Raw genomic sequence first — 57,293 nt, 5'->3', positions numbered from 1 at the left:
TTCGAAGAGTGCCGAGCCGACTCCGGAACCCACTCAGGATCCGACCCCCGAGCCGACACCGGAGCCCTCCAAGGACGTGACCCCTGAGCCTACTCAGGACCCGACCCCCGAGCCGACTCCGGAGCCTACTCAGGATCCGACTCCTGAACCGACCCAGGACCCGACTCCTGAACCGACCCAGGACCCCATCCCTGAACCGACTCAGGACCCCGTCCCCGAGCCGTCCAAGGAACCCACGAAGGACGCAGACCCGAACCCGGTTAAGGACCCCACTCAGGAACCTAAGCAACAGCCGGTTGTCCCCGTGCCCAATCCGGAGCCCACGAAGAACGTTTCCCAGGATCCGGTGGTTCCCGTTATCCCCGTGATTTCTGACGAACCCAGGGATAACACCCCGAACCAACCGGTGGCTCCTCCGGAGACAGAGCCCGTGGCGCCGGCGCCCTCGGTGGACCGTGAGGTTATTGCGCCGACCAGGCGTCAAGAGGACACCGTCATCTCCATCGAGGTGGTGCGCCCGAGCACTTCGTCGGCATCGAGCGAGTCCGCAAAGCCGACCCCGATTGGTGACACCGATGAGGATCCGTTGCCCTCCGGCTCCACCACGCTGGGACGCATCGCGGCGAACAATGGTTCGCAGGATTCCATCCCCGGTGCAGCCGATTGGGTGGCCGGTTACCTTTCGCGTAATAAGTCCGAGGATGACCGAACTGCAGAGGCCAGCCCCTCGAAGTCGCCCAGCTCGGCGGCAGCATCGAAGTCGCCCAGCTCCTCCGCGTCCGCTACCGCCAGCCGCTCCGCCAAGAGCGTGACCAAGGCCGACGGCGCGAACGCCTCGCAGGAGCAGGCCGTGAAGAATGCCGACGCGGACGACTCGGGCCTGTCCGGCATCGCGCCGCTGATTCTCTTCTCGCTCATCGGCATCGTGCTGATTGCCCTGGCAATCCGCTACTTCAGCCAGGGAAGCTAAGACTCCCGAACGGGTAGAGACCAGGCCGTCATTCTCCCTAGTGAGAAAAGCGGCCGCGAGCTAACGCGTAGCGCAGAATACGCGATAATTAAGGGTGTGAATCCTCAAACATCTAGTGAAACGCGGGACCATCCCACGCGCGAGACGCCTCTCGCGCAGCTGGGAGAGTCCCGCGTTCTGCGCGCCTTCATGCCCATTATCGAGGCGCATAACGAACGAGTGACCGATGCACTCCGCGCATCGGGGCGCGCCGAAGCGCTCGAGGTGGGACCCGGAGACGACTGCGCCGTGCTGACCCCCTCGACCGAGCGGACCGTGGTCACCACCGATACCCTCGTGCAAAACCAAGACTTTATGGACCCCTGGCTCGGGGGCTTCGACGGAACCCGTAGTGGCGGGTACGAGGTCGGCCGCAAATCGGCCACGCAAAACCTGGCCGACGTCGCCGCCATGGGCGCGCGGCCCGTGAGCCTCTTCGCATCCCTGAGCCTGCCGGGTGAAACCCCCTACGGCTGGGTCGAGGACTTCGCCCGGGGACTCGTGGACGGCGTGCGCGCCTGCGGAGCTGAGGACTGCACAATCGCCGGGGGCGACATGGGTGCCTCCGGCGAGATTTCGGTAACCGTCACCGCCCTGGGCCGCACCGACCGGCCCGTGCTGCGCTCCGGCGCGCAGGTGGGTGACACGCTTGCGCTGGCCGGGCGTACTGGCTGGGCCGACGCCGGGTTGCGGCTGCTCCTCAACCCGCTATCCCGCCCCGCAATGGTGCTGCTGAAGGGCATCGCGAACGGCGGGCTGTCCCACGATCCGCTCCCCGAAATTCCCCTGTCCGAGGGGCTTTTGGACCTCATCGGAACCCTGAATAGCGCCGAAGCTGCCGAAATGCTCGAGGCCTGCGAACGCGCCATTGATGCGCAGATGCGCCCGGTCAGCCCGGTGCCCCTGGGCGAGGCGGCGCGCGATGCGGGCGCGAACGCCATGCTGGACGTTTCCGATGGGCTCGTCAAGGATTCGGGCCGGATCGCCCGCGCATCCGGCGTGCAGATTCACCTGGACGAGACCGCCGTGGATGCGCTTGCCGCGCCCCTGCTGCCCGTGGCCCGTCTGCTGCTGACCATCGTCGAACACAACGAGGGGGCCGAGAGTCCCGCCTCCCTGGCCAGGGCCTTCGTGCTCGGCGGGGGAGAGGATCACGGCTTGCTGGCGACCTTCCCCGCGGAGGTGCCCGAGGGCTTTACGACCCTGGGCTCGTGCCGCGTGGACCGCGCGGGCCGAGCCCACAGTGCGGATCCCCTGGCCGGTGGGCACTATGGTGCGGGGCATCGCGGGTCGCTCGCGGCCGGTGCCGTGCTCATGAACGGCGTGCCCCTGAGCGAGCTGGGCTGGGAACACTACGGGGCCTAGCGCGAGCCGGGACCCGCGGGTTCTTAGACTCTTGGGTTTCGCGGAAAATACCGTACATTTAATCGAAAATTCTATTAGAATAGAAATACGAAGCAGGGGTGGGGTAAGGGCGCGAAGACTGCGCCCACCCGCCGACCTGCGAATTACCGCAATTAGCCGTGGTGCGGGCCAGCCCTGGCGCGCGTGGGCTCGCGGAAACACCAGAAACCGGAACCGCAGGAGGGGAGCATGAGGACAGAACGTGAAGACTCGCGGGGCACCCAGCCCGCCGGAACCCGCGGAGACGCTCGTCCCGGGGGTCTTTCTGAGGGGTCGAATAGCGCTTCTGCGCCGACCGGCCCCGAGCGCAATGATTCACTGCGCGAGGCCCGCGAGGTGTACCGCCGCGCCTGCATGCGAGCCTATCGATTCGGTATCGCCTGGTCCGCGAGTGCCCGGGCCGTGGTGGACCACTACCGCGAACCCCTCAACGAGCTCAACGGCTTTCCCGTGCCCGACCACGACACCGGGTCGAACCTGGCCCACACCCTGCGCACGCTCACCGAGAAATTCGACCGGGGCATGGAGGAACTCCTCTTCGAGGACCCCGCTGACCGCGAGGACGTGCCCGGGCTGGCCCACCTGTGGGTGCGCCTGGGCGGAATCTACGAGCGCGCCATCGTGAGCGCCTCGCGGATGGCCCGCGGCAACTCCGGAACGCTACTTTGCGCCTGGGGCCTGGAAGCCGTGCGCAGCTACTGGGGCCTGCCCGGCAACCTTGCCCAGGAGCTGGGCCCGGAGGCTGAGAAACTGCCCCTGCTGAGCGCCCTCGCCCGAGATGAGGAGCGGGTGCGCGCGGCTCACGCGGCCGCTTCGGGAAGCGGAGACCTCGAGGCGCCCCGCGGTTTTGACTACGCGGTGGCCGAGGCCCGCGCCATGGCCTGCGCCGCCGAGCGCGTGCGCGCAAGCGTGGGGGAGCAGATGGTGCCCTCAACGATGCTTTCCGTCATGGTGGAGCTGGCCAGCCTGGGGCTGTACTACCCCGAGGGGGAGAACGCCCCCGAGAAACCCGCGCACGGCGCTGATGAACCCGAAGCTGGCGAGCCCGGAGCTAGAGGGGCGGATGGTGCCAAGGCGGAGGATGCCGAGGGTGCAGAAACCCCTCTGAACCGCGCCCGCCGCGCCGCCATGCTGAGGGCCCTGGAACGCACCGCCGAGCATCCGCCCGCACCGCACCTGGCCGGAAGTGTGGACGCCGGCGCTCTCGGCTTCTACCTGGCCGTCGTGCACGCCAACCCGCGGTGGGAGGGTGCAACCCTGAGCGAGGAGGAGGTCCGGAGTATGCTGACCCCCGCCTCCGCGGCACCCGCACAGGTCGCCCCCGTCCCGGGCGCGAAGACTCCCGCAGAGGAGGGGGAGAGCGGCTGGGAGCTCATGGGTACCCTGCGCTGCGAACCCCTCGCGATGGCTCAGCTGCGTCTCGAGCTGGAGGGCATGGGCGATAGCCTGCTCATCACCCCGCTGGATATGGCCGCAGGCCTCTGGGCCGTGCACGTGCACGTTCCCGAGGTGGAGCCGGCACGCCGGATCGTGACCTCCTACGGGGAGTGGTCGGACGAACGCATCTCCTCGCTCGCAGACGGGCACCACGCGGAGAGCTGCAGATGAGCCCGCGCCGCACCCCAAAGCACAGCCCCGAACAGGAGACCCTGGACCTGGGCATTTTCGGGGCTGAACCTGCCGCGCCCGTCGAACCCCCCGATCCTGTTGTACCCGCCGAGAAGGCTGAACCCGCTGCGCTCGCCGAACCTCACAAGAGGGAACGCGGGGTGCCCCTCCTCAGCGACGAACAGCTGCGCACCACGGCCGAGCTGACCGTCCGCGACCTTGCCGCCTTCGCCCGCGGCGAGGCGAGCCGCGAGGAGCTGAGCGAACGGGCCGCGCGTCGAACCAGCGCACCCTACCGTAAAGCGCTCAGGGCGCTCAAACATTCGCTGGGCCCCGCCGCGCACGCCATGACCGACGATGCGCTCTACGAGCTCGTGGATATCGCGCTGGCCGCCCGGCAGACGGCTCAGCCGGAGACGAATCAGCCGGAGGAATCTACCCCGAAGAAGCCGGCACGGAAGGCACCCGCCCGAAAGAAATCGGCGCAGAAAGAACTAGCTCAGAAAGCCTCCGTGAAGAAGGCCCCGGCTGAACGGAAAGCTGCGGTTGAACGGAAGGCCCCGGCTGAGAAATCGACCTCCGCATCAGTTGCCGCGGAGGCCAAAAGTCGTGCCCTGGCGCGCTACGCCGCCGAGGACAGCCTCGAGAACACGCCCCTCAAAAAGTACCTGCCCGCCCCCAGCGCCAAGGCCATCGCCACGCACCTGGGAATCACCACGGTCGGCCAGATGCTCGAATACTTCCCGCGCAAGTACCTGCCGCGCGGCGAGCTCAGCTCCTTCGCCGAACTCGTTGAGGGGCAGGACGTCACCATCATCGCGCGCGTGGTGCACGTGAGCACCCGCACCATGGCGGCCCGCCGCGGCAAAATCACCGAGGTGACCATCACCGACCGGCTCGCCGACTCCTCCGCGCACGAGGAGAGCGGCTTCGGCGGCATCGGGACCGTGTCCGTGACCCCCGGTCGCGCCAACGCCTCCGCCCCGGGCACCTCCTCTCGGGGGACCTCCGGGCTGGGCCTGCGCTGGCAGGCAACCGGCCAGTACAACCCGCGCATCGACTCCCTCGCCGCGCCCGCATCCTACACGGGCTACGCCGACTCCTACGGGCAGGACGACTTTACCCAGAACCATCCCGAGCAGGGCGGCCTCTTTGGCGTGCCCGCACCCGCGCCGCTCATCGGCGCGCAGATGAAGCTTTCCTTCTTCAACGCCTGGACCGCCGCCCGCGAAATTCGCGAGGGCGAAACCATGATGTTCTCCGGTAAAGTCGGCATCTACCGCGGCGAGTACACGCTCACCAACCCGCACTACGCCCTGCTCTCGAAGGACGCCTCCGGCTCCGAGATGAACGAGGCCGCCACCGCCCCCGTGCCCGTCTACCGGGCCCCCGCCAAGCTGCCCACCGACCGCATCGCCGGGTACATGGAGCAGCTGCTGGAGAAGGTTCCGCTCAAGGAGCTCGAGGACCCGGTGCCCTACGCGATTCGTCGCGCCCGCAAGGTGCCCTCCCTCGCCTGGACCTACCGCGCCCTGCACACCCCCGACACCGAGGACACGTGGCGTGCCGCCCAGGCGCAGATGCGTTACCGCGAGGCCTTCGTGCTGCAGAGCGCCCTGGCGCGCCTGCACTCTGCCCGAGCAGCGCACCGCACGCAGGCCCGACCGCCCATCAAGGACGGCCTGGCTGATCGCCTGCTCGAGGTGCTGCCCTACGAGCTGACCGAGGGACAGCGGAAGGTAGGGGAGGAAATCTCCGCCGACCTCGCGAGCGAATCGCCCATGAACCGCCTGCTACAGGGTGACGTGGGCTCCGGCAAAACCGTGGTGGCACTGCGCGCCATGCTGCAGGTGGCCGATGCGGGCGGCCAGTCCGCGATGCTCGCCCCGACCGAGGTGCTCGCCGAGCAGCACCTGCGTTCGGTGCTGGATATCCTAGGGGACATGGCCGCGCCCGAAGACTCTGACGCTGATGATTCAGCCGAGGGAAGCCCCGCGGGGAGCGGAGAGGAACCCGGCCGCGTGCGCGTGCGCCTGCTGACCGCCTCCATGGGCACCCGCGCCAAGCGCCAGGTGCTGAAGGAGCTCGCCGACGGCACCGCGCAGATTGTGATTGGTACGCACGCCCTGCTCTCCGACGACGTACGCTTCAACGACCTGGGCCTGGTCGTGGTGGACGAGCAGCACCGCTTCGGCGTGGAGCAGCGTGACGGCCTGCGCGGCCCCGACGGCGCCCTGCCGCACCGGCTGGTCATGACCGCGACGCCCATTCCGCGCACCGTCGCCATGACGGTGTTCGGCGACCTGGATGTGTCCGTGCTGGACACCCTGCCCGCCGGCCGCCAGAAGATTTCGACCCACGTGGTGCCCCTCGCGGAGAAGCCCGCCTGGGCCTCCCGCCTGTGGCAGCGCGCCCGCGAAGAAATCGACGCGGGCCACCAGGTGTACGTTGTCGTACCCAAAATCGGGGAGGACGGCGACGGCCTGGAGGAGGGCGCCGCGTTCTTCGGTGCCTCCGTCCCGACCGTTGCAGGCACCCCCGGCCTGGGCGGTCGGGCCAGCAGCGACGGCAAGGTGCAGCTGACCTCCGTGGCCTCCATGCACGCCTACCTGAGCGCCGAGGATTCCCTCGTCGGCGTACGCATCGGCACCCTGCACGGCCGCATGGACCCAGCGGAGAAGACCGCCGTCATGACCGCCTTCGAGCGCGGCGAAATTGACCTGCTCATCAGCACCACCGTCATCGAGGTGGGCGTGAACGTTCCGAACGCCACGCTCATGATCATCATGGACGCGGACCGCTTCGGCATCTCGGGCCTGCACCAGCTGCGCGGCCGCGTGGGCCGCGGCGGCTACGCGGGCACCTGCCTGCTGGTCACCCGCCAGGAGGAGGGCGGTGTCTCCCGCGAGCGTCTGGATGCGGTCGCCTCCACCACGGACGGCTTTGAGCTCTCACGCATCGACCTGGCCCAGCGCCGCGAGGGTGATATTCTGGGTGCTGCGCAGTCCGGCTCGAAGAGCACCCTGCGCTTTCTGCGGGCGCTCGCCGATGCCGACATCATCGAGAGGGCCCGAGAGGACGCCCGCTCGGTGGTTGAGAAGGACCCGACGCTGGCTAAGCACCCGTCGCTGGCCCGCACGATTGACCGTGCCCTGGACGCTGACCGCGAGGCCTTCCTCGGCAGGGGATAGGTGCTCGGGGAATGGGGAGCACACTCTGCCCACTGTTCGCTAAAACCGTGCCCGCCCAAACCGTAACTGCACCACACCGCCGTTACCTAGTTAGTCAACTACTTCAGAGGAGAGACCCTATGAGCCGCATTATTGCCGGTGCCGCCGGAGGCGTGCGCCTGGCCTCGGTGCCGGGGGACAACACACGCCCCACCACGGACCGGGTGAAAGAATCCCTCTTCTCCAAGCTGGAGAGCTACGACCTGCTGCGCGACGCCCGCGTACTGGATGCCTTTGGTGGCTCGGGTGCGCTCGGATGCGAGGCGCTTTCCCGCGGGGCGGCCTCCGTGACCCTGCTGGACACCTACCCGAAGGCGGTTGCGGTGATTCGTCGCAACGTCGAGGCGGTGCAGAAGGCGATGGGCCGCAACGCTGCCGGTTCTGCGGCGCGCGTGCAGCAGTCTCAGGCGCTGAGCTACGTGCAGACCGCATCGGGCCCGTGGGACCTGGTGTTCGTTGACCCGCCCTACGCCATGCCGAACGAGCAGGTGCGCGAGCTCATGCGGGCGCTGACCCCCAAGCTCGCCCCGGGTGCCGTCGTGGTGGTGGAACGCTCCTCGCGCGATGCGGAACCCGAGTGGGGCGGCGAGCTGCACTGCTTCTCGACCCGCCAGCACGGCGAGACGGTGCTCTACTACGTTGAGCCCGAAGAGCCTGCCGACGGAGACGATCCCGCCGACGACTCTGCCGACGAAACAACCTCTCACCACTTCGACACCGCGGAGGTTACCGCATGATTGCCCTGTGCCCCGGATCCTTTGACCCCGTGCACCACGGTCACCTGGAAATCATTGCCCGGGCCGCCGAGCTCTTCGATGAAGTCATCGTGGGCGTGGCCCATAACAGCGCCAAGAAGTACCGCTTCTCCCTCGAGGAGCGCGTGCGGCTCGTGGAGGAGTCCCTGCTCGAGCTCGGCATTGAGGGCGTGAGCGTGGAACCGATTCCGCCGGGCGTGCTGCTGGCCGAGTATGCGGCCGAACGCGGCGCAAAGGTGCTGGTGAAGGGCCTGCGCTCGGCCACGGACTACAGCTACGAGGCTCCCATGGCGAGCATGAATCGTCACCTGGCGCGCGTGGAGACCGTGTTCCTGGCGGGTGAGGACCGCTACGGGGCGGTGTCCTCGACCATTATTCGCGAGGTGGCTTCGCTGGGCGGTGACGTGACCCCCTTCGTGCCGGAGGCGGTGGCCCGCGCCCTGAAGAGCGCCTAGTAGAGAGCCCCGCAAAACCGGTGGGCGCACCCGCCCGACACGCCCGCCGACATGCCCATCGGTACGGCTCCCGCACCGCCGACCGGGCGCTTAACCGCCTCTGCAACGTCCCCGGCCGGCCGGTTAAGCGCCGCGCGGCGCCTCCTTGAGGAGATATTTAAGAGGTGAGCGCCACTTAATTGGATTTAAAAGAGCCTTAATCTTGATTAACCGCGCGAACCACCCCTAAAATGGGACTTTGGTTTATACATTTCGTAAGGAGAAACGCCATTTCACGTGCAGACGCATCGCCGCTGGTGGTATCGGTCACTAACCTGATGCACCGTCCCGGCACCATGGAAACCCTCACCGAGGTCGTGCCCGCACCGGCAGACCTGGGTAACGCGCTCATCGGCGTGGAAGAGGGTTCGGATATTGACCTCGATATTCGTATGGAGTCTGTTGTTGATGGTATCCTAGTTACCGGCTCCGTTGTCGTGGATGTACACGGCGAGTGTAGCCTCTGCTTGGATCCGATTGATTACGAGATGTCGGCCAATATTCAAGAGCTTTTCGTCTTTGAGAAGGCCCCGGCTGGCGGCCCCGAAGACGAAGTAGATGAGCAGTACGCCGTTGAGGATGATTCGATCGACCTTGAACCGGCACTGCGGGACGCAGTAATCCTTCAACTGCCGTTCCAGCCTGTTTGTAGGGACACCTGCCAGGGTCTGTGCGCCGATTGCGGTGCGCGCCTGGAGGATGACCCCGGGCATCATCACGAGGTGTTGGATCCGCGCTGGTCGGCCCTGCAGGGCCTGCTCGGCGCAGATACCGAAAACTAAATTGTTGTTACTAGAGATTGTGAGATAGCTGTGGCTGTTCCCAAGCGCAAGATGTCCCGCGCTAACACCCGCGCACGCCGTTCCCAGTGGAAGGCATCCGTGCCCCAGCTGGTTAAGACCGTTGAGAACGGTCGCGTGACCTACAGCCTGCCCCACCAGGCAAAGGTTGTAACCGACGCTGCAGGCAACGCCCTGTTCCTGGAGTACAAGGGCCGTAAGGTTGCAGACGCCTAAGAAGCGGTGAATCCTTATGACTGAATTTCCTAGTGTTGATACTAGGGAGTTGCGTAAACGTCTCGGAGTCGATATCGACGCCGAGACGTTTTTGCTATCCCTAACCCACCGCTCCTACGCCTTCGAGAACCCCGGGGTGGAGCACAACGAACGCCTGGAGTTCCTGGGCGACTCCGTGCTCTCCCTGGCCATCGCCGAGGAGGTGTACCGCCGCTACCCCGAGCTACCCGAGGGTGAACTCGTGAAGCTGCACCACGTGGTGGTGTCCACCGTGGCGCTGGCGAAGGTAGCGCGCGACCTGGACCTGGGCCGGTACATTCGGCTCGGCAAGGGCGAGATTCACACCGGCGGCGCGGACAAGGACTCGATCCTGGCGGACACGATGGAGGCAATCTTCGGCCTGACCTACCTGCAGTGCGGTCGCGAGGCAGCCCGCGAGCTGGTTCTGCGGCTAATCGCGCCGCTGCTCGACGACGAGAAGGTGCTGAACTCTGGACGCGACTGGAAGACCGACCTGCTGAACCTCGCCACCGCCCGCGGCTGGGGGGACGTCAGCTATGAAGTCACCGGTGAGGGTCCCGACCACGCGCGCGTGTACACCGCGGTTGCAATCGTGGCGAACCAGAAGACGGGCACCGGCGTGGGCCCGAGCAAGAAGGAAGCGGAACGCCTGGCCGCCGAGCAGGCCTACCGGGTTCTGGTTTAGGCTCATTCAAGCATCCTGCAGGTCTGTTAGCTCTGCGGGCTCTTGATTCTGCCGCCACGCTGATTGGAGGGAATCATGCCCGAACTACCCGAGGTGGAAACCGTTCGCGCAGGTCTAGCCGACCATTCGCTGGGCCGCCCCGTGCAGGCGGTGCGCGTGCTGGATGCACGTTCGCTACGTAGACACCTGCCCGGTCCCGCCCACTTCGAGGCGGCACTCACCGGCAGGGCGCTGCGCGGCGCCTACCGCCGCGGCAAGTACTTGTGGCTGACCCTGAGCGAGCCGGACGGTGCGCTCGCCGATGAGGCGCTCGTGGTGCATCTGGGCATGAGCGGTCAGCTGCTCGTGCGCGACGAACCGGGCAGCGAATTGGACAACGATTCGGGTGATGAAACGGAGGCTCGCGCGGCCTTTGATGAGCAGCCGCGGCACCTGCGCGTGGCGCTCGAACTAGGACCCGCCGGAGCTACCAGCGCTGCGGGAGCTACCGGTAGCATGGCGAGCACCAGTCGGGAGAGCACCGGGCAGCGGTTGCTCTTCGTGGATCAGCGCATCTTCGGTGGCATGTTCCTCAGCCCGCTGGTACCGGACGTACCCGCAGCGGTTGCAGCGAATAAAGCAGCGGTGGGTGAAGTAGCACCGGGTGAAGTACCGGAGCGTTTTCTAGTGCCGGAAGCGGTCAAGCACATTGCCCGCGACCCGCTGGACGAATTCTTCGACCCCGCGGCGGTGCGCCGCAAGTTCCTGCGGACCTCCAGCGGCATTAAGAAGGTGCTGCTGGACCAGTCGGTGATCTCCGGCGTGGGCAATATCTACGCCGACGAGGCGCTGTGGCGTGCGCGGCTGCACTACGCGAAGCCCGCACGCACCCTGAGCGCCGCGCAAACTCGCGACCTTCTGGCGGCGGTCACGCAGGTACTGCGCGAGTCCCTGGCGGCCGGCGGCACAAGCTTCGACGCCCTGTACGTGAACGTGCTGGGCGAGTCTGGCTACTTCGAGCGCTCGCTGAACGCCTACGGGCGGGCGGGGGAGCCCTGCCACCGTTGCGCGGAGGCGGGCCGCACCTCCCTGATCGTGCGCGAGCCGTTCCAGAACCGCTCATCCTACCGTTGCCCGCACTGCCAGCGGGCGCCGCGCTCCCGCTAGGTAAAAGCGCGGGCTAGGTAAAAGCTCCATAAAGCATCACGCTAGATAGACGCTCCGACGCAAAAATGACGGCGTAGCTTACGTTCCTCCCGAAAACGGGGGATGTAGCTACGCCGTCATTCATTTAAACCCGCCGCGGCAAGAGCCGGCAGAAAAGAAACGGGGGGGGGGAAAGAGAGAGAAGCGCCTTCCCCGTCGTTTGCTCCCCGTCGTTTGTTCCCGGGGTTTGTTCCCGGGGGGGGATCCAGCGCTAGAAGGGTTTCTGCTTAGCGGCTGTACCTGTCTCCGTAGAAAGCCCCCAGGCGCTCGTAGCCCTCCTCAATCGACACGGCGGGCTCCCACTGCAGCAGCTCGCGGGTGCGGCGCTGATCGAACCAGTGTGCCGTCGAGAGCTGCTCGGCAAGGAACTCCGTCATGGGCGGCTCATCGCCGGCCGTCACGTTCTTCGGCAGACGCTCCCACACGCGCTCGATTACGCGCCCGGCCAGGGCCGCAACCTTCGCGGGCACCGAGAAGCGCGGGGCGGGAACGCCGACCGCCTCGCAGAAACCGCCCAGTAGCTCGGCAATGGTGCGCGGCTGGCCGTTCGTGACCACCAGCGCCCGACCCGCAAAGGCGTCGAGGCGCTGATAGCCGCGCACCAACGCATCCGCGGCGTTATCAATGTAGAGCGTGTCAATCAGGCCCGTACCGCCCGAAAGCAGCGGCAGGCGACCCGCGGCGGAACGCTCCAGAATACGCTCGACCAGCTGGGTATCGCCCGGACCCCACATCAGGTGCGGGCGCAGCGCGCCGGTGTGCATGACCCCGCCCGAGGGCAGGGGCGTGCCGTTCGCCTCCAGAACCAGCAGCTCGGCGGCCGCCTTGGAACGGGCGTAGTTGCCGCGCGCATGCTCCGGGGACGCCACGCCGGCGCCGTCACCCACGATGGAAGATCCCGCGTGCGCCACCGAGGGCGAAGAAATGTACAGGAAGGTGTGCACCGAGTGGTTCACGGCGGCCTGTAGCATGACGCGGGTTCCGCCAATATTAATGCGCTCGTAGTCGGCCCACTCGCCGCTGACCGAAACCTTCGCGGCCGCGTGCACCACGCCGTCCACGCCGGTCATGGCCTCGTCGACGACCTTTTCGCTCGTGATGTCGCCGCGCACCTGCTCAAAGCGGGGGCGAATCGAATCGGGTAGCAGGGCCGCGATGCCCGAGTCGCCGCGCTGCAGAACGCGCACATCGTAACCGACGCGCAGCAGCTCCAGCACGCTCTCACGACCCAGCAGGCCCGACGCGCCTGTGAAGAGGATGCGCTCGCCAATACGCGGCGCGAAGTCCGACTCCTCGACGGCGCGCAGGGAACGCGGCGCGGGGTCGCTGTAGCGGGCGGCCAGGGGGCGCGCCGGCTTACGGAAACGAGCCGTGGGGGAGGCCGCCGTGTGCGCGGTCGACAGGCGGGACGCAGCCTCGCGAGAAGAGGACCCACGAGAAGAACGAGGGGACATCATGCTCCTTAGAAAGTAAAGACCCGGCGGATTTACGCCCCGGCGAGGACCTTTGCCGCCCACTCGCCCAGGGCGGGGCGGTCAATCTTCGAATTGTGGCGAATATCGGTCGGATGCTCGTGCACCACCAGCACGGCGGCCACCTCCACGCCGGTATCCTCGGCGACCTTTCGGCGCACCAGCTGGGAGAGCTCGAAGGGTGCCACGCCCTCCGCGATGGGGAAGCGGTGAGCGCCGGGCACGCGATCGAGCAGGGCGCGCTTGAATGCGGAGGCCGACTGGCGCGCCTCCAGTACGGCGGTGTTCGCGGAAGCCTCGATGACCAGCACGGGGGCGGCGGTTCCGGCGGGGCCCACCGCAACCAGGGCGGCGCGGCGCACCTCCGGCAGCGACTCGGCGGACTGCTCAGCCGCAACCGGGGTCAGCACGCCCTGGGAGGTCAGCAGCACGTGGGCGAGGCGGCCCTCAACCCACAGCCGACCCGAAGCGTCCAGGTGACCGACATCACCGGTGTGATGCCAACCCGGGGTGCTAATGGACTGCTCCTCGGTGACCCACAGAGTGTCGTAGCGGTCCTTCACGTGCGGTGCCGAGACCAGAATCTCGCCGGTCACACCGGGCTCGTGGGTCATTTGCGAATCGACCGAACCGTCCTGCAGCAGCGGTGCAATAGCCACCGCCGCGCCGTACACCGCGAAGCCCACGCACACGCCGTCGCGGGCGAACGGGTCGAGCACCTCACCGGCGGCGTTCGGGGTGCCCTCGGCAATCGCCTGGCGAATCATTTCGAAGGACACATCGGTCACCGGTAGGCCCTCGGTCATACCGTAGGGGGTGTGCAGGGAGGCGTTCGGCACCAGGGCGGAGAGCGCCTCCAGCAGGGGCACGGGAATCGGCGCGCCAGCGCTGAGCACCGTCTGAACCTTCGCCAGGGCCGCGCGCTGCTCAGCGTTCAGCTCGTCGGCGGTCGCCACTACGTTCACCAGGGCGGCGGGGGAGGCGAACACGACCGAAGCGTCGATGGCCGCCGCGGCCGAGGCCAGGGCAGAGGCCGTCAGGGTCTTCGGGCGGGTCACGTCCATGGTCGGGGTCACGCTGGTCGCGCCCAGCGCCGGGCCCAGCAGGGCAAAGGGCGCGAAGCCGGCCACCAGGCCGCTACCGGGCGTAAAACCGTAGGTGTTCGCGATGGCATCGCGCATACCCGCCAGCTGCCGCTGCGTGTACACCACGCCCTTGGCCGGGCCGGTCGAACCGGAGGTGTACAGCACCGCCGCGTCAGCATCCGGAACGGGGGAGGGGAACTCCACTACGGTCGGGGTGGGGATGGGCTCGCCGAGTCGTCCCTCGGCGGAGGCAGCGAACACGGAACCGGATACGCCCAGCAGCTTCTCCTGCGCGGCGCCCAGCGGTTCCACCGAGATGCGCTTGCCCGGCCAGAGCAGGGTGCGTGCGGCGGTCAGCGCGGCGGGAATACCGATCAGGAAGCTCGGGTTGGCGCCCTTCAGCGCGCGGGTCAGGCCCGCCAAGCCCAGGCCGGTATCGGCCACGACGATGACCGCGCCGAGCTTCAGGCAGGCGTAGATCAGGGTGGTCAGGCGTGCACCGGGCGGCACCATGAGGTTTACGCGGTCGCCCGGGCGCACGCCCAGGGCGTGAAGGCGGGCCGCGGCGGCGTTGACCTGGCGGTTCAGCTCGGCCCAGGTGAGGGTCACACTCACGGTGGTGCCATCGCCCTTGGGGTCCATGTCCACCACGGCCACGGAGGTGTCGTCGGCACGCTCGGTGAGGGCCGCGAGCATGGGGCGGAACGCCTCGGGAACAGTGCCCTCAGCAACGGTACCCTCGCCGGCGGCTCCCGCCGAGGTTTCGGCATCCAGACCGTGGCGGCGCGCGCGGGCGGCGCGGTGCTCGGCCTCAGCGTTGCGCGCCGGAACCAGGGAACCGTCCTCGCCGCGGGTTCCAAAGGTCTGCGCGAGCCAGGACATGATCGGCGCGGCGATATCGTAATCCTCGGCCACCAGGTGCGAAGCCTTCTCGTAGCGGTGCACCTTCGCCTGCGGCATGCGTTCCATCAGGTCGAAGAGGTAGCGGCGCTGGAACACCGGATCCTTCGTGCCCCACTGGAAGAACGCGGGTACGTCCAGGTCACGAATCTGCTCGGCAATACGCTGCATGGGCGCGTACGAGGGCACGTCGGTGCCGGTCGGAATATCGCCCACGAAGTTGCGCACGCCCTCGCGCCAGGCCGGGTGGGCGTAGGGGGCGCGGTAGGTGCGGTAAATCGCCTCGTTCAGCGGGCTCGGGTACAGGCGCTTGGGCTGCTTACCCATCGGCTGCGGCAGGGGACCGCCCGCGGGGCCAGCGCCGGGGGTTCCGGGCTCGGGCAGGCGGCCCTCGTTCTGAGCCAGGCCCAGTGTCACATCAATAAACGCGGTGGAATCACGGGTGCCCAGCTCGTGCACGCCCAACGCCAGGCGCAGGGCGGCGGGAATGTTCTCAATGCCGTCGTGGTACACCGCGGTGTTGGTCAGCAGCACGCCCGAGAGAAGGTCGCGGTGCTCCAGGGCCCAGCCAAAGGAAATGAGGCCGCCCCAGTCGTGGGCGAGGGTCACGACCGGCTGATCGGTCTGATCCAGGCCGAGGGCCTTCGTAAAGTCGCCCAGGTCGGCGATGCGGTCCTCCAGGCTGCGGCGCTCGCCCTCCAGGTCCAGGTGGGTGCGCTCCGAGAAGCCCATGTCAATCTGGTCGACCGCCACCACGCGCCACGGGGTGCGCTCGTTCACGCCCGCATCCAGCACGGTGCGCCACAGGTACGACCAGGTCGGGTTGCCGTGCACGCACAGAATCGTGCCGATGGGCTCCAGTCCGCGTTCGGCGAGCACCGGTAGGTTGTCCAGGTAGTGCCAGCGGCGCGCGTCCGCCTGCTTCGCCCGCCGCTCAATGGGGGCGGTGGTGGGCACCTCCAGCCGGTGGGAGTAGCGCGGGTCCACGCCCGCCCACTCCTCCGGGTTGTAGGGAGGCTGGGTCTTGGGGAAGTTCAGGTGACGCATACTGGGGGTCCTTCCGGCCGAGGGCTTCGGCGGTTAGCGGAATCGGTGAGGGGATGCCGGGTTGGGGGCGGCGAACGGGCCGAAGCGCCCGCGGGGGTGAGTCGCTACCACTGAATCTCGAGCAGGGCGGTGTTCAGGCCCGAACCCACGCCCATGCACAGAATACGGTCGCCCTCCCTATAGGTGGGGGCGCACTCGGCCAGGGTCATCGGCAGCGCCGCGGCGGCCACGTTGCCCCACTTCGGGAAGGTCAGGGGGATACGGTCGCGCTCGATGCCGACCGCCTCGATAATGGCGTTCGTGTGGGCGTTCGAAATCTGGTGGGTCACGTAGGAGGTCATGTCGTTCCACTCCCAGCCGTCCTCGTGCGCCTGCTCCCAGGCCTGCGCCACGAGCTCCAGGCCGTGCCTGAGCAGCCCCTCGGCGTCGGTGTTCATGCCCTGATCGGCCTCGCCGCCGATGCACAGGTTGCGGTGCTCGGTGCCCGCGCGGGACACCGAACCGACGATGCGGTGGCCCTCCGGGTGGCGGTCAGCGCGACCAATCACTGCCGCCGCCGCACCCGAACCGAGGGTCAGGGTTGCGAACTGAGCCAGCACGTCCTTGCGGGTCGAATCGGGGTTGTTCAGGATGCGCACCGCGGTACGGTGCCACGGGGAGGGGTCCTCACCAGCGACAATCAGGGCGTAGTCGATAGCGCCCGCATCAATCATGGTGGAGGCGACAGTCATCGCGTTCACGAAGCCCAGGCATGCGTTCGTAATATCGAAGTTTAGGGCGTGACGCGGCAGGTCCAGGCGGTCGTGCACACCCACCGAAACGGCGGGCTCAAAGTTATCGCGAGTCACCGAGGCGTTAATCAGCAGACCAATCTGGGAGCGGTCAATACCCGCCTGTTCGATAGCCTTCTCGGCTGCGGCAACAACGCCGTCCTCGAAGGTCTGACCCTCAGCCCAACCGCGGCGGGTTCTAATACCGGCTAGACGCTCCAGCAGGCCCTTCGGCATGCGCAGACGCTTATAGGTTTGGGCCAGCTGCTCATCGAAGTAGTCGCTCGTGACGACCTCCGGAGGCAGCTCATGGGTAATAGACAGCAGAGCTGCATTAGCGTGGCGAATGTCAGAGTTCGTGCCGACCTTATCGGCGGATGCATTCATCAATGGTGTGGCCCTTGAAAATAGAAGTCAGTGGGATACATAGAAAAACGCGGGGATGCGAACAGCGGCCCCGCAGAATTCGTGATGCTCATTCCAATCTACCGCACCGACCGGGCGAACCCGTATCCGTAGACCCAATATGAACGCGCCCGTTCACCCCGCGCGTAAGATGATGCACAATGAGGAACTTTGAACCCTTTTCACCCCGTGCACGTTCACGCCGCCCGCCCGCCGCACCGCGTACACTAGAGGGATGCCGCCCACACACCCGAAAGGCCCGACCTGCGGGTTCGACCTGCAGGTTCGAGCTGATGGGCTTCGCCGCGGCGGCGTTCCAAATCCGGCACCTTCTTCTGCAGAAAGGCCCCTTGTGCACCTGATGTCGCTGACCCTGCGCGGGTTCAAGTCTTTCGCCTCGGCCACGACCTTCGAGTTCGCCCCCGGCATTAACGCCGTGGTGGGCCCGAACGGCTCCGGCAAATCCAACGTGCTGGATGCGCTCGCCTGGGTCATGGGCGAGCAGGGCGCCAAGAGCCTGCGCGGCGGCAGCATGAAGGACGTCATCTTTGCCGGCTCGGGCGACGGCGTGCAGCGCGCGCCCCTGGGCCGCGCCAAGGTGACGCTGACCTTCGATAATTCGGACGGCACCCTCAGTATTCCCGCTGATCGGGTGCAGATTTCGCGCACCATGTTCCGTTCGGGCGGCAGCGAGTACGAGATTAACGGTTCCCCGGCGCGCCTGAGCGATATCCAGGACCTGCTGTCGGAGGCCGGCCTGGGTCAGGACATGCACGTGCTCGTGGGCCAGGGTCAGCTGGACGCGGTCCTGCACGCAACCTCGCAGCAGCGCCGCGACATGATTGAGCAGGCGGCCGGAGTGGTGAAGTACCGCCGCCGCCAGGAGAAGACCAGCCGCAAACTGGAGTCGGTGGCCTCTAACCTGACGCGCCTGAGCGACCTGGCGAGCGAGCTGGACTCGCAGCTTCAGCCGCTGAGCGACCAGGCCGAGTCCGCCGCGACCGCGCGGCAGCTGCAGGGGCGCATCCGCCAGCTGGAATCGGTGCTTCTGGCCCGTCAGCTGGGCGTTCTGCGCGCCGAGCAAGAGCAAGCCGCCACCGCCGAGGCGCAGGGCACCCGCCGCGCCGAGGGCCTGAGCGAACAACTGCGGGCGGCCCGCGAGGCGGCCGAGGCACATCGCGAGGGGCAGCTTCGACTCACCGCAGAGGTGACGGCGGCCCAGGCCGCGGTGTCTTCCCTGCGCGAGTCTGCGGCGCGCACCCGCTCGGTGCAGTCCATCGCCGCCGAGCGCGTGCGCACCTACCGCGTGGAGCTGACGGAGGCGACCGCCGCCGCCCGCGCCGGGTACGAGCGCGCCCTGGAGGTGCTGGAGGAGCGCCGCGAGGAGTCCGAGCGCGCCACCGAGCAGTACGCCGGCTTTGAGGAGCGCTACGCGGAGGCCCTCGCCCGGGTGGAGCGTGCCGCCGAGGCCGTGGAGCGTTGCGAGCGGAGCACCGGGGAGGCAGCGCACCGCCGGGCCCGCGCGCAGGAACAGCTGGATGCGGCCCGCGCCGAGGCCGTGGAGGCGACCCGCGCCTACGCGGCGGCCTCCGAGCGTGCCGCGACCCTGCGTGAGGCGCTGGGGCAGAGCCTGGGGGAGGACCCTGCCGCGGGGACCGTGACCGAGGCCCCCGCGGCCGGGGATGCCGCGTCGAATGTTGTCGCTTCGGGCGAGGACGAGTTCGACCCCGAGACCGGCGAGCTACTGGAGCATGCCGAACCGGCCGACTCCGAGGCGCCCGCCGCGGGTGCCCTGCGCGTGCTCAACGCCGTGCAGATTGACCCAGAGTACGCTCGCGCGGCGGCCTGCGCCCTGAGCACCCTGGCCACGGCCGCACTCACCGAGTCCTCCGCTGGCCCCGACCGTTCCCACCTGCGCGGGGAGGCCCCCTCGCACGAGCGAGTCCCCGCCGCTTCGCTTCCCGAGCCTCACGCGGAGCGCCTGGCTGAGCTGGGCGTGCGCGCGGCCCTCGAGGTTGTCGAGCCCCTGAGCGAGGAGGCCGCCGCGCTGAGCGGCATCGACGGGGAGACCCTGCGGGTTATGGTCGCCGCCCTGCGTGAGCGCCTGGCCGGGACCCTCTTCGCCCCGAGCCCCGAGGCGGCCGAGGCCGCCCTGCGCCTGCTGACCGCCGAGTACCCCGAAACCCCCGAAGACTCCAACGACTCCGAAACCCTCGAAAGCTCCGAGAGTGACACCTCGACCCCCGAGGGAGAAACCGCTGGTCGGGACGTTTTCTGGCGCGTCTTTGACGCGTGCGGAGTCGAGTACACCCGCTACAGCCTGCTCTACCCGGCCGAGGGCGTGAGCGCCCTGGAGCTGGCCGCGGCCCACCGGGAGGCCGAGCGCGCAGTGGCCCTCACCCGCGCCTCCCTGGACGATGCCGAGGCCGCCGTGGCCCGCGCCCGCACCGCATCGGAATCCGCGGTCGAGGACGAACGCGTGGCCGCCAAGGCCGCCGGCGTGGCCGCCGCCGAGCACGCCCGCGCCCGCGCGGAGGCCGAGTCCCTGAAGGACTCCGCGCTGAACGTTCAGAACGAGCGCGCCCGCCACGTCGAGCGCCTGGCCGCCGCCGAGCGTGCCGTGAGCGAGGCGGAGTCCGCCTACCGCGCCGCCCGTACCCGCGAGGACGAGTACCTGGCCGGCACGGGGGAGCAAGCCCCCGCCGCCACGGTGGAGCGCCGTGCCCGCCGACTGCTCGAGGTGCTCTCCGCCGAGGTGACCGAGCGCGAGGGGCAGCTGCGCGAGCTGAGCGCCGAGCTGGAGAAGACCCGCGAGAGCGCCCTCGCTGCCGATGAGGAGGTGCGCGACCTGCAGTCGAGCCACGCCGCGGCCCTGACCCTGCTGGCCCGCACCCAGACCGAGGCGGCCCGCGTGCAGGAGCGCCTGCAGGCCCTGGCCGAGCGGGTGCGCCTGCAGACGGGCGTGAGCCTGGAACAGCTGGGGGAGGACTACTCCGAGCAGCTGCCCGTGGACATTTCCGAAAATATCGAAAGCTTCGCGGGGGCGCCCGAAAATACCGCAGAAAAGGAAGCGACCGAAAATACCGAAAGCGCCGCAAAGAATGTAGAAAATGCCGACGGCGCGGAAAACCCCGAGGACGAGCCCTCCGAACGCGAGATCCCCACCGCCGTTGTGCGCGCCCGCCTGGAGGCGACCCGCGCCGAGCTCACCGCCCTGGGCGCCATCAACCCGCTGGCCCTGGAGGAGTACGAGGCCCTCTCTGAGCGCCACGCCTACCTGAACCAGCAGATTGACGACCTGAAGGCGACTCGCCGCGACCTCAACACGGTCATGGACGAGGTGAGCTCCCACATCGCTGAGGTCTTCACCGCCGCGCTGGAGGACATCAACACGCACTACCGCCGCATCTTCGCGACGCTCTTCCCCGGCGGCGAGGGCCACCTGGAGCTCGACGACCCCGCCGACCCGCTGAACGCCGGCGTGGAGATTCACGCCCGCCCGGCCGGCAAGAAGGTCAAGCGACTCTCCCTGCTTTCGGGCGGCGAGCGCTCGCTGGCCTCGCTGGCCCTGCTGATTGCGATTTATATGTCGCGCCCCTCGCCCTTCTACGCCCTTGACGAGGTGGAGGCCGCCCTGGACGACCGCAACCTCTCGCGCCTGCTGCAGGTGCTGGGCGAGCTGGGGGAGCGCTCCCAGCTGATTGTGGTGACGCACCAGAAGCGCACGATGCAGATGGCGCAGACCCTGTACGGGGTGTCGATGCGCGAGGGCGTCTCCGCCGTGCTGTCTCAGGATATGGAAGAGCTGCGCGAATTGCTCTAGGTTTCCTTCGGAATGGACCCGCTTGGGGCCTTATCACGCCCCTCGGCGACATTCGGGCAGGCGCGCCCGGGGTACTATTGAAAATTATGGGTGAACGCCCGCCGGCACGCTTTCTTTAAGCATTTCGGATTTTTTCCGCGCATTTCTTAAAACGGCGCGGGAAAACCCGTACACGCCAGCCGGGCTCGCCCCGTTCAGGCCCGATGCGCCGCCCCCGCCCCCGCGGGCCCGCGAGATTCGCGCATCCGGCATCAACCATCCAGGGAAGGAATAGTGATGAGCGAAAACCTGGCAGATGCTTTCCTCAACGGTAAGTCGTTGAAGAACGCCCCCGGCCCCTACTTTGGTGAGTACGGCGGGCGGTGGATGCCCGAGTCGCTGATTGCCGCCATGGATGAGCTGGAAACCACCTTTAACGAGGCGAAGAACGATCCCGAGTTCCTGGCCGAGTTCAAGCGCCTCTCCGCCGAGTACTCGAACCGTCCGTCGCTGCTGACCGAGGTTCCGAAGTTCTCGGAGCACGCCGGTGCCCGCGTCTTCCTCAAGCGTGAGGACCTGAACCACACCGGTAGCCACAAGATCAACAACGTGCTGGGCCAGGCTCTGCTGGCCAAGCGCATGGGTAAGACCCGCCTGATTGCTGAGACCGGTGCCGGCCAGCACGGCGTGGCCACCGCGACCGCCGCAGCCCTGTTCGGCATGGAGTGCGTGGTGTACATGGGTGAGGAAGACACCGAGCGCCAGGCCCTGAACGTTGCCCGCATGCAGCTGCTGGGCGCGAAGGTGATTGCGGTGCAGAACGGCTCCCGCACCCTGAAGGACGCCATTAACGAGGCGCTGCGCGATTGGGTTGCGAACGTCGAGAACACCCACTACCTGCTGGGTACCGCCGCCGGTGCGCACCCGTTCCCGGCGATGGTGCGTTTCTTCCACGACGCCATCGGCACGGAGGCGCGCGAGCAGATTCAGCAGCTAACCGGTCGCCTGCCCGACGGCCTGGCCGCCTGCGTGGGCGGCGGTTCGAACGCGATTGGCCTGTTCCACGCGTTCCTGGACGACCCTTCGGTCGAGATTTACGGCTTTGAGGCCGGCGGCGACGGCGTGGAGACTGGCCGTCACGCGGCGACCATCACCCTGGGCCGCCCGGGCATGCTGCACGGCGCGATGACCTACCTGATGCAGGACGAGGACGGCCAGACCATCGAGTCCCACTCGATTTCGGCTGGCCTGGACTACCCGGGTGTGGGCCCGGAGCACTCGTACCTCTCCGATATTGGCCGCGTGACCTACGAGCCGGTGACCGACACCGAGGCCATGGATGCGCTGAGCCTGCTCTGCCGCACCGAGGGCATCATCCCGGCGATTGAGTCTTCGCACGCCCTGGCCGGCGCACTGCGCGTGTGCCAGCGCTGGGCCGCCGAGGACCCGGAGGCCGCCCGCGAGAAGACCATGATTGTGTGCCTGTCGGGCCGCGGCGATAAGGACATGGAGACCGCTCAGAAGTGGTTCGGCCTGGGTAAGGCCATCCCGTCCTCGACCCTGATGACCGGCAACAAGGAGGCCGCCGCCTCCGCTGAAAAGAACGCCCAGACCGAGAGCGAGGCTAAGTAATGAGCTACCAGGACTTCATTCCCCACGCCGCCCCCTACGAGGTGGTGGACGGTACCTTCCCTCCCGCTAACTCCGATTCGCCCCTGGCCGCTCGTCTCGCGCAGTGCGAGGCCGAGGGCCGTGCGGCCCTGATTGGCTACCTGCCGGTGGGTTTCCCCACCCTGGAGGAGTCCATTGACGCGGCGATTGCCCTGGGCAACAACGGCGCCGACATCATCGAGCTGGGCGTTCCCTACTCCGACCCGGTGATGGACGGTCCGGTGATTCAGAAGGCGACCGGCCAGGCCCTGGAGAACGGCTTCAAGCTTTCCCAGCTCTTTGAGGCGGTCCGCCGCATTACCGAGGCCACCGATGCGGTGGTCGTGGTGATGACTTACTGGAACCCGGTTCTGGCGTACGGCGTGAAGAATTTTGCGCGTGACCTGGCGGCCGCCGGTGGCGCGGGCATGATTACCCCCGACCTGGTGCCCGACGAGGCATCGGCCTGGTTTGAGGCGTCGAACGAGTACGGTCTGGATCGTATTTTCCTGGCCGCGCTGTCCTCCTCGCCGGAGCGTCTGGCAACCGTGGCGAAGGCCTCGAGCGGCTTCGTGTACGCGGTGTCGGTCATGGGTGTGACCGGTGCCCGCACCTCCGTGTCGGAGGCGGCCCGCACCCTGGTGGCGGATATCAAGGCCGCCGGCGCGAAGCGCGCGTGTGTGGGCCTGGGCGTTTCGACCCGCGCTCACGTGGAGGAGATTGGTGCCTACGCGGACGGCGTGATCGTCGGTACCGCGCTGGTGAAGGCCCTGGCCTCCGGCGGCGTGGATGCGGTAGCCCGCCTGACCCGCGAGCTGGCGGGGCGTGAGGCTTAATGTCGGCCCTGCTTTCGGCGGTGGCCCTGCCGGCGCTGTCGATTCCTTCCCCGAGCGTCTCGTACCTGCAGCTGGGCCCGTTTCGTGTACATTTCTACGCTCTGTGCATTCTGACCGGTATGGCGGTGTGCCTGTGGCTGGGCGCCCGCCGCTGGAAGGCGGCGGGTGGTACCCCTGAGCGCGTCTTTGACGTGGCGATGTGGGCCATCCCGGCCGGCATCGTGGGTGCCCGCGCCTACCACGTGCTGATTACCGACCCGGGCAGCTACTTCGGCCCGAATGTCGCTGATCCGTGGGCCTTTCTGAAGATTTGGGAGGGCGGCATCGGCATCATGGGTGCCGTGTCGGTGGGCGCGCTGGGCGCCTGGTACGGTTGCCGCCGCTACGGCATGAATTTCCCTGCTTTTGCGGATGCGGTGGCCCCCGGCATCCTGCTGGCCCAGGCCTTTGGCCGCTGGGGCAACTGGTTCAACCAGGAGCTGTTCGGCAAGCCGACGACCCTGCCGTGGGGCCTGGAGATTAGCACCTCGAGCGGTAATTTCCCCTCGCAGTATCCGGCCGGCACGCTGTTCCACCCGACGTTCCTGTACGAGTCGCTGTGGAACCTGCTGGGCGTGGCCCTGTTGCTGTGGCTGAGCCGTAAGGGCGTGCTGAAGCTGGGTCAGACCCTGTGGCTGTACGTGTTCTACTACGGCGTGGGTCGCCTCTTCATCGAGATGTTCCTGCGCATCGACACTTCGGAGATGCTCTGGGGTGTACGTATTCACGTGTGGACGGCCCTGCTGCTGGTGCTACTGGGTGCCGCGGGCTTTGTGGTGGCCGGTCGTCGCGCGGCGGCGAAGGCCGCCGCGGGTGTTGAGCCCGGCCCCGTGGAGGTTGCTCCGAAGCGTTCGGGGAAGAAGGCCGATGATGCCGAGGACTCTGCGAGCGCCGAAGACTCCGACGATTCCGAGGGGAAGTCGGAGGCCGCCGAAAAGGCCGGGAAGTCGGAGGACACCGCGTCCAGCTGATGCTCTCGGTAACCGATAATTCATGCTGAAAACCGCCGGATGGGGGAGCACCCCGTCCGGCGGTTTTCTGTCTTTCAGCTCCCGTGCCTGACCCCGTTTTGGGCCCCGTGCCGGCGTTCTGCTCTCGTGGAGCTCCCGACTCGGCTTCCACACCGCAGAGAGTTTTCGGCGACTTGTGAAAACAGGGGCCTGAGAAGGCATAATAGAGGAACCACGGTAATACGTGCTCGCGTGGGGGCATAGCCTCTGGGAATCGGCCCCTTCCGCGCGGCACGCACCGCGCTCAGAATCATTCACTCAACTACAGGACACATATCGTGAGCTCTTCTTCCGGCGATTCTTCACGCCCAATTTCTCCCTCCTCCCGTTCGGGCCTGACCCGTCGTCGTCTCGTGGCCGGTGCGGCCTGGGCTGCCCCCGCCGTCGCTGCTTCGACCCTGGTTCCCGCTTTTGCCGCCTCCCCCGAGGAAGGCGAATGTACCGGCCCCTACGAGGATTCCACCCTGATTACCGCCGGTGACGGCGTGAAGAAGGTTGCCGTTCTGACCGTGCCCGCGGGTGCCCGACGCATGCGTTTCACCGTGATTGGCGGTGCCGGCGGCACGAACTACGCCGTTGCGGACGCCGGTTCGGGCGCCCTGGTAGAGGGATCCATGCCGGTGCGCGGCGGCCAGGTGATTACCCTGACGGCCGGTTCGGGCGGCATCGGTAACGGTGAGCTGACCCCGGCCGAGGGCGGTGACGGCTACGGCGTGGGCGGCTCCTCGAAGGCTTCCTCCCCGGTCCCTGCGGATGTGGTCGCCGCGATTGAGAGCCTGACCGGCCGCACCGGTGGTGTGATGGGACATGGCGGCATGAACGCCGTGCTTTATTCCTCCTCGGGCGGCGGTTCTTCCGCGATTGAGGTGGACGGCGTGCCGATGATTGTCGCCGGCGGTGGCGGCGGCGCGGGAACTCTGGCCACGTACGCGACGGATCTGCCGAGCCCCGCGAAGCCGGGTGCGCTGCAGGCGACGGCTTACTACTCCCTGGATAGCTCCGGTCGCCGCCACCAGTTCAGCACCGGCGGAGGCGCCGGTTCCAGCGACGGCGACGGTTCCCCGGGTTTCGTGGGTTTCACCTCGTACACGGCGCAGTCGGTGCCGCTGCTGAAGGTGAACCCCGGTTCGGGCGCTATGAACGGCATGGGCGGTGGTGGCGGTGAGAAGCTGGACCCGCCGACCTCCGACGGTTCCGTGATTGGCTTCTCGAGCACCTCCACGCAGAAGCTGGTGAGCAGCGCGGCGGCGGGCGAGACCGGCCCGAGCGGTTTCCGCGCGAAGGGCGCGGATGGCGTGGTCAGCTATTCGTACCAGTGGGACCAGACCCCCGCGGGCACCGACGCGTCCCCCTCGAATGCGGGCGCGATGTTTAACGGCTACCAGTCGGTGGTATCCGGAGGCGGCGGTGCCGGTTACGGCGGCGGTGGCTCGGGTGCGGCGCTGAGCGTCTCGGCCCGCGTGGTTTCGCAAAAGTGGAATAACGATCCGGCTCGTTCCCGCTACGCGGTGGGTACGGTGCAGCTGGCCGGCGGTGGTGCAGGCGGTGGAACCTACATGGATACGACCGCGTACGTGAGTGACCTGGGCTGGGCCATGAACGCCCCGAGCGCCTCGGGTGAGCGCGGTGCCGGTTCGGTCGAGGTTGCTTTCTGCTTCTAAGATGCCGCTAGGAACCGTATAGGTGCGGGTTGAACCCTACCTTTAGGGTACTGTGCGCACCAAACTTAATATTTAAATTTTTTCTGAGTGCCTCCCAGACCGCTGGTTTGGGAGGCATTCTCATCTTCTGTGTTGCTTTGTCATAGCGTCATTTCAACCTTTGGCGGTTTAGCGCATTAGTCGGAATGGACCTTATCGAAAACTTATCAACATTGGTTTGTAGATTCCTAAACATCCCCTTCGTCATATTTGGGAAGGGTCCTTCCGATTGGCGGCTCGTCATTTTACGGTGGAAGTGTCAAGAATACGCGCACCTGCGCCGCTGGTATACGGTCCGTGTGCGGTCAACGATGACTAAGGAGTTTTAGGTCATGTGCAAGGAAACCATGAAGGCTGTTGTTGTTCCCGAGAAGGTTGATGGCTCGGTTGAGGTTCGTGAGGTTCCCGTCCCGGCCGTGGGTCACGGCCAGGCGCTCGTGAAGATTGAGTATTCGGGCGTATGCCACACCGACCTTCACGTGGCCTTGGGCGACTTCGGCGAGGTGCCCGGCCGCATCCTCGGTCACGAGGGCATCGGCCGTGTCGTCAAGGTCGGCGAGGGTGTTGAGTCCCTGAAGGTGGGCGACCGCGTGTCGGTGGCCTGGTTCTTTGAGGGCTGCGGCCACTGCGAGTACTGCACCTCGGGCCGCGAGACCCTGTGCCGTTCGGTCAAGAACGCCGGCTACACCGTCGACGGCGGCATGAGCGAGTACACCCTGGTGCCCGCCGACTACGCGGTCAAGGTGCCCGAGGGCCTGGACCCGGCGCAGGCCAGCTCGATTACCTGCGCGGGTGTGACCACCTACAAGGCCATTAAGGAATCGCTGGTTCGCCCGGGCCAGTGGCTGGTCGCCTACGGTGCTGGCGGTCTGGGTAACCTTGCCGTTCAGTACGCTAAGAAGGTTTTCGGTGCCAAGGTTATCGCCGTTGATATCAACGACGACAAGCTTGCTCTGGCCCGCGAGACCGGTGCCGACTACGTGATCAACGGCCGCGAGGTGCAGGACGTTCCGGCCCGTATTCGTGAGCTGACCGACGGTGGCGCCCACGCCGCCGTGGTGACCGCAGTGTCGAAGGTCGCCTTCAACCAGGCGGTGGAGTCGGTGCGCGCGGGTGGTTCCGTGGTGGCCGTGGGCCTGCCCTCCGAGATGATGGAGCTGTCCATTGTGAAGATTATTCTGGACGGCATCCGCGTGGTGGGCTCGCTCGTGGGTACCCGTCAGGATTTGGCGGAGGCCTTCCAGTTTGGTGCCGACGGCATCGTGGTTCCCGTCGTGAAGCTGCGCCCCGTGGACGAGGCACCGGAGGTCTTCAAGGAGATGGCCGCCGGCACGATTACCGGCCGCATGGTGCTGGATTTCGCAAGCCTCTAGGAGGTGCGAGCCCGGTGCGTGCGGCGTGAGCCGCGGCTGATCGGGCGATGAAACGTCTAGGGCGCATCCCGTGTAGCGGGGGAGTAGGGGTACTTTCTCGCGGTGCATACGGCACGGGGTGCGCCCTAGTGTGCGTTGCGCTCCGGGGCTTTCCGCAGCCTGTGGCAAGGGTTTCCGCAAGAGAGATTTCTGGATGGAAAAGCTCGGCGTTACCGCTGAGAGTGCGAAACACCTAAACGTAATATATCCATAAAATTATTTTGAAATAATCGAGGATTATCTCAAAAACTCCAGTAAATCACCCGAAAAATATGCACTATTAGACATCCAAAGAATTCAAAATATATTTTTATCAGGTAAACTTTCAATCAACGGTTGAGACGTAATATTTTCCGAAATGATGGGCGGAAAGCCCTCCTTCGACCTATCCTTGAATGAGGGACACGGCGTGTGAAGGAACCGCCCTCCTAGATATCGGTTCCTTCCCAGGAACGCCGCATCCCGGGTGAATTTCAGCATCTTCGTACCGTGCCGTCATTCGCCATGAGTCCTACTTCCGGTCAGGCTGCCCCTCTAGACACCTCCTGGGACTAGGCCTCACAGCGGTTAGTGTGGGCCCCACGGACGTAGTCAAGGGGGATTGCGTTCGCCACACTAATCCGGGGCCCGCCTCGCGAGATGACTCAACTACCTTCTCGGGTACGACATAAACTTACCTGCCGGCACGGGTAACATGACCGGGTTTCTCTACTCACTCGGTAACCCACCCCGCTCGCGGCAGTGTGTAACCCTTCTGCCCACACTCGGCAGAGGCTTAGCATCCTCGGAGCGGAAACGGCGAGGGGTACCTTCTGTGGCAGAAGGTGCCCCTCGTTCTCTATATCCGTGATGTTTGCTAGGGCGTAGGCCTAGTAGATGCCGCGCTGAGCGGTCCAGCGGATCGTGCCGCGCTCAAAATCCATGTAGTACACCCCGTTCGCGTAGGACTCGTTGCCGCGAGCCGCACCGTAACGAGCCGTGTTGCGAGCCCAGTGGTTGTAGATCGCGCCGTTACCGTTGGTCTCGTAGGCGCCGTACGCATCCGACCAGAGCAGCATCTTGCCGGAGGCGAAGCGCACCTGCGCGCCCGTGGAGTTGGCGGTCTCGTCGGTTGCCGGGGCGCCCCAGGCATTGCGGTGCTCCAGGAAACGGTAGTAGAACGCGCCGCCGGTACGCAGAAGGTGGGTGCCGGTCTTCGCGCTCCACACGAAGGTGCGACGGCCGGAGAACTCCTGCTTGGCGATGCCGCCGCCCAGGTTCTCCTCATCCGTGGTGGGTGCACCCTGGGCACCGGAATTGCGCCAGGCCCAATAGATGCCGCCGCGCTCGTTGAGCGTATGGGTTCCGGTGCTCTCGGTCCAGTAGGCGCCCTCCCCGTTGGCGAAGGAGACCGCCACGGTCTGGAAGCGTCCCCCCTCATCGGTGGTCAGGCCGCGGTAGCGGGCCACGTTAGAGCGGAACTTGTGATCGAGGCCGCCGTCGGTCACCACCCAGTGGGCCCCGTTCGCGTTCGTCCAGTAGATGGTCTTGCGGTTGCTGAACTTCTGGGCGTACACGCCGTAGCCCAGGCTATACTCGCCGCCGACCGGGTTGCCGTAGAAGCTTCGGTTACGGTTCCAGGCCACGCCAATGCCGGTGCGAATATCAATCGAACCGGTCGGGGTGACGACCACGTTCGGGTTCTGAGCGGCGCGGTCTTCTGCCGAACGGTCTTCCACAGCGCGGTCCTGGCCGTTCGACCAGTTGCGGTGCACAGCCTTTGGGTTCTTCGCCAGAACCTGCAGGTCGTTCACGGTGCCGGGGAAGAAGTTCGAGTCACCCACGAACGGGCCCGAGTCGGTGAACTGCCAGATGTCGTAACCGTTCCAGCCGGCGGGAATACGACCCACGACCGTGGAGTAGCTGGCCAGGTGCAGCGGCAGGGAGCCGAACTCCTGCGAGCCCACGCACTGGGACCACCAGGAGGTTGCGGTGTACACCATGGGCGCGCGACCAGTCAGCGCGCGGTAGGTGTCCACGAAGTCGCGGATCCAGGCGGTCAGCTGCGCCGCGGTCATGTTGTAGCAGGTGTTGCCGTAGGCGGGGTAGGGGTTGAACTCGATGTCCAGCAGGCCGGGCAGGGTCTTGCCGTCGGCAGTCCACGCGCCGCCATTCTGCACGAAGTAGCGTGCCTGATCGGCACCGGAGGAAGTGCGGGGGTTGGCGAAGTGGTAGGCGCCGTGCACCATGCCAACGGAGGTCGAGCCGCTGTACTGCTGACCGAAGTAGGGGTTGGTGTAGTAGCCGCCCTCGGTGGCCTTTACGTAGGCGAATCGGGAACCGGCCGCCCAGGCGCTTGCCCAGTCTACGTTCTGCTGGTGCGAGGAGACGTCCATGCCGAGGGTGCCACCGCTGGGGGTCCAGGCGGAGCGGCCCGGGGCCAGCGCCTGTGCTGAAGAGCTACCCGCGGCGAGCCCACTCAGGGTTGCCGTGGGAGCGGAGGTTGCGCCGGTGCGGGCATTAGCGGTGCCCATGCGTTCGCGCTCGCCGGCACCCATGGCGGGGTTGTCGCGTTCAACCTGTGCGGGGTCCGGGGCGGGTGCGTAGGTGAGGTTCTCGTACGAGGTGTTCGCATCGACGGGCTGTGCGCTGGCGGTAGCCGCGGGGCTTGTGGAAGCCTCGGGGGCCGCGAAGGCCGCCGGAACTGCGGTCAGAGAGGACGCCAGGAGGGAGAGGGCACCGGCCGATGCCATGAGGGAGCGGGCTGCCGCGGAGCGCCCGGCAGTCTGGAATATCTTCATATTTATGCCTGTGTTTGAGTTGATTGTGAATGGTGTGGTTCCGGCGCACGGTAGAACAGCATGACACGGAACGAACGAATCGTTCTGTAGTGGGCGTTCGGGTACGGTCGCCGGTGATGTGAGTGAAATGGCGGCCGCGTTCGGGCGCGACAATCCGTTGAGGGCACAGTGGTCCCTCGTGGATTCGTGGTTGGATTCTGCCACCGGAAGAAGATGCGCCACCGCGGGGTGGCTGGCCGGTGATGGGGTGGCAGGCGCCGACGGGCACAGCTAAAAGGGTACGGTACGCGCGCCGCGAAACGCAATGTTTCCGGGGGGTTTTGGACGGTTATTTTTTTCGTCCGTGCGCATTTTTCGGCGTCGTGCGGAGAATGGGGTACCTCGGGCCGGTGGAGAGGGCATGAAAGAAGGGGTGGGCCGCACACACAAAGACCCACCCCTCGGTTTCCGGGTACTGTTTTTTGGCGCGGCCTCGCACCGGTACCCGGAGTTTCATGGCCGATGCAGGAGAGATGAAGTCATCGACCACTCTATGGTGCCAATCGGCACGTTTTGAATCGCGTATCCCTCACCCGAACGCATCCGTCTCAACCGTTGAACGGGATACCCGGTGCGTTCGAGCGGGGTACACACGAAAGCTAAGCGATTCCTCAGAACGGCTACGTTAGCGCAATCCTAGAGGAACTTGGCAATGTCCTCGACCAGAGGCTTGAGGCTCTCGCGGTCGATATACTCTGCCTTACCGGTCTTGTAGCATTCGAGCATCTGCTTGATGCCCTCGTTGGGGTTCGGGTTCGCCATGAGCCATGCGCGGACCGGGCCCTTCAGGGCGGTCTTGTGAGCCAGCGAAATCTTATCGAAGTCGATGCCGCCACGCAGGTGGTAAACGGGACGACCCTCGGTCAGCTCGGGGGTGTAGCTCTTAGCTACGGCCTTGTCCAGCAGCTTCTTCGAGTACTCACCGGTGAAGGACACGGTGAAGAACGCGGTGCGGTTCTTCTTCGGGGCGATGACCGGCAAAATCTTCTTGCGAAGGGCCGGGGCACCGTTGAGGAATCCACCGTAGTCGCTACCGGCAATCACGAAGGCATCGAATGCCTCTGCCTGCTCGGGGGTGACCTTGGAAGCGGGGACAGTCTCAACCTCGGGGGCCTGCGGGAGTGCACGCAGATCTTCTGCCAGCCAGGTGGCGTACTGCTCGGTGTAGCCGTAGGTGGAGCCGAAGATAATCAGCACGCGAGTAGTCATCTGTGAACCTTCCAGATATATTTCGCATTTCAAATACTAATTATTGCTTCCAATATATGCTAGGCGCGCGAAAATGTGAAATCGCCTAGCCTTGGAAGCCTCATATATTTTCTCATAGGTCCTCACAAGAAGGGACCCTGAGCTCACAAACACGCCCGAAGGTTAATGGGCGTGACCAATTGTTACATTGCTTATCTTCTCTTGGTGGGGAGTGCCTCAAATGCCGTATACCGCGACTTTGCGCGGAAGGGATGCCGGGGGTGCGCGGGAGAAGATTTTGGGGTGCGAGGTGAAACACTAATTCCCCGTCAGAAAGACCGAAATAGGCATACCCAAGAGGCTGTAAAACCCCTATAATTGAGAAAGAATCCTACGCCTTCGGCATGTTCCATTTTGTTGGAAAGCGTGGGAATGAGTGGGAAATCAGTAGTGACCTTCCCCGAAAAACCGGCGTTTCCCCTCATGGGGTGCGCGAAACAACACACAAAGGTTAGGTACATGAGGCGCGCAAAAATCGTTGCAACCATCGGTCCGGCAATCGAATCTCCCGAGAAGATCTCCGAGGCAATCAAGGCTGGCCTGAACGTCGCCCGTCTGAACATGAGCCACGGTGACCACGCCGAGCACCAGGCACGCTACAACACCATCCGCGAACAGTCTGCAAAGCTCGGTAAGGACGTTGCTATCCTTGCCGACCTGCAGGGCCCCAAGATTCGCCTCGAGCGCTTCGCAAACGGTAAGGAATACCTTGAGCCCGGCGCCGATTTCACCATTACCTCCGAAGACGTTGAGGGTACCGCAGAAATTTGCGGCACCACCTACAAGGGTCTGCCTGGCGACGTAAAGCTCGGCGACAAGCTCCTGCTCGACGACGGCAAGATTCGCCTCGAGGCTATCGAGGTGACCCCCACCCGCGTGCGCACCCGCGTCATCGTGGGCGGCCCCATCTCCAACAACAAGGGCATCAACCTGCCCGGCGCTGCGGTCTCTCTGCCCGCACTGACCGAGAAGGACGCCAACGACCTGCGCTTCGCCCTGAAGATGGGTGCGGACATCATTGCACTCTCCTTCGTCCGTACCGGTGCAGACGTTGAGCCCGTCCACAAGATCATGGAGGAAGAGGGCATTCGCGTACCCGTCATCGCCAAGATCGAGAAGCCCCAGGCAGTGGACAACCTGCAGGACATCATCGACAAGTTCGACGGCATCATGGTTGCTCGTGGTGACCTCGGTGTTGAGTTGCCCTTCTCCGAGGTTCCCCTCGTTCAGAAGAAGGCTATCGACATGGCACGCCGCTGGGCAAAGCCCGTTATCGTGGCAACCCAGGTGCTCGAGTCCATGACCGACAACCCCGTCCCCACCCGTGCAGAGGTTTCTGACTGCGCTAACGCAATCCTCGACGGTGCAGACGCCGTGATGCTCTCCGGTGAGACCTCGGTCGGTAAGTACCCGATCCTGACCCTGCAGGCTATGGCCGAGATTGTCAAGGATACCGAAAAGGGCGGCCTGTACCGTGTGCCCGAACTGGATCGCAAGCCCCGCACCCGCGGCGGCGCAATCACCCGTGCTGCAGTGAACATCGCCGATCAGCTGGATGCAAAGCTCATCGTGACCTTCACCCAGTCCGGTGACTCCGCACGTCGTCTGGCACGTCTGCGTCCCGAGACCCCCGTGGTTGCATTCACCACCAGCTCGAAGGTTCGTTCCTTCCTGTCCATGCTGTGGGGTGTTGAAGCTGAGCAGGTTGAGATGATTACTGATCAGGAAGCTATCTTTACCTTCGTGGACGAGTACCTGCTCAAGAACGGTCTGGCAGAAGCCGGCGACCTGGTCGTCGTGGTTGCCGGTGCTCCCGCGGGTCGCGCCGGTACCACCAACATGGTTCAGGTACACCGCGTTTTCGGTGCAGACGGTGAGCGCGAAACTCTGCGTCCTTACGAGGAGAACGAGGTCAAGCGCTAAGCCGCTGACCATTCTTTCCGATGCGTAGCTGAGGGTAATCCTCAGCCTGTACACTCGGTGCATAGAGACCGCCGCCCGGTTGTGAACTATCACGGCCGGGCGGCGGTTTTGTTATGGGGATTAGGTAGCTTGCGCGGCAACGCTGGGATGCGCGGGTATAGAAAAGCGGCGGGAAAGCTTCAAACTTTCCCGCCGCTTTTGCGTTGGTGCCCGAGGTGGGACTCGAACCCACACTCCGAAGAACCTGATTTTGAGTCAGGCGCGTCTGCCAATTCCGCCACTCGGGCGCATCGCACGCGGAGCGCGACACTTCTAAGATTCTAACCCAGGCGGTCTAGAAAATCTAATCATTAGCGGGGTGCGGAGGGAGTGGAAAAGAGTAGCCCCGACCTCATTGCGGGTAGCCCTGAGCGCCGGGTGAACGTCTGGCAACCCGCACGCCGAAGACGGCCTCGGATGCGTTCGCCGGCGGCCCTTTGCTGAGCTCGCGGTGAACCCCGCGCGTTATCCACAGGCATTAGCGGGGGAGAAAGCGCGCATCCTGTATCCTTAAGGACTGACTAACCATCCCCGCACGCCCCCGCGGTGGGGCCACCTCAACGTTAAGAAAGTGATCACGGATCGTGTTCAATTCTCTCTCCGACCGCTTGACGGCAACCTTTAAGAACCTGCGCGGCAAGGGCCGCCTCTCCGAGGCAGACATTGATGCAACCGTCCGCGAAATCCGTCGCGCCCTGCTCGACGCCGACGTCGCGGTACCCGTGGTCCGCGAGTTCGTCGCCCACGTGAAGGAGCGCGCCCTCGGCGCGGAGGTTTCCGAGGCGCTCAACCCCTCCCAGCAGATCGTCAAGATCGTGAACGACGAGCTGGTGAGCATCCTGGGCGGCTCTACCCGCCGCATCAATATGGCCAAGAGCGGCCCGACCATCATCATGCTCGCGGGTCTGCAGGGTGCCGGTAAGACCACCCTGGCCGGCAAACTGGCCTATTGGCTCAAGGGCCAGGGTCACACCCCCATGCTGATTGCCTCCGACCTGCAGCGCCCCAACGCGGTGACCCAGCTGAAGGTCGTCGGCGAGCGCGCGGGCGTGCCCGTCTATGCACCGCACCCCGGTGTGACCAGCGAGTTTGACGTGCCCACCGGCGACCCCGTGCAGGTGGCGCGTGACGGTGTGGCCGAGGCTCGCGCCAAGCTGCACGACGTGGTGATTGTCGATACCGCGGGTCGTCTGGGTGTTGACGCCGAGCTCATGCAGCAGGCACGCAATATCCGCGACGCCATTGAGCCGAACGAAGTTCTGTTCGTCATCGACGCGATGATCGGTCAGGACGCCGTGAACACCGCCAACGCCTTCAACGAGGGCGTGGACTTCACCGGTGTTGTCCTGTCTAAGCTGGATGGCGACGCCCGCGGTGGTGCGGCCCTGTCGGTGGCTTCGGTGACCGGCAAGCCGATTATGTTCGCCTCCACCGGTGAGAACGTGACCGACTTTGAGCAGTTCCACCCGGACCGTATGGCAAGCCGCATCCTGGATATGGGTGACATCCTGACCCTGATCGAGCAGGCCGAGGCTCAGTGGGATAAGGCCGAAGCCGACCGCATGGCGAAGAAGTTCATCGACCAGGAAGACTTCACCTTCGAGGACTTCCTGGCTCAGATGCAGCAGATTCGTAAGCTTGGCTCCATGAAGAAGCTGCTCATGATGATGCCCGGCGCGGCTCAGATGCGTCAGCAGCTCGAGGCCTTTGACGAGCGCGAGATTGACCGCGTGGAGGCGATTGTTCGCTCCATGACCCCGCACGAGCGCGTGGCTCCGCGCATCATTAACGGTTCCCGCCGTGCCCGTATCGCTAAGGGTGCGGGCGTGACCGTGTCTGAGGTGAACCAGCTGATGGAGCGCTTCGCCCAGGCTCAGAAGATGATGAAGAAGCTCGCCTCGGGCAAGATGCCCGGCATGCCCGGCGGTATGCAGATGCCCGGTATGGCTGCTGCGGCGGGTGGTGCTCGCAAGAACGCGAAGAACAACAAGAAGAAGAAGGCCCGCTCCGGCAACCCGCAGAAGCGTGCGGCCCAGGAGGCGGCAGCAGCTAAGGCGCAGCAGGCACGCGCCGGCGCTGCCTTCGGTCAGCAGGCTCAGAACCAGGAAATGGATCTGTCCAGCATGAACCTGCCGAAGGGCTTTGAGAAGTTCCTGCAGTAGTAGCAGACGCAACCCCGCAAGGGGCGGTACGGGTGCGCATCGACTTTACGGTGCGCACCCGTACCGGTATGGCGCCCGATGAGGGGGCCGAAGGGAGGGACAATGACTCAGAACGAGCAGAACGGGGAGCGCGAGAACCCGCGTACCGGCGAGACTCAGCACGATGAGACCCAGTACGGCGAGATTCAGCCTGACAAAGCCCAGCATGGCGAGGTGCGAGGACTGTCTGGCGGAGGCTCCCTGCCCGAAAGCGTTCCGGCTCGTGATACCGCGGGGGAGGTCGCCTCGGACGAGACGGAGTCGGAACTCGGAGCGGTGCTCGAGCCCTCGTTTGACGGCCACGACGAACAGCTGCCCGGGCTCCCCGGATACGTTCCTCTCTGGGTGCGTCTTGCCCTGGACTACGGTGAGAACTCCGCCGACGTCACCGGCGATCTCGTTTACTCCAGCGAGAGCGACGAGCCGGCCGTCGACGACGTGACCGCGACCCTGCTGAGGCTTATCCGCGAGGCTCGCAGTATGCACGGAACCAACCGGGACTCTGCGGCGGACTCCTGGCAGGACCGCAGCCGGGTAGACCGCATCGCCGCCGACCTGGAGAGCGAGGAGTGGACCGTCGACAAGCTCTCGGGCCTGTGGGATAGCGCCCCCGCGCCCTCCGACCCGGACGAATCCGTGAGCCCTGAACGCTCGGGCGAGGGCGGCGAAACCGAACCGCGGGGCGAGGAGCCTAGTGACCGGAACCTTGAGCTGGAGGAAAAGATTCAGCGCCGCCGCATCATGGCGCGCTCCACCACTGATGAGGAGCTGATTGCCGCCCTCATCGAGGCCACGGCCGGCGACTCCGAGCTCATCGCCTACGAGCTGGGGGAGACGCAGGTGCAGCTCCACGTGCTTTGCGCGGTGGACTCCGAGGGGTACCTGAACGTTCTGGAGGTGGCAGACGGCACGCTGAGCCTGGGCGCCCCCATCGAGGATTACGTGGCCCAGCTGGTTGAGAAGCTCCCGGTCACCGGTGCCGCTATGGAGGGCGAGGCGACCGAATGGGAGGCGCTGCCCGGCACCGTGCAGGAGCTGGAGTTCTACGTGGACGGCGATGCCGCCATGCTCGTCGACCTGCCCATCGACATGATTACGGGCCTTCTCCTGGCCTACCTTCCGGCCGGTACTCGGCAGGTGGTGGCCGCCCCGGCGGGGGAGTGGACCCTCATCTCGGCCGACCCGGTGGACCTTATGGCCCTGCTGGGGCTGCTGAGCTGCAACGCCCTGATCGTTGAGGGTAACGTGAACCAGCAGCACCTGGTGGTCTGCGAAGAACCCGCCCTCGAGCCCTACTCCGAGGACGAGTGGTACCTGGAGGCTTTCGGTGAGCCTCGCGAGAGCATCGTGGAGGAGTTCCGCTGGCAGCGCGTGCCCAAGCGCCTGAACCGCGCCTTCAGCGTGGAGGAGCTGGCCCGTTACGACGGCCTGCTGGAGGATCTGCTCGCGGGTCTTCCCGGAACGGCTCCGGAGCTTGCCGGCTCGAAAATTTTTGGTTCCGATGAGGAAGAGCTAGCGCAGAGCATCGCCAATGTGATGGCAATGTTCGGTGTTGAGGCTGAGTCTACGACCGGCCGCCGCCTGAACGCGTACCTTCGCGATACGAGCAACACCCTGGCTCTGGAATCGGTCCTGCAGCTTCTGGGCGTGCCCACCGAGCTGGCGCTGGTGCCGACCGCCGGCTTTGACGTGGCCTCGATTAGCACGGCCCGTATCTTCGGCTCCGAGGATGAGGAGCTCGCACAGCCCGCCGGTTCTGCTGAATCAGCTGATGCGGCTGAAGCTACTGATGAGGCGCAGGCATCTGAAGCTGTGGACGTTACCTTCCCGCTGGAAGACTCCGTTGCCGAGGCTACCTTCTCCGAGAACACTATCTCTGGGAGCCCTGTCTCTAAGGACACTGCCGCGGAGGATGATTCCTTCGAGGACGACGAGGAGATTGAACCCTACCCGGATGGCTACACCTCGCCTCTGGAGCGTAGCTATCAGCTGGTGGCGACCGGTCGCCGAGTGACCCTCGCCGAGTGGATGGACGCCATCAATAACGGGCACATTCCCTACGAGTACACCCATATGGGTTCGCCGGAGGGATCGGCCCCGGACTCTTTCGTGGAGGCTGAAGAAGGACGCTTGTCCCTCGACAGCGCCCTGCGCGAGGCCGACCCCGTGTCGCACAAGGAGCCGCACGAAGCATCGGTAATCCAGCGGGCTTCCGAGGGTTCCGCCGCGCTAGCGAATGATGCCGCGGCGAGCGATGAGCCTGCGCCGAGCACACCCCAAGACCCGGCGCCCCAGCCCCCTGCGCCGCAGGGCTCTTTCGTACAGGGCTCTGCTCCGCGTTCGCGCCGCAAGCGTCTGACCCCGGAGCAGATTCGTGCGAAGACCCGCCGTGTGGGTCTTGTCCTGGGTGCGGACGTTACGGCTCAGAGCGCTATCGCTCTGACCTTGGCGAATGTGGCGCGCCGCCGCCGTGCTCAGGGTAGGGCGAGCCGCAAGTTCTCGGTAGCCGCCGCAATCTTTGCCCTGAACGCCACGGTTGAATCCGCGCTGATTCCGGCCGTCGTGCGTTCCTTCGAACGTACCCAGCTGGAGAAGCACGGCCACGAGGGTCGTCCCGCCGCGACCCCCGCGGAGGTCGTGCATCCTGGTGAGAGCGGGCGGGAACACCACCCCGCCAAGCGCACCCTGATTGACGAGCTGCGCGAGGGCAACTACCGTACCGCGGAAGAACCCGGGGAAGAATCGAACCCGAACCCGAGCCTGCGCGAGCGAGTCCGGAACATGGTGCGTCGCGTGCGCGCGCCGAAAGAACGTTAAGGAGAACTACGATGAGGGATACCTACCTGAGCGATGAAGAGCTGAAGGCTTTTATCGCGACCCTGCCCACGCGCCGCCTGGCGGCTGGTGCTCTGATCCGCAACGAGCGTGGCGAGATGCTGCTGGTCAAGCCGAACTATAAGGACGGCTGGATTCTGCCCGGCGGCACCGTGGAGGCTGGCGAGGCCCCCAAGCCCGGATGCGAGCGTGAGATTGTGGAGGAGCTGGGCCTGGACCTGAAGCTGGGCCGCGTGCTGCTGATTTTCCACGGCTTGGCCCTGGGCGTGTGGGGTGACTCCACCTACTACATGTATGACGGTGGCGTGATTGCGGCGGATACGAAGATTACCCTGCAGGACGCCGAGCTGGTGACCTACGAGTGGGTGGCCCCCGAGAATCTGGAGGGCTACGTGCGCCCCTCGATGGTGCACCGCCTGCGCGAGTGCTACCGGGCCTTGGATACGGGGGAGACCCTGGAGATGAGCAACCTCGACTAGCGGGGCTTGCGGGCCCCTCCGTCAGCCTTTTGCGGGCATTGGAGGGGCCCGCGGCGATTAACCGCAATTAAATGTGCACGGCCGCTAGCTTAAAATCTCGGGCTCTGATACCCTAACTGAGTACCCGGCGACGCGCGACCCCTCTCTTCGCGCGCCGTTGTGTCCATAGAGGCGCCGTGAATGGCCCGCCCCACGGGTGCTGAACCGCGTGCCTCGCACCAAATTATGAAACAGGAGTAACCACTAAAGTGGCTGTTAAGATTCGTCTCAAGCGTATGGGTAAGATCCGCGATCCTCGTTACCGCGTTGTGGTCGCTGATTCGCGCGTCAAGCGCGACGGTAAGACCATCGAGGAGATTGGTATTTACCACCCGACCGAGCACCCCTCGCGTATCGAGATCAACTCTGAGCGTGCTCAGTACTGGCTCTCCGTCGGCGCACAGCCGACCGAGCAGGTTCTGGCTCTGCTGAAGCTCTCGGGCGACTGGGCTGCATTCAAGGGCGAGAAGGCAGAGTCCAAGGTTCTGCCCGTCGAGGCTAAGGCCGAGTTCGTTGTTCCCGAGAAGGGTTCCGTGATTCTGCCCGAGGCTATCACCCCCAAGGCTGAGAAGGCTGAAGAGGCTGCTGAGGAAGCAGCTCCCGAGGCTGAGGCTGAGGAAGCAGCTGAGTAATCATGTTGGCTGACGCACTCGAACACCTGGTTCGAGGGATTGTCGATCGTCCGGAGGACGTGAAGGTGCGCCTGCGCACCCAGCGTCACCGCGAGACCCTTGAGGTTCGCGTGCATCCGGATGACCTGGGCCGAGTCATTGGCCGGTCCGGTCGCACCGCCAAGAGCATCCGTCTGGTGATGGACGCTATTTCTGATGGCGAGCCGATGCGTATCGACATTATCGACACCGACAAGAAGCGACGCTAGCTCGTAACGTTTGAAGCGCCCCCGCTTCCGGATTTCCGGAGGCGGGGGCGTTCGCGTACCCGGACTCTGTTCGCGAGCGCTCACCCCGGTCGCCGCGGAGGGGGGGACGAGGCGGCAGAGTGCGTCCGCCCGGGGTGCCCGGTAGAATAGTGGGAGCCGTGCAGACGTGCGGCATAGGTTCGACTTGTACCCAGCGGAGGAAAATTATGCAGGTTGTGGTGGCTCGTATCGGTAAGCCGCACGGTATTCACGGCGAGGTGACGGTTCAGCTCTTTACTGATGCCCCGCAGGAGCGTTTTGCCCGCGGTGAGGTACTCGGTGTTGAGAATTTCAAGCCCGGCTCTGCTGCCGCTTCGGTGGCCCCCACCGGTGAGCTGACGGTTGCCGGTGCCCGCTGGAACAAGAAGATTCTGGTGGTCCGTTTTGATGAGGTGACCACCCGCAACCAGGCGGAGGAGCTGCGCGGCACCCGCCTGGTCTACGAGGTTCCCGAGGACGACGGCGAGGAAGAGGGCTTCTACGAGCAGGAGCTCGTGAACCTGCCCGTGTACCTGCTGGCGGATGTGCCCGAGGGTGAGAGCCCCGTGGATAACCCGGCCGTGGGCGAGCCGCTGGGCAAGGTGACCGGGCTGCAGACCATGCCGGTTCAGGACCTGTTGCTCATTAAGCTGGCTCGTTCGCCGCGCCTGGCCTCCGGCGCGGGCGAGGAAATCATGATTCCCTTCGTCGAGGAGATTGTGCCCGAGGTGGTTCCCTCCACCGAGGAGGAGCCCGGCTTCGTGCTGTTGACCCCTCCGGCGGGTCTGATTGACCTGGTTGAGGAGGCCGAACAGGCCACCGAACGGGCGGGGGAGTAGTCCGTGCGCTACGACGTGGTCACGATTTTCCCCGAGTACCTGGAACCGCTGAAGCTGTCCCTGCTGGGTAAGGCGCGCGAGAAGGGCCTGGTGGACCTGCACCTGCACGACCTGCGCGATTACACCTTTGACCGTCACCGCACGGTGGATGACACCCCGTACGGCGGTGGGGCGGGCATGGTGATGAAGCCCGAGCCGTGGGGCCTGGCCCTGGACGAGGTTCTGGCCGCCTCCCCGCTGCAGACTGCCACCGAAGACTCTGCTGAGGGTGCCGACCCTGAGGGCACTGGACCCGCCGCCGATACTCCCGCTGATACCCGCCCGCTGCTCATCGTTCCGTCCCCGGCGGGTGCCGTCTTCGACCAGGCGATGGCGTACGAGCTGGCGGAGGAGAAGCATATTGTCTTCGCCCCGGCGCGCTACGAGGGCATTGACGAGCGTGTGCTGGACTGGGCGCAGGAGGGTTTCCGCGTGATGCCCGTGTCCCTGGGCGACTACGTGCTCTACGGCGGTGAGGTCGCGGTCATGGCGATGATTGAGGCCATTACTCGACTGATTCCCGGCGCGATGGGCAACCCCGCCTCCCTCGAGGAGGAGTCGCACACGGGCGGTCTGCTGGAGTACCCTGTGTACACGAAGCCCGCCGTGTGGCGCGACCGCGAGGTGCCGGAGGTGCTGCTCTCGGGTAATCACGGCGCGATTGCGCGTTGGCGTCGTGACCGCCAGATTGAGCGAACCCTGGAGCGCCGCCCGGACCTGCTGGAGGCGTACCCGGTGGAGCAGTGGGATAAGAAGGACCGCCGCTTCCTGGCTGAGCGCGGGGTGCATTTTGCGAACCCCGCGAAGGCGGCTCAGAAGAAGACGAAGCAGCAGAAGGACGCCGCCGAGGCTGCCTCCTCGGAGCCCGCATCGTCTGAGGCTTCGGCTCCCGAGGCGGGCGCCGCATCCTAGCCCGGTTGCACGGAGTGCACCCGAGCGTCGGGTTTTTACGGGCCGTCGGCACCCGGAGTGCGGAGGCGCTTATCGCGGTAAAAGCCCAGGTCAAGGCTTGATTGAGGGAATAATCAACGTATAACGCGAGAAAATCAACCGAGTTGATATACGTTCAACGAAAGATTCCGTGAATCCTCAATCAAAATATGACACTTTAATGCAAAAAGGCTATGATTATCCCGAGAACAGACTTCTCCCGTGCCGGTAGTGCGGGCGAAGCATGTAATCCCCACTCGGTCGAACTGCATGATTCGGCTGAGTTTCACCTCGGGGATAGATGACGCCATCACGCGGGTGCATCCTCTGCATGGGATGCCCGGTCTGAGAACTTCATTCATCCCAGTGTTAATCAGTGGTGCATGGTATAAGCACCCCGCACTTTATGGGATGGGAGCTTGGTGGTTCGAGCGTTCATCGTGGTTGATGACCCTCCGTCGCGCGGGTAAAAGTACCTATGCTTACGGGTGAGCATCCAATGGTCCGGATTGGATGCCCACCCGTTCCGCTTTTTAAACCCTCCGCTTTACCCCGCCCGCGCGCGCCCGGTTGCCCAGCACGCGCATCCGGCGGCCCTCAGTGTTTCTCGGGTACGGGGCGCTCGCGAAATTCGATGGGGCGATTCGACTTGGGCAGTGAGTACATGACGCGCAGGTAGGCATCCTCCACAAGTTCGGCAAGCACCCGCTCGGTGACACCCTCGCCGGCACCCACCGAAATCCAGTGTCGCTTGTTCATATGCCATGCCGGAATGATGGAGGGGTAGATGCGCCGCAGCACCTCGGATTCCTCGGGGTCGGTCTTGAGGTTCGCAATGGGGTAGCCGATGCCCTCGGTGTACATGGCGAACATCTTGCCGCCGATGCGGTACACCGTGTGTTCCGGCCCGAACGGCTGGTCGGAGGTTGCCAACGGCATGGCGAGCGCGAGGCGGTGCAGAACCGGCTGAAGGGACTCGGCGGTGAGCTCTCCACCTGCTCCGCCTGCTCCGGGGGCTCCGAAGGTTTCGGGCTCCCCGGGGACGGAATCCGTGACCCCCTCCGGGGTGCGAGCGGGGGAGCGGTCGATGCTCTCGGGGCGATGCTGTCGGGTACTCATACTTTCGAGTCTAGTGCCCTTCGCCAAATCTCTCGTAACACCCGGCGAATCCACGCTAAAATAGGTAACTATGGCTGAATTTATTTATCAGATGATCAAGGCCCGCAAGACCGTGGGCGACAAGGTCATCCTTAACGACGTGACGATGTCGTTCTTCCCCGGCGCCAAGATCGGTATGGTTGGCCCGAACGGCGCGGGTAAGTCGACCATCCTCAAGATTATGGCTGGCCTCGACCAGCCCTCCAACGGCGAGGCACGCCTGACCCCCGGCTACACCGTGGGTATCCTGCTGCAGGAGCCGCCGCTGAACGAAGAGAAGACCGTTCTGGGCAACGTTGAGGAGGGCGTGGGCGAGATTAAGGCCAAACTCGACCGCTTCAACGAAATTTCCGCCCTCATGGCCGAGCCCGACGCCGACTTCGACGCCCTCATGGAGGAAATGGGTCAGCTGCAGGAGGCTATCGACGCCGCCAACGCGTGGGACCTGGACTCCCAGCTGGAGCAGGCTATGGAGGCGCTGCGATGCCCGCCCGCCGACACGCCCGTCACCCACCTCTCCGGTGGTGAGCGCCGCCGCGTGGCGCTGTGCAAGCTGCTACTGCAGAAGCCCGACCTGCTGCTGCTCGACGAGCCCACCAACCACCTGGATGCAGAGTCCGTGCTCTGGCTGGAGCAGCACCTGCAGTCCTACGAGGGCGCCGTCATCGCCGTGACCCACGACCGTTACTTCCTCGACCACGTGGCCGAGTGGATTGCAGAGGTCGACCGCGGTAACCTCTACCCCTACGAGGGTAACTACTCCACCTACCTGGAGAAGAAGCGCTCCCGCCTCGAGGTTCAGGGCAAGAAGGACGCCAAGCTCGCCAAGCGCCTGAGCGAGGAACTGGACTGGGTCCGCTCGAACTCGAAGGGCCGCCAGGCCAAGTCGAAGGCTCGTCTGGCCCGCTACGAGGAGATGGCTGCGGAGGCTGAGAAGACCCGCAAGCTCGACTTCGAAGAGATTCAGATTCCCCCGGGACCCCGCCTGGGTAACGTGGTCATCGAGGCTGAGAACCTGCAGAAGGGCTTCGACGGCCGCTCCCTGATTAACGGCCTGTCCTTCTCCCTGCCCCGTAACGGCATCGTGGGTGTGATTGGTCCTAACGGCGTGGGTAAGTCCACCCTGTTCAAGACCATCGTGGGCCTGGAGCCCCTCGACGGCGGCACCCTGAAGGTCGGCGAGACCGTGAAGATCTCGTACGTCGACCAGAACCGCGCCAACATCGACCCGGAGAAGACCCTCTGGGAGGTCGTCTCCGACGGTCTGGACTACATTCAGGTCGGCAACGTTGAGATGCCCTCGCGCGCGTACGTCTCCGCGTTCGGCTTCAAGGGCCCGGACCAGCAGAAGAAGGCCGGCGTGCTCTCCGGTGGTGAGCGCAACCGCCTGAACCTGGCGCTGACCCTCAAGCAGGGCGGTAACCTGCTGCTGCTCGACGAGCCCACTAACGACCTGGATGTTGAGACCCTCGCATCCCTGGAAAATGCGCTGCTGGAATTCCCCGGCTGTGCAGTGGTCGTCTCTCACGACCGTTGGTTCCTGGACCGCGTGGCAACCCACATCCTGGCGTGGGAGGGCACCGATGAGAACCCGGATCAGTGGTACTGGTTCGAGGGTAACTTCGAGTCCTACGAGAAGAACAAGATTGAGCGCCTCGGCCCTGAGGCTGCTAAGCCGCACCGCGTGGTGCACCGCAAGCTGACCCGATAGGGTTTGGTGGTGAGCCCCGCCTCCTGATGCTGTTATGGCGCAGGAGGCGGGGCTTTGCTGTGCCCGCTGGACGCCGTAGGCGCTGTATTCCGTATTCGCTGGCGAGCGGCGGCGTGTGTTCACCGGTAGAAATAGTCTGTTCTCTGGTATCGAGCGGATTATGGTGCGGTTCACAGATGTGGTTTAATGGGCACGTATATCTCATGCATGTAATACGAAGGATTGGATGTCATGCTTTCAAAATATAACTGGATGTCCCTAGTCACCGGTCTGCTGCTGGTCGCTGCGGCAGTCTACATGTTCGCCAACCCCGCCACCCCGCTGGCTGTTCTGGGTTTCGTGTTCTCCATCGCGGTGCTGCTCGGTGGCGTATTTGAAGTGGTCCGCTACTTCGGTGTGCTGAAGCCGGCGCGTACCGGCTGGGACCTGGTCAACGGCATCCTGACCGTGGTCGTTGGTCTGATTCTGCTGACCGCGTCTGCGGGCGCGCAGGCGACGTACATTCCGACCATTGTGGGTGTGTGGCTGATTTCCTGGGCGCTGATTCGTCTGATGATCGCTCAGGGGTTGAAATACCTCAGCTATAGTGCTGGCCGACACCTGCAGTTCTCCGCCATCGGAACCCTGATTCTGGGTCTGCTGGTGGTTCTGTTCCCCGTGCTCTTCGGCGCGGTGGCGGTCTGGCTGATTGCCCTGGTGCTGATGCTGGCTGGCTTCGTGTTCGTGGGTGACTTCTTCGTCTCCCGCCGCACCAAGCGCACCGTGCACATTTCCCCGGACGGTGTGATTGACGTCGAAGCCAAATAAGAGCTTCCAAACGGCTTCTAGACCGTACACTAGAACATAAGAAAGACCGTGTGAGACAACCACCTCACACGGTCTTTCTGTATGCTTTGACGTTTTACGCTGTTGCAGTGCCGAAACTCTATCGGTACTCGGGCAGTCGGAACATCATTTCCTGCGCCACGGTCGCCACCAGCTCACCGGAACGATTGAAAATCGAACCCTGCGCGAGCATCCTGCCACCCTGCGCGCTCGGGGAATCCAGCACGTACAGCAGCCACTCGTCGGCACGCGCCGAACGGTGGAACCACATCGCGTGATCCAGCGAGGCGCTCTTGAGGCCCGGCTCCAGCCAGAACTTGCCGTGACGGCGCAGAGACGGCTCCAGCGGCAGATAATCCGAAGCGTAGGCGATAGCGGCGCGGTGCTCCGCATCCGAAGCCTCGGAACCATCAGCGTGCACCAGGCGGTCAAAGGTCTTGAACCACACGCAGGCACGCGGCTCCGTCGAGGAGGAATCCGGCTGAGTGTACAGGGGCGCATCCACGTGGCGCATATCAATCGGGCGCTCCCACGCCACCGCCTGCGCAATCGGATGCGGCAACTCGCCCAGGTAGTCGCTGACCTTCGGCAGGGACTCGGGGTCCGGGACATCAGGCATGGTCACTGCGGTGTGCTCGGGGCCGCGGCTCTCAGCCTGGAAAGACATAATCGCCGAGAACATGGGTGCCTCATCCTGGAACACCTGCACGCGGCGGGTCGAGAAGGAGCGGCTATCGTTCAGGCGCTGCGTGGAGAAGAACAGCTCCCGTTCAATATCCCCGGGGCGCAGGAAGTACGCGTGGATGGAGTGCAGGGCCTTCCCCTCAACCGTACGGTCGGCGGCAATAATCGACTGGGCGAGCACCTGGCCGCCAAAGGTACGAGGCTGCTCGCGGGTGAGCGTCACGCCGCTGAGTACCTCATCGCTGCCGAAGGAGGCGGGCGCCGCCTCGACGGGGGAGAGGTCCAGCATCCGCATGAGGTTCTGAGTCACAGTGGGCTTAATCATGCTTTCATTTTCCCACGTTTTCAGAGGGGCCGAAGGTGGCGTAGAGTGGGAAGGCACACTCTGAGACGCGCGCGGCCTGCACCGACCGCCTCGGAGCGAAGAGATAGAGAATAACCCAAGGAGCTACGATGAGCACCCCGTCCGAGAAGAACCCCGCACCCGCCGCTGAAGACGGCACCCGCGCCCCCATCGAGCTCAAGTACAACCCCCACGAAGGCGTGGAGGAGCCCTACCTGATTCTGCCCGGCGGAGCGCAGGGTGCCGCAGCGGTCAAGGACCTTGCCACCTACATTTCTCGCGCCCTGGCGGTGAACCCGGACGCCGCTATCCGCCTGACTGCGCGCGGCCGCGTGCTGGCCGTCTTCGCCTGCTCCCTGGAGCCCGAGGACGCTTCCTCGACCGCACCCGTCATCATGGGGATGCGCGCCCTGCACCTCGCCGCCGAATCCACCCTGGACATGACGGTCCAGGCCCAGGCCCTGCAGGAACGTCTGGCTCGGCTGCAGAAGCAGGCCGAACAGCAGGGAGCCGAGCAGCAGAGCGTCGAGGGGCAGCAGAACCCCGAGCTCGTGCTCTACATGCCCCCGGTGACCGTCAACGCCGGCTGGACCGGTAAGGCAACCCCCGTGCGCGGCTGGTCCGAGGTGGGCACCGTGCCGGTCGAGGAGTTTGCCCGAGCCACCGCCGAGGGCCTGGAGGCCGTGGACCGCGCCCTGCCCGAGAACCCGGGGGCTGCGGTTCTGACGACGGTACGCTCTCGTATCTGGTCCTCGCCCATGGTGCTGGAGTACCTGCCTGCCTTTGACGGCGTGCAGGTTCCCACCGGTGCCGCCTTTGCCCTGCGCGTGTACGGTTTCATCCCCGAGGGCTTTACCGGTGAGCTTCCCGTCTTCGCCGCCCGCGTGGGCTCGGACGAGTGGCTGCGCATCGTGGCACCGGCCGGCATGGTGCTGGTGCGCCGCGGCTCCGGTTCCCTGCTCTAGTTCCTCGCTCTAGGGCGCATAATCGTCGTATTCGGGCCCGTAGCGCCCGCTTCTGTCCTTCACCCCCCTCGCGGACCCCGGTCTGCAAGGGGGTGAGATGCGTCCAAAAAGCGATCAGCACGGCTTAATATATGACCGCTGACGAGACAAAACTTTACGGAAAGAGGTAATCTAGAAAGGCTACACCCACACCGGGGTGTGGCAAACGCACCGATAAACCAGCCACACCGCACGGGAATCTTCCGCCGCGCCGTCACCGGGCGCATCCTCCCGCGCGGGTTGAAAGTGAGACCCCTCATGGACCTGATTGCAGTCGATATCGACGGCACTCTTGCCAGCAACCGAGACCAGATGGACAAGTATCTGAGCGGTTTCTTCACCAGCTACCGCCGCTTTTTCAAGGCCATCCGCCACGCCACCGTGAACGTTGAGGTGGCCGATAGCGTACGCGATATGGCTGAACAGACCGGCGCTCAGATTGCCGTGATTACCGGCCGCGACGGCACCTACATGAAGGAACTGAACGAGTTCATCGCCCGCGCCGACATCAACCCCAAGTACGTGATTGCCAAGCCCGGCCGCGACCAGTCCGACACCGCCGCCTGGAAGAGCTCCATCCTGGATTCCCTGGAGGCAGACGGCCACCGCATCATCCACGCCTTTGAAGATAACGAGCACGAGGTGTACCTGCGCCGAGGCATCCCCGTGACCTGGGTGGCCCCGATTCGCGACTACGTGGGCGAGTGGCATTACGAGCCCGTGGGCATCGACCCCGTCGCCTGGGCCGCCGAACAGCGTGAGAAGCAGGCCGCCCGCGAGCGCCAGCAGCGCCGCCTGGCCGACGGCGTGCGCGCCCACGAACGCGCCGAGGCACAGAAGGACCAGCGCCTGGCTGCGTAGACCTCCTCGGTTTATAGGTCTCGGCCATAACCCGGACGCATCGGAGGGCGGCTCCTGACGAGCCCTGCATGAACCCTCCCAATCATTGACCGTAGCGTGAGGCGCCGGAAAGATAGGTTCTTTCCGGCGCCTCACGCTATGCAAAAGAAGATGCGGGGTTAGGAAGCCAGCAACTCGCGTATCCGCGCGGCGAAGGGGGCCGCCATCTTGTACTGCGTTTCGTCCTTCAGGTGCAGGCCGTCGGCCATATCACCCTCGGCCAGGTACAGGGTCAGCCAGTCCGAGGTGTCCATGAAGAGCACGCCGGTCTGCTGAGCCACGACCTTCGCCGCCTCGTTGGCCGTGTGACGCTTGTGGGCCTTCTGCGGATCGGGCGCGGCGGACTCGCTCATCGACACCACGCCGCCGAGCACAATCTTCGAGGAGGGGTACATGCGTTGCAGCTGCTGGATGACCCGTGTCTGGCGGTCCTGCGTCTGCTCCGTAGCCTTCGCCTCATCCTCGTCGACGTACATGTCGTTGCCGGACGCATCCAGGTAAATCACGCCGGGGGCGCCGCCGGGCAGGGCCCAGACGCTCTCCATTACGCCCTGGTAGTAGGAGGGGCAGGCGCCGGGGCGGGAGGCCACGAAGCCAACGCCGCCGCACCGGAACATGTGGGAGGTGAAGCCCGCCTCGGAAAGGCCCAGGCCAACCCACGAGGTCGGCAGAACCTGCGAATCACCGATGACGAGGGCGTCCTGCGCGCCCAGAGTCGTGGTGCTTCGGGGCACGTTCATCGCGGTGTCCCAGTAGAGTTCGGCCTTCTCGAAAGTCGTGTAGATGATTCCGCTCTCGGAGCGCCAGCCGGTCGGCAGCCCCTCGAGGCCGGCAAAATCGCTGTACTCGCGCTGCTTCCACCAGTGCGCGTAGACGCCGGAGTGCATGGCCACCGCGCCATGGGCTGCGGTATGCATGACCACGCCGCCCTGGTACTGCTGCACCGTGACGTCGGCGGCATCCTGGGAGGTAGTAAAGGGCTTCTGCACCTCGCCCACCGGGTGCGCGCCCTCCGCCCCGAAGGCCTCCTGCGCGACCCGGTCCATCTGCTGCGCCACGGTTTCGGGGGTGGGTTCCGCCGAGGGGCTCTCGGTGGGGCTTGCCACCGGGTCCGTCGAGGCGACGACCGGGGATTCCGGGTTGAGCGCCTGGGCGGTGGCCGCGGATGCGTTGGGGGCGCTGGAGCCCTCGACGGCGTAGAGGCCGAGGGAACCTAATGCGAAGACGCCGAGGACGGCGCCTACCGTGGTGACGCGTTTGAAATGGGGCCGGGTAGAAGACATACCTACAGTGTACGGTAGGTTCAACCCCAAGTGGAGAGCTTTTCCGAGGGGTTTAAGCAAAAACACTGAAAAATATGCACCCGAGTGCCGATAATTTGTGTGCCCCGGTTTCGGCTCCTTCCCGATCCGAATCCAATCGGCCCCGCCCCGTTTCCCGGCTCGGTGCCGGGAGCCGACGCTCTCTCGGGCATATCTCGGGCACGGAAACACCCCCTCCGCCCCGGCATCGTGCGGATGCCTGGGGGGAGAGGGGGTGTCTCGGGTGCGGCGTGCACCGAGCGACTCGGGGAGCCGCTCACGCGCACCGCCGTGCCAACGGGTTGATGCCTAAAGCAACACGACTAGATATCGGCGGCCTGAACCTTCAGTGCACGAGCCACGCCGTCGCGCGCCTCCGCAATCTGACGGTACAGTGCGGCGGCATCCTCGGGCAGGGAAGCCAGGTACGCCTCGGTACGCTCGAGCAGCTCAGCGGTCGGCACGCTCGGGTACATGCCACCAATAATCTGCATGGAAATCTCGTGCGAACGCGAACGCCAGATGCCCTCAATCTGCTCGAAGTACGGCTCATCGTACTGGGCAATCAGCTCGGGCTTGCCGGACTTGAAACCGGAAATAGCGTAACGCTGAATCATGTTCGACAGCTCGCCGGTCACCATGATCTTGTTCCAGTACTCGGCCTTAGCCTCGGCGGTCGGAATCGATGCGTATGCCTGGGCGGCGTACTGCTGACCGTTTGCGGTGTTGTCGTTCTCCAGCTCCTCGGCAATCTGCTCGGCGGAGAAACGGCCACCGGTTGCCAGTCGGCACACCAGGTTCCAGCGCAGGTCGGCGTCAATGTCCAGGCCCTCAAGGGTCAGTTCGCCCTCGAAGAGGCGCTGCACGTTGTCGTACTGCTCCTCGGTGCGGGTCTGGTTGATGAACGCCTGCAGCAGCTGCAGCTGAGCATCCGAGTCGGGCTCAGCGGCCTTGGCCAGCTCCCAGAGGCGGTCGGCCGCGCGGTGGCGGGTCTCCTCGCGAGCCTCGGGGGCCACGAAGGAGTGCAGGGTAGCGGACAGGTTGTTAATCTGGGTGCGCAGAGCGGTGGAGTTGGTCTCCTTACCGATGTTGTTCAGCACCAGGTCAACGTACTTGCGGGCCGGCATCTGGGCATCGCGCACGGTGTCCCAGAGCGAACCCCAGACCACGCCACGAGCCACGGAGGAATCGATGTCGCCCAGGTGCTTGATAGCGGTCTCGATGGAGCGCTCGTCCAGGCGAATCTTGGCGTAGGCCAGGTCCTCATCGTTCAGCAGCAGCAGGTCGGGGCGCTTCTTGCCGATAGCCTCCTCGACCACGGTCAGCTCGCCGTCAATGTCCAGCTCGATGCGGTCGGTGCGGGTCAGCTTGCCGTCCACCAGGTTGTAGAAACCAATCACGGCGCGGTGCGGGCGCAGGGTCTCGAAGCCCTCAGCGTAGGACTGGCGAATACCCAGATTCGAAATGTTGCCCGCCTCGTCGTTCTCAACCTCAACGGCGAGAGTGTTCACGCCGGCGGTCTCAAGCCACTTAGCGCTCCAGGCGCGCACGTCACGGCCGGAGGTGCGCTCCAGCTCCACCAGCAGGTCATCCAGAACGGTGTTGCCCCAGCTGTGCTTATCGAAGTACACCTTCAGGGCGGCCATGAAGTTCTCCTGACCAACCCAAGCCACCATCTGACGCAGCACCGAGGCACCCTTTGCGTAGGTGATGCCGTCGAAGTTCACCTGAACGTCGGCGAGGTCGCGAATCTCGGCCACAATCGGGTGGGTCGAGGACAGCTGGTCCTGGCGGTAGGCCCAGGTCTTCTCCGAAGCGGAGAAGGTAGCCCACGCCTCCTTGGCATAGCGGGTGTTCTCCGCGGCGGCCAGGGTAGACATGAACTCCGCGAAGGACTCGTTCAGCCACAGGTCGTTCCACCATTTCATGGTGACCAGGTCGCCGAACCACATGTGGGCCAGCTCGTGCAGAACGGTGATGGCGCGGCGCTCACGCAGAGCCTCCGCAACCTTGGAGCGGAAGACGTAGGTCTCCAGGTAGGTCACGCAGCCCGCGTTCTCCATCGCGCCGGCGTTGAATTCGGGCACGAACAGCTGGTCGTACTTCTCGAAGGGGTAGGGGGTCTTGAACTGCTCCTCGTAGAACTCGAAGCCCTGGCGGGTCAGCTCAAACATGTCCTCGGCATCAACGAAGGGCATGAGGGACTTACGGGCGTACACGCCCAGCGGAATCACGCGACCCTCGGAGTTAGTCAGCTCGCTGGTGATCTTCTCGTAGGGGCCGGCCACGATTGCGGTGATGTACGAGGACATGCGCGGGGTCGGCTTGAAGTACCAGGTGTTGGCGCGGCCGCAACCGCAGTCCTTCGGCTCAACCTTCACCTCGGGCTGGTTCGACACAACCACCCAGTGCGAGGGTACGCGCACCTCAAACTCGAAGGTGGCCTTCAGATCGGGCTGCTCGAAGACGGGGAACACGCGGCGGGAGTCCGGCACCTCAAACTGGGAGTACAGGTAAATCTCGCCGTCGGCGGGGTCCACGAAGCGGTGCAGACCCTCACCGGTGTTGGTGTAGAACATCTCGGCTTCGATCTTCAGAACGTTCTCGGCGGCCAGGTTCGGCAGCTGGATGCGCTCGCCGTCAGCCAGGTCGGTGCTGAGCTCTTCGCCATTGAGGTTAATAGACTTGACCGAGGAGGTGATGGCATCGATAAAGGTCGAGGCACCTTCCTGAGCGTCGAAGCGGATCTCAACGTTCGAGGCGAAGACATCCTGATCGGTGCGCAGGTCGAGGAAGATATGGTAAGAGTGAACGCGCTTGATAATGGATGCGCGCTCAATCGCCTCATCGCGGGTTAGGTTTAGGCCGGGCATTGGATTCCCTCTCCATAGAAGTGACACGGCGGACGGTGGCGCGGCGTGCCGTCCTGACACGCCGACGCGGTGCTCGGGCGTGCGCATCCGCCGCGCCGTTGGACTCGCTCAATGCTGTCGGGGCTTGCCGGTTGCGTCTGAGCGCTGCGGGTGGTGTTTTCTCGCGGGCGCTACGCATCGGGACACCGCAAAGTGCCATATCCCACAGTTTACCGTATGCGGGCGGGGCGGGTGCGGCTCCCCATTACCCGAACCCGCGCGAATTCGCTACAGTTAGTAGGTACAGACTAAGAGAAACCCCGAACCGAACCGGGGGAAAACATCCCAATTGAGGATGCGAGGCGTGCCTCGGCCCGGCCATTGCCGCCCCGAGCCGCACGCAACACCACACCAGGAGAGCACCATGCGCGTACACATCGCAACCGACCACGCAGGCCTCGAACTGAGCCACTACCTGATCGAGTCCCTCACCGCCGAGGGCTACGAGATGATTGACCACGGCCCCGCCGACTACGACCCGCTGGACGACTACCCCTCGTTCTGCATTAACGCCGCCCTGGGCGTGAAGCGCGACCGTGAGGCCGGCCTGGACTCTCTCGGCATCGTGCTGGGCGGCAGCGGTAACGGCGAGCAGATGGCCGCCAACAAGGTGGAGGGCATCCGCGCGGCCCTGGCCTGGAACCACGACACCGCGGCCTTGGCCCGCGAGCACAACAACGCGCAGGTCGTTGCTGTGGGCGGCCGCCAGCACAGCAAGGAAGAAGCACTGGAAATCATCAAGGTCTTCCTGGTTACCCCCTGGACCAACGAGGAGCGTCACGCACGCCGCATCGGCCAGCTGGCCGAGTACGAGCAGACCGGCGCGATTGCCGGCAAGCAGATTGACGCTGCCTAGGCTCTAAAATCTGAGGCGCATAGTGCAGGCTATGCGCCTCAGTCGTTTCTGCACTCCAGATAATCCGTACTGTTTATACCCGCGCTATTTCTAGCCGACGAGTTTTCGAGGGGGACCCGTGCCTGAAGGCCACTCTATTCACCGCATCGCCCGCCAGATGAGCGACGTGTTCACCGGCGAGCGCGTGCGCGTCAGCTCCCCGCAGGAGCGCTTCACTGATGGGGCGGCCCTGTTGGACGGGCACGTCATCACCGGTGCCTACGCGCACGGCAAGCACCTGTTCGTCACCTTCGATAACGAGCTGACCCTGAACGTGCACCTGGGCATCTACGGCAACTGGACCTTCGGGGGCGACGAGACGTTCACGGGCGCCTCGAGCATCGGCGCGCCCCGCAAGATCGGCGAGAAGGAATACGCGGCGGGGGAGGAGCAGCCCTACGCCGGCCCTCCCGAACCGAAGAGCACCGTGCGTTGCCGCATCGTTTCGGAGCACGGCTGGGCCGACCTGGTTGGGCCCACCATCTGCCGCGTGCTCACCCCGGAGGAGGTGCGCACCGTCCGCTCCAAGCTGGGCCCGGACCCGCTCAACTCTGACGCCGACCCCGAACGCTTCTACCGCGCGGCCCGCAAGAGTTCACGCCCCATCGGCGTGATTCTCATGGACCAGGCCGCCATCTCGGGCGTGGGCAATATCTTCCGTGCAGAATCGCTGTACCGCCAGAAGATTGACCCGCTGCGCCCCGGCAAGAGCCTGAGCGATGACGAGCTCAAGCGCCTCTGGGAGGATAACAAGCGCCTGCTGGTCATTGGCGTGCGCGTCGGACGCATCATCACCACCGAGCCCGAAGATCGCCCCGGTATTCCTGAGACCGAGGCCTGGCCCGAGCACGCGAACTACGTGTACAAGCACCAGGGCGAGGCGTGCCCGCGATGCGGCACCACCATCCGCATGGAAGAAATCGCCGGCCGCAAGCTCTACTGGTGCCCCGGCTGTCAGGTCTAAATTCTGTGCTGCCAGCGCTAATGTCTGAATATATCGAGCCCCTGAGAAGGTTCTCGGAGGCTCCGAGCGCGCGAGGAAACAAATCCGCATGTGGAAGCGGTTCCCACGATTCGTTCAGGATGGTTCTCGAGGGGATGACGAGCTGGAGCGTGCGGATTCCGAGCGCGCGAGGAAACAAATCCGCATGCGGAAGGGATTCCCGTCATCCCCTCGAGGGAAAAAGAAAAGGGCCTCGACGCGAAAGCGTCGAGACCCTAAACCTCGAGGGGATGACGGGAATCGAACCCGCGTAATCAGTTTGGAAGACTGAGGCTTTACCATTAAGCTACATCCCCGCATGGAACCTGACCATAGTATCGGTGTGGGGTGGAGCCTGTCAAACCCGGGGCGGGAGAGTTGTTGCTTGAACCCGCGCCCGCATCCGCCGTTCTGTTGGGCATTTAGCGGGAAAACAGGTAAACTAGGGCATTGACTGTGTTAAACGCTCCGGTGTTTAACGCGGTTAGTTTCACGGGGCGTGGCGTAGCTTGGCTAACGCGCCTGCTTTGGGAGCAGGAGATCGCAGGTTCGAATCCTGTCGCCCCGACGTGAAACGGTTGCCGCGACGCTACAGGGTCGTGGCGCTCTTTCCACTAAGCAACAGCGGCACGCCCGAGACCCGTGCCGTACCGAACGATATGAGGAGATCACGGACGTGAAGACCGCCGTCGAGAAGCTCAACCCGACCCTCGCAAAGATTGAGGTCGAGGTTCCCTTCGTAGAATTCAAGCCCTACCTGGACCGCACCTACAAGAACCTGGCTGGCCAGATTAGCGTTCCCGGCTTCCGCAAGGGCAAGCTGCCCAAGCAGCTCATCGAGCAGCGCGCGGGCTTCGACTACATCGTTGAGGCATCCCTCAACGACGCCCTGAACGACTACTACGCACAGGCACTGGGCGAGAACGACCTCTCCCCCCTGGCACAGCCCGAGCTGGACGTTCAGTCCCAGCCCACCACCGAGGACCGCGAAGCTGACATCAAGCTGACCATCACCGTGACCGTCCGCCCCGAGATCGAGCTGCCCAACTACGAGGGCATCGAGGTTGAGGTGGACGAGGTCGAGGTGACCCCCGAGGACGAGGTTCAGGCACTGGACGCTCTGCGCGAGCGCTTCGGCACCCTGAAGACCGTCGAGCGCCCCGCCGCCGACAAGGACTTCGTGACCATCGACATCGCCGCAGAGATCGACGGCGAGCAGGTGGACGCAGCTAACGACCTGTCCTACCAGATCGGTTCCGGCACCATGCTCGAGGGCATCGACGAGGCCCTGACCGGCCTGTCCGCTGGCGAGGACGCAACCTTCGAGACCAAGCTCTCCGGCGGCGAGCACGCCGGCGAGGAAGCCGTCATCAAGGTCAAGCTGACCGCTGTCAAGGAGCGCGAGCTGCCCGAGGCTGACGACGAGTTCGCACAGCTGGCTTCCGAGTTCGACACCATCGAAGAGCTGAAGGAAGACATCAAGAAGCAGGTTGCCGAGGCTAAGGTTGCCGAGCAGGGCACCCAGGCGCGCGACAAGGTCCTGACCAAGCTCGTTGAGCTGGTCGAGGTCCCCGTCCCCGAGAAGGTCATCGAGGATCAGCTGGAGCAGCACTTCAACGCTCCCAACGCTGAGCCCGGCCACGACACCGAGGAGCACCGCGCCGAGGTTCGCGAGAACACCGAGACCGCCTTCAAGAACGAGATGGTTCTGGACGCCCTCGCCGACGCTCTGGAAGTGACCGTCGACCAGGCCGAGATGATTAACTACATCATCACCATGAGCTCTCAGTACGGTATGGATCCGAACCAGTTCGCACAGATGCTGGACGGTTCCGGCCAGGCTGGCGCACTGGTCGGCGAGGTTCGCCGTTCCAAGGCTCTGGCTGAGGTCCTGAAGACCGCAGTGGTCAAGGACTCCAAGGGCAACACCGTTGACCTATCCAAGTTCCTGGGCCAGGGTGAAGAGGCAGCTGCCTAATCCCTCCCACGAATAGCTTGCGCGTGGTGCTTGCGGGGTAGCCTCCGCGGGCGCGTTGGCGCGCATATCGCATCGCCTCGGCGGGTGCTCACCGGTTTCGGTGGGTGCCCGCCGAGGCGTTTCTGCGCCTGCCCCGCAATCGTGTGCTTCCCGCGAGCGGCCTCGGGGCGGGCCGGTTACCGTCCCGGCAGGTGTGAGCTTCACCCCCTGGCGAACGGGCGACGCGCGGGGAGCGGGGGAGAGGCAACTATCGGTAAGGTAGTAGCAACGAAACTTTTCGCGTGCGCTTCGGCGCGCACTGTGCGCAAAGATGCCGCGAAGTCCCTAAGAGAAGAAGAGGAAGAATGTCCAGCTACATGCCTCTGCCCATCGGCGCCTCCCAGGCGGCCGGCGTGGCGCCCTCGCCGTCGATGGCAACCCCCATCGTTGGCGCCCAGGAAGATTACGTGTACAACAGCCTCCTGAAGGAGCGCATCATCTGGCTCGGCTCCGAGGTGCGCGACTCGAACGCTAACCTCATCTGCTCGCAGATGCTGCTGCTCTCGGCGGAGGACCCCGAGGCGGACATCTACCTGTACATCAACTCGCCCGGCGGCTCCGTGACCGCCGGTATGGCAATCTACGACACCATGCAGCTCATCCCGAACGACGTGGTGACCGTGGTGACCGGTATGGCGGCCTCCATGGGTCAGTTCCTGCTCACCGCGGGCACCATCGGCAAGCGCTACGCAACCCCGAACGCCCGCATCCTGATGCACCAGCCCCTCGGCGGCATC

The 57,293-nt window shown here is 65.0% G+C and carries 40 protein-coding genes, 3 tRNA genes and 1 pseudogene (1 of these 44 only partly in view); 33 read left to right on the top strand and 11 right to left on the bottom strand.

Features of this window, described 5'->3' with window-relative positions:
• The 10 genes and pseudogenes from HMPREF2674_RS09445 to mutM form a co-directional block, all read left to right on the top strand.
• Positions 1 to 970, top strand: a pseudogene (locus tag HMPREF2674_RS09445) (hypothetical protein); the annotation flags it as partial.
• Between the two features lie 219 nt (positions 971 to 1,189).
• Positions 1,190 to 2,374 (top strand): thiamine-phosphate kinase, encoded by a 1,185-nt coding sequence (locus HMPREF2674_RS06980; protein WP_246826194.1) that lies wholly within the window; start codon positions 1,190 to 1,192, stop codon positions 2,372 to 2,374.
• A gap of 228 nt (positions 2,375 to 2,602) precedes the next feature.
• Positions 2,603 to 4,021 (top strand): DAK2 domain-containing protein, encoded by a 1,419-nt coding sequence (locus HMPREF2674_RS06975; protein WP_141761816.1) that lies wholly within the window; start codon positions 2,603 to 2,605, stop codon positions 4,019 to 4,021.
• Entirely contained in the window at positions 4,018 to 7,212 is a 3,195-nt protein-coding gene (locus tag HMPREF2674_RS06970) for an ATP-dependent DNA helicase RecG (protein WP_084824447.1), read from the top strand. Before HMPREF2674_RS06975 ends, HMPREF2674_RS06970 begins: the two co-directional genes overlap by 4 nt.
• Before the next feature lie 119 nt (positions 7,213 to 7,331).
• Positions 7,332 to 7,988 carry a 16S rRNA (guanine(966)-N(2))-methyltransferase RsmD gene (rsmD, locus tag HMPREF2674_RS06965; RefSeq protein ID WP_070825261.1) on the top strand — a complete coding sequence of 219 codons (657 nt, stop codon included), beginning with the start codon at positions 7,332 to 7,334 and terminating at the stop codon, positions 7,986 to 7,988.
• A complete protein-coding gene (gene coaD, locus HMPREF2674_RS06960; RefSeq protein WP_070825260.1) occupies positions 7,985 to 8,461 on the top strand; it encodes a pantetheine-phosphate adenylyltransferase in 477 nt (158 codons plus the stop codon). The genes rsmD and coaD overlap by 4 nt, the downstream gene beginning before the upstream one ends.
• Positions 8,462 to 8,691: 230 nt before the next feature.
• On the top strand, positions 8,692 to 9,282 hold the full coding sequence (locus tag HMPREF2674_RS06955; protein WP_080974899.1) for a YceD family protein: 591 nt from the start codon (positions 8,692 to 8,694) through the stop codon (positions 9,280 to 9,282).
• A gap of 30 nt (positions 9,283 to 9,312) precedes the next feature.
• Entirely contained in the window at positions 9,313 to 9,516 is a 204-nt protein-coding gene (rpmF, locus tag HMPREF2674_RS06950; RefSeq protein ID WP_005505656.1) for a 50S ribosomal protein L32, read from the top strand.
• Positions 9,517 to 9,532: 16 nt separating this feature from the next.
• Complete coding sequence (rnc, locus tag HMPREF2674_RS06945) at positions 9,533 to 10,222, top strand: ribonuclease III (RefSeq protein ID WP_070483950.1); 690 nt, start codon at positions 9,533 to 9,535, stop codon at positions 10,220 to 10,222.
• A gap of 75 nt (positions 10,223 to 10,297) precedes the next feature.
• Positions 10,298 to 11,368, top strand: coding sequence for a bifunctional DNA-formamidopyrimidine glycosylase/DNA-(apurinic or apyrimidinic site) lyase (gene mutM, locus HMPREF2674_RS06940; protein ID WP_070825259.1), 1,071 nt, complete (start codon positions 10,298 to 10,300; stop codon positions 11,366 to 11,368).
• A gap of 266 nt (positions 11,369 to 11,634) precedes the next feature.
• Here mutM and HMPREF2674_RS06935 read toward each other — a convergent pair whose 3' ends face one another.
• The 3 genes from HMPREF2674_RS06935 to HMPREF2674_RS06925 all read right to left on the bottom strand — a co-directional run bounded on the left by HMPREF2674_RS06935 (position 11,635) and on the right by HMPREF2674_RS06925 (position 17,068).
• Positions 11,635 to 12,861: an NAD-dependent epimerase/dehydratase family protein gene (locus tag HMPREF2674_RS06935; protein ID WP_070825258.1), complete on the bottom strand. Its 1,227-nt coding sequence runs from the start codon at positions 12,859 to 12,861 to the stop codon at positions 11,635 to 11,637.
• A gap of 32 nt (positions 12,862 to 12,893) precedes the next feature.
• Positions 12,894 to 15,911: an alpha/beta fold hydrolase gene (locus HMPREF2674_RS06930; RefSeq protein ID WP_070825257.1), complete on the bottom strand. Its 3,018-nt coding sequence runs from the start codon at positions 15,909 to 15,911 to the stop codon at positions 12,894 to 12,896.
• A gap of 104 nt (positions 15,912 to 16,015) precedes the next feature.
• Positions 16,016 to 17,068 carry a 3-oxoacyl-ACP synthase III gene (locus tag HMPREF2674_RS06925; protein WP_070825256.1) on the bottom strand — a complete coding sequence of 351 codons (1,053 nt, stop codon included), beginning with the start codon at positions 17,066 to 17,068 and terminating at the stop codon, positions 16,016 to 16,018.
• A gap of 379 nt (positions 17,069 to 17,447) precedes the next feature.
• Between HMPREF2674_RS06925 and HMPREF2674_RS06920 the strand changes: the two genes are divergently transcribed.
• The 6 genes from HMPREF2674_RS06920 (at position 17,448) to adhP (ending at position 27,496) form a co-directional block, all read left to right on the top strand.
• Positions 17,448 to 20,909: a chromosome segregation SMC family protein gene (locus HMPREF2674_RS06920; RefSeq protein ID WP_070825292.1), complete on the top strand. Its 3,462-nt coding sequence runs from the start codon at positions 17,448 to 17,450 to the stop codon at positions 20,907 to 20,909.
• A gap of 276 nt (positions 20,910 to 21,185) precedes the next feature.
• A complete protein-coding gene (gene trpB, locus HMPREF2674_RS06915) occupies positions 21,186 to 22,520 on the top strand; it encodes a tryptophan synthase subunit beta (RefSeq protein ID WP_049331388.1) in 1,335 nt (444 codons plus the stop codon).
• Positions 22,520 to 23,374 (top strand): tryptophan synthase subunit alpha, encoded by an 855-nt coding sequence (gene trpA, locus HMPREF2674_RS06910; protein ID WP_049331386.1) that lies wholly within the window; start codon positions 22,520 to 22,522, stop codon positions 23,372 to 23,374. The genes trpB and trpA overlap by 1 nt, the downstream gene beginning before the upstream one ends.
• On the top strand, positions 23,374 to 24,384 hold the full coding sequence (lgt, locus tag HMPREF2674_RS06905; RefSeq protein WP_070825254.1) for a prolipoprotein diacylglyceryl transferase: 1,011 nt from the start codon (positions 23,374 to 23,376) through the stop codon (positions 24,382 to 24,384). Before trpA ends, lgt begins: the two co-directional genes overlap by 1 nt.
• 317 nt (positions 24,385 to 24,701) lie before the next feature.
• Entirely contained in the window at positions 24,702 to 26,084 is a 1,383-nt protein-coding gene (locus HMPREF2674_RS06900) for a hypothetical protein (protein ID WP_049331382.1), read from the top strand.
• Positions 26,085 to 26,455: 371 nt separating this feature from the next.
• Positions 26,456 to 27,496, top strand: coding sequence for an alcohol dehydrogenase AdhP (gene adhP / locus HMPREF2674_RS06895; protein ID WP_084824446.1), 1,041 nt, complete (start codon positions 26,456 to 26,458; stop codon positions 27,494 to 27,496).
• Positions 27,497 to 28,404: 908 nt separating this feature from the next.
• On the opposite strand, the gene HMPREF2674_RS06890 is transcribed toward adhP, so the two are convergent.
• Complete coding sequence (locus HMPREF2674_RS06890) at positions 28,405 to 30,315, bottom strand: GH25 family lysozyme (protein ID WP_070825252.1); 1,911 nt, start codon at positions 30,313 to 30,315, stop codon at positions 28,405 to 28,407.
• 675 nt (positions 30,316 to 30,990) lie between these two features.
• The gene (locus tag HMPREF2674_RS06885) at positions 30,991 to 31,563 is read right to left on the bottom strand and encodes a flavodoxin domain-containing protein (protein ID WP_049331378.1); all 573 of its coding nucleotides are present in this window, start codon (positions 31,561 to 31,563) and stop codon (positions 30,991 to 30,993) included.
• 498 nt (positions 31,564 to 32,061) lie between these two features.
• Here HMPREF2674_RS06885 and pyk point away from each other — a divergent pair, with 498 nt between their 5' ends.
• Complete coding sequence (pyk, locus tag HMPREF2674_RS06880) at positions 32,062 to 33,525, top strand: pyruvate kinase (protein WP_070825250.1); 1,464 nt, start codon at positions 32,062 to 32,064, stop codon at positions 33,523 to 33,525.
• Between the two features lie 204 nt (positions 33,526 to 33,729).
• On the opposite strand, the gene HMPREF2674_RS06875 is transcribed toward pyk, so the two are convergent.
• A tRNA-Leu gene (locus HMPREF2674_RS06875) sits at positions 33,730 to 33,812 on the bottom strand.
• Between the two features lie 336 nt (positions 33,813 to 34,148).
• Between HMPREF2674_RS06875 and ffh the strand changes: the two genes are divergently transcribed.
• The 7 genes from ffh (at position 34,149) to trmD (ending at position 41,806) form a co-directional block, all read left to right on the top strand.
• The gene (gene ffh / locus HMPREF2674_RS06870) at positions 34,149 to 35,726 is read left to right on the top strand and encodes a signal recognition particle protein (RefSeq protein ID WP_049331374.1); all 1,578 of its coding nucleotides are present in this window, start codon (positions 34,149 to 34,151) and stop codon (positions 35,724 to 35,726) included.
• A 102-nt stretch (positions 35,727 to 35,828) separates the two neighbouring features.
• Positions 35,829 to 38,582, top strand: coding sequence for a hypothetical protein (locus HMPREF2674_RS06865; protein ID WP_070825248.1), 2,754 nt, complete (start codon positions 35,829 to 35,831; stop codon positions 38,580 to 38,582).
• An 11-nt stretch (positions 38,583 to 38,593) separates the two neighbouring features.
• Positions 38,594 to 39,079 (top strand): NUDIX domain-containing protein, encoded by a 486-nt coding sequence (locus HMPREF2674_RS06860; RefSeq protein ID WP_049331372.1) that lies wholly within the window; start codon positions 38,594 to 38,596, stop codon positions 39,077 to 39,079.
• A gap of 248 nt (positions 39,080 to 39,327) precedes the next feature.
• Positions 39,328 to 39,750, top strand: a complete 423-nt coding sequence (gene rpsP, locus HMPREF2674_RS06855) for a 30S ribosomal protein S16 (protein ID WP_049358453.1) — start codon at positions 39,328 to 39,330, stop codon at positions 39,748 to 39,750.
• A 2-nt stretch (positions 39,751 to 39,752) separates the two neighbouring features.
• On the top strand, positions 39,753 to 39,998 hold the full coding sequence (locus tag HMPREF2674_RS06850) for an RNA-binding protein (protein WP_005505691.1): 246 nt from the start codon (positions 39,753 to 39,755) through the stop codon (positions 39,996 to 39,998).
• A gap of 206 nt (positions 39,999 to 40,204) precedes the next feature.
• Positions 40,205 to 40,855 (top strand): ribosome maturation factor RimM, encoded by a 651-nt coding sequence (rimM, locus tag HMPREF2674_RS06845; RefSeq protein WP_070825246.1) that lies wholly within the window; start codon positions 40,205 to 40,207, stop codon positions 40,853 to 40,855.
• A 3-nt stretch (positions 40,856 to 40,858) separates the two neighbouring features.
• The gene (gene trmD, locus HMPREF2674_RS06840) at positions 40,859 to 41,806 is read left to right on the top strand and encodes a tRNA (guanosine(37)-N1)-methyltransferase TrmD (RefSeq protein WP_070825245.1); all 948 of its coding nucleotides are present in this window, start codon (positions 40,859 to 40,861) and stop codon (positions 41,804 to 41,806) included.
• Between the two features lie 615 nt (positions 41,807 to 42,421).
• Here the strand turns inward: trmD and HMPREF2674_RS06835 are convergent.
• The gene (locus HMPREF2674_RS06835) at positions 42,422 to 42,943 is read right to left on the bottom strand and encodes an MmcQ/YjbR family DNA-binding protein (protein ID WP_246826193.1); all 522 of its coding nucleotides are present in this window, start codon (positions 42,941 to 42,943) and stop codon (positions 42,422 to 42,424) included.
• Positions 42,944 to 43,013: 70 nt separating this feature from the next.
• Here HMPREF2674_RS06835 and ettA point away from each other — a divergent pair, with 70 nt between their 5' ends.
• Both ettA and HMPREF2674_RS06825 read left to right on the top strand, forming a co-directional pair.
• Positions 43,014 to 44,693 (top strand): energy-dependent translational throttle protein EttA, encoded by a 1,680-nt coding sequence (gene ettA, locus HMPREF2674_RS06830; protein WP_049343810.1) that lies wholly within the window; start codon positions 43,014 to 43,016, stop codon positions 44,691 to 44,693.
• A 231-nt stretch (positions 44,694 to 44,924) separates the two neighbouring features.
• Complete coding sequence (locus HMPREF2674_RS06825) at positions 44,925 to 45,500, top strand: HdeD family acid-resistance protein (RefSeq protein ID WP_049346460.1); 576 nt, start codon at positions 44,925 to 44,927, stop codon at positions 45,498 to 45,500.
• Between the two features lie 118 nt (positions 45,501 to 45,618).
• On the opposite strand, the gene HMPREF2674_RS06820 is transcribed toward HMPREF2674_RS06825, so the two are convergent.
• Positions 45,619 to 46,527 (bottom strand): acyl-CoA thioesterase, encoded by a 909-nt coding sequence (locus tag HMPREF2674_RS06820; RefSeq protein WP_070825243.1) that lies wholly within the window; start codon positions 46,525 to 46,527, stop codon positions 45,619 to 45,621.
• Positions 46,528 to 46,655: 128 nt separating this feature from the next.
• Here HMPREF2674_RS06820 and HMPREF2674_RS06815 point away from each other — a divergent pair, with 128 nt between their 5' ends.
• On the top strand, positions 46,656 to 47,510 hold the full coding sequence (locus HMPREF2674_RS06815) for a DUF8185 domain-containing protein (protein ID WP_070825241.1): 855 nt from the start codon (positions 46,656 to 46,658) through the stop codon (positions 47,508 to 47,510).
• Positions 47,511 to 47,807: 297 nt separating this feature from the next.
• Entirely contained in the window at positions 47,808 to 48,410 is a 603-nt protein-coding gene (locus HMPREF2674_RS06810; protein ID WP_070483980.1) for a phosphatase domain-containing protein, read from the top strand.
• Between the two features lie 158 nt (positions 48,411 to 48,568).
• Here HMPREF2674_RS06810 and HMPREF2674_RS06805 read toward each other — a convergent pair whose 3' ends face one another.
• Positions 48,569 to 49,732 (bottom strand): GDSL-type esterase/lipase family protein, encoded by a 1,164-nt coding sequence (locus tag HMPREF2674_RS06805; RefSeq protein ID WP_070825239.1) that lies wholly within the window; start codon positions 49,730 to 49,732, stop codon positions 48,569 to 48,571.
• A 341-nt stretch (positions 49,733 to 50,073) separates the two neighbouring features.
• A complete protein-coding gene (pepN, locus tag HMPREF2674_RS06800; RefSeq protein ID WP_070825237.1) occupies positions 50,074 to 52,623 on the bottom strand; it encodes an aminopeptidase N in 2,550 nt (849 codons plus the stop codon).
• A 403-nt stretch (positions 52,624 to 53,026) separates the two neighbouring features.
• Between pepN and HMPREF2674_RS06795 the strand changes: the two genes are divergently transcribed.
• Positions 53,027 to 53,518 carry a ribose-5-phosphate isomerase gene (locus tag HMPREF2674_RS06795; RefSeq protein ID WP_070483988.1) on the top strand — a complete coding sequence of 164 codons (492 nt, stop codon included), beginning with the start codon at positions 53,027 to 53,029 and terminating at the stop codon, positions 53,516 to 53,518.
• Positions 53,519 to 53,636: 118 nt separating this feature from the next.
• Positions 53,637 to 54,521, top strand: a complete 885-nt coding sequence (locus HMPREF2674_RS06790) for an Fpg/Nei family DNA glycosylase (protein ID WP_070825235.1) — start codon at positions 53,637 to 53,639, stop codon at positions 54,519 to 54,521.
• Positions 54,522 to 54,785: 264 nt separating this feature from the next.
• Here HMPREF2674_RS06790 and HMPREF2674_RS06785 read toward each other — a convergent pair.
• Positions 54,786 to 54,856: transfer RNA gene (locus HMPREF2674_RS06785), tRNA-Gly, on the bottom strand.
• 176 nt (positions 54,857 to 55,032) lie between these two features.
• On the opposite strand from HMPREF2674_RS06785, the gene HMPREF2674_RS06780 reads away from it, so the two are divergent.
• From HMPREF2674_RS06780 to HMPREF2674_RS06770, 3 genes are all read left to right on the top strand, one after another.
• Positions 55,033 to 55,107: transfer RNA gene (locus tag HMPREF2674_RS06780), tRNA-Pro, on the top strand.
• Between the two features lie 108 nt (positions 55,108 to 55,215).
• Entirely contained in the window at positions 55,216 to 56,517 is a 1,302-nt protein-coding gene (gene tig, locus HMPREF2674_RS06775; RefSeq protein ID WP_049331341.1) for a trigger factor, read from the top strand.
• Positions 56,518 to 56,861: 344 nt separating this feature from the next.
• Positions 56,862 to 57,293 carry the 5' portion of an ATP-dependent Clp protease proteolytic subunit gene (locus HMPREF2674_RS06770; protein WP_049331339.1) on the top strand. Its footprint extends 222 nt past the window's final position, so only the first 432 of its 654 coding nucleotides appear in the window; it begins with the start codon at positions 56,862 to 56,864; the stop codon falls past the right edge of the window.

The sequence above is a fragment of the Rothia sp. HMSC062F03 genome (assembly GCF_001836905.1).
Classification (GTDB): domain Bacteria; phylum Actinomycetota; class Actinomycetes; order Actinomycetales; family Micrococcaceae; genus Rothia; species Rothia mucilaginosa_A.
This window is presented reverse-complemented; position numbering and strand designations above follow the sequence as displayed.

What these genes read in the sequence shown, in the direction of transcription:
- HMPREF2674_RS06975 (WP_141761816.1), top strand. Translation starts at nt 2,603, where the DNA reads ATGAGGACAGAACGTGAAGACTCGCGGGGCACCCAGCCCGCCGGAACC.
- HMPREF2674_RS06970 (WP_084824447.1), top strand. Translation starts at nt 4,018, where the DNA reads ATGAGCCCGCGCCGCACCCCAAAGCACAGCCCCGAACAGGAGACCCTG.
- rsmD (WP_070825261.1), top strand. Translation starts at nt 7,332, where the DNA reads ATGAGCCGCATTATTGCCGGTGCCGCCGGAGGCGTGCGCCTGGCCTCG.
- coaD (WP_070825260.1), top strand. Translation starts at nt 7,985, where the DNA reads ATGATTGCCCTGTGCCCCGGATCCTTTGACCCCGTGCACCACGGTCAC.
- HMPREF2674_RS06955 (WP_080974899.1), top strand. Translation starts at nt 8,692, where the DNA reads ATGGGACTTTGGTTTATACATTTCGTAAGGAGAAACGCCATTTCACGT.
- rnc (WP_070483950.1), top strand. Translation starts at nt 9,533, where the DNA reads ATGACTGAATTTCCTAGTGTTGATACTAGGGAGTTGCGTAAACGTCTC.
- mutM (WP_070825259.1), top strand. Translation starts at nt 10,298, where the DNA reads ATGCCCGAACTACCCGAGGTGGAAACCGTTCGCGCAGGTCTAGCCGAC.
- HMPREF2674_RS06935 (WP_070825258.1), bottom strand. Translation starts at nt 12,861, where the DNA reads ATGTCCCCTCGTTCTTCTCGTGGGTCCTCTTCTCGCGAGGCTGCGTCC.
- HMPREF2674_RS06930 (WP_070825257.1), bottom strand. Translation starts at nt 15,911, where the DNA reads ATGCGTCACCTGAACTTCCCCAAGACCCAGCCTCCCTACAACCCGGAG.
- HMPREF2674_RS06925 (WP_070825256.1), bottom strand. Translation starts at nt 17,068, where the DNA reads ATGAATGCATCCGCCGATAAGGTCGGCACGAACTCTGACATTCGCCAC.
- HMPREF2674_RS06920 (WP_070825292.1), top strand. Translation starts at nt 17,448, where the DNA reads ATGTCGCTGACCCTGCGCGGGTTCAAGTCTTTCGCCTCGGCCACGACC.
- trpB (WP_049331388.1), top strand. Translation starts at nt 21,186, where the DNA reads ATGAGCGAAAACCTGGCAGATGCTTTCCTCAACGGTAAGTCGTTGAAG.
- trpA (WP_049331386.1), top strand. Translation starts at nt 22,520, where the DNA reads ATGAGCTACCAGGACTTCATTCCCCACGCCGCCCCCTACGAGGTGGTG.
- lgt (WP_070825254.1), top strand. Translation starts at nt 23,374, where the DNA reads ATGTCGGCCCTGCTTTCGGCGGTGGCCCTGCCGGCGCTGTCGATTCCT.
- adhP (WP_084824446.1), top strand. Translation starts at nt 26,456, where the DNA reads ATGTGCAAGGAAACCATGAAGGCTGTTGTTGTTCCCGAGAAGGTTGAT.
- HMPREF2674_RS06890 (WP_070825252.1), bottom strand. Translation starts at nt 30,315, where the DNA reads ATGAAGATATTCCAGACTGCCGGGCGCTCCGCGGCAGCCCGCTCCCTC.
- HMPREF2674_RS06885 (WP_049331378.1), bottom strand. Translation starts at nt 31,563, where the DNA reads ATGACTACTCGCGTGCTGATTATCTTCGGCTCCACCTACGGCTACACC.
- pyk (WP_070825250.1), top strand. Translation starts at nt 32,062, where the DNA reads ATGAGGCGCGCAAAAATCGTTGCAACCATCGGTCCGGCAATCGAATCT.
- HMPREF2674_RS06865 (WP_070825248.1), top strand. Translation starts at nt 35,829, where the DNA reads ATGACTCAGAACGAGCAGAACGGGGAGCGCGAGAACCCGCGTACCGGC.
- HMPREF2674_RS06860 (WP_049331372.1), top strand. Translation starts at nt 38,594, where the DNA reads ATGAGGGATACCTACCTGAGCGATGAAGAGCTGAAGGCTTTTATCGCG.
- HMPREF2674_RS06850 (WP_005505691.1), top strand. Translation starts at nt 39,753, where the DNA reads ATGTTGGCTGACGCACTCGAACACCTGGTTCGAGGGATTGTCGATCGT.
- rimM (WP_070825246.1), top strand. Translation starts at nt 40,205, where the DNA reads ATGCAGGTTGTGGTGGCTCGTATCGGTAAGCCGCACGGTATTCACGGC.
- HMPREF2674_RS06835 (WP_246826193.1), bottom strand. Translation starts at nt 42,943, where the DNA reads ATGAGTACCCGACAGCATCGCCCCGAGAGCATCGACCGCTCCCCCGCT.
- ettA (WP_049343810.1), top strand. Translation starts at nt 43,014, where the DNA reads ATGGCTGAATTTATTTATCAGATGATCAAGGCCCGCAAGACCGTGGGC.
- HMPREF2674_RS06825 (WP_049346460.1), top strand. Translation starts at nt 44,925, where the DNA reads ATGCTTTCAAAATATAACTGGATGTCCCTAGTCACCGGTCTGCTGCTG.
- HMPREF2674_RS06820 (WP_070825243.1), bottom strand. Translation starts at nt 46,527, where the DNA reads ATGATTAAGCCCACTGTGACTCAGAACCTCATGCGGATGCTGGACCTC.
- HMPREF2674_RS06815 (WP_070825241.1), top strand. Translation starts at nt 46,656, where the DNA reads ATGAGCACCCCGTCCGAGAAGAACCCCGCACCCGCCGCTGAAGACGGC.
- HMPREF2674_RS06810 (WP_070483980.1), top strand. Translation starts at nt 47,808, where the DNA reads ATGGACCTGATTGCAGTCGATATCGACGGCACTCTTGCCAGCAACCGA.
- HMPREF2674_RS06805 (WP_070825239.1), bottom strand. Translation starts at nt 49,732, where the DNA reads ATGTCTTCTACCCGGCCCCATTTCAAACGCGTCACCACGGTAGGCGCC.
- pepN (WP_070825237.1), bottom strand. Translation starts at nt 52,623, where the DNA reads ATGCCCGGCCTAAACCTAACCCGCGATGAGGCGATTGAGCGCGCATCC.
- HMPREF2674_RS06795 (WP_070483988.1), top strand. Translation starts at nt 53,027, where the DNA reads ATGCGCGTACACATCGCAACCGACCACGCAGGCCTCGAACTGAGCCAC.